The organism is Neorhizobium sp. SHOUNA12A, assembly GCF_023006505.1.
Classification (GTDB): Bacteria; Pseudomonadota; Alphaproteobacteria; order Rhizobiales; family Rhizobiaceae; genus Neorhizobium.
On record NZ_JALBGV010000007.1, the window covers coordinates 56,671 to 114,341 of the forward strand.

At 59.9% G+C, this 57,671-nt stretch carries 50 protein-coding genes (2 of these 50 only partly in view); 27 read left to right on the forward strand and 23 right to left on the reverse strand.

Features of this window, described 5'->3' with window-relative positions; genetic code table 11:
• Positions 1–1,020: the 3' portion of a mandelate racemase/muconate lactonizing enzyme family protein gene (locus MOV63_RS05420; RefSeq protein WP_247032251.1), read on the forward strand. It extends 342 nt beyond the left edge of the window; 1,020 of the gene's 1,362 nt are visible here — the last part of the coding sequence; its start codon lies off the left edge, out of view; its stop codon occupies positions 1,018–1,020.
• A gap of 17 nt (positions 1,021–1,037) precedes the next feature.
• Complete coding sequence (locus MOV63_RS05425) at positions 1,038–2,237, forward strand: mandelate racemase/muconate lactonizing enzyme family protein (protein WP_247032253.1); 1,200 nt, start codon at positions 1,038–1,040, stop codon at positions 2,235–2,237.
• Between the two features lie 113 nt (positions 2,238–2,350).
• Here MOV63_RS05425 and MOV63_RS05430 read toward each other — a convergent pair whose 3' ends face one another.
• Complete coding sequence (locus MOV63_RS05430; protein WP_247032255.1) at positions 2,351–3,343, reverse strand: LacI family DNA-binding transcriptional regulator; 993 nt, start codon at positions 3,341–3,343, stop codon at positions 2,351–2,353.
• 213 nt (positions 3,344–3,556) lie between these two features.
• Here MOV63_RS05430 and MOV63_RS05435 point away from each other — a divergent pair, with 213 nt between their 5' ends.
• The 14 genes from MOV63_RS05435 to MOV63_RS05500 all read left to right on the forward strand — a co-directional run bounded on the left by MOV63_RS05435 (position 3,557) and on the right by MOV63_RS05500 (position 19,362).
• Positions 3,557–4,504, forward strand: a complete 948-nt coding sequence (locus MOV63_RS05435) for a sugar ABC transporter substrate-binding protein (RefSeq protein ID WP_038544801.1) — start codon at positions 3,557–3,559, stop codon at positions 4,502–4,504.
• Positions 4,505–4,617: 113 nt separating this feature from the next.
• On the forward strand, positions 4,618–5,739 hold the full coding sequence (locus tag MOV63_RS05440; protein ID WP_247032262.1) for an ABC transporter permease: 1,122 nt from the start codon (positions 4,618–4,620) through the stop codon (positions 5,737–5,739).
• Between the two features lie 2 nt (positions 5,740–5,741).
• On the forward strand, positions 5,742–6,542 hold the full coding sequence (locus MOV63_RS05445; RefSeq protein ID WP_038544798.1) for an ATP-binding cassette domain-containing protein: 801 nt from the start codon (positions 5,742–5,744) through the stop codon (positions 6,540–6,542).
• 19 nt (positions 6,543–6,561) lie between these two features.
• A complete protein-coding gene (locus tag MOV63_RS05450; RefSeq protein ID WP_247032264.1) occupies positions 6,562–7,365 on the forward strand; it encodes a TIM barrel protein in 804 nt (267 codons plus the stop codon).
• A 62-nt stretch (positions 7,366–7,427) separates the two neighbouring features.
• Positions 7,428–8,426 carry an inositol 2-dehydrogenase gene (gene iolG / locus MOV63_RS05455; protein WP_247032266.1) on the forward strand — a complete coding sequence of 333 codons (999 nt, stop codon included), beginning with the start codon at positions 7,428–7,430 and terminating at the stop codon, positions 8,424–8,426.
• Between the two features lie 13 nt (positions 8,427–8,439).
• Complete coding sequence (locus MOV63_RS05460) at positions 8,440–9,558, forward strand: Gfo/Idh/MocA family protein (protein ID WP_247032268.1); 1,119 nt, start codon at positions 8,440–8,442, stop codon at positions 9,556–9,558.
• A 225-nt stretch (positions 9,559–9,783) separates the two neighbouring features.
• Positions 9,784–10,485, forward strand: a complete 702-nt coding sequence (locus MOV63_RS05465) for a GntR family transcriptional regulator (protein ID WP_247032270.1) — start codon at positions 9,784–9,786, stop codon at positions 10,483–10,485.
• Between the two features lie 303 nt (positions 10,486–10,788).
• Positions 10,789–11,646, forward strand: a complete 858-nt coding sequence (locus tag MOV63_RS05470) for a sulfurtransferase (RefSeq protein WP_247032272.1) — start codon at positions 10,789–10,791, stop codon at positions 11,644–11,646.
• Positions 11,647–11,896: 250 nt separating this feature from the next.
• The gene (locus tag MOV63_RS05475; protein WP_247032274.1) at positions 11,897–13,459 is read left to right on the forward strand and encodes an ABC transporter substrate-binding protein; all 1,563 of its coding nucleotides are present in this window, start codon (positions 11,897–11,899) and stop codon (positions 13,457–13,459) included.
• A 130-nt stretch (positions 13,460–13,589) separates the two neighbouring features.
• The gene (locus MOV63_RS05480) at positions 13,590–14,600 is read left to right on the forward strand and encodes an ABC transporter permease (RefSeq protein WP_247032276.1); all 1,011 of its coding nucleotides are present in this window, start codon (positions 13,590–13,592) and stop codon (positions 14,598–14,600) included.
• A 2-nt stretch (positions 14,601–14,602) separates the two neighbouring features.
• Positions 14,603–15,442, forward strand: coding sequence for an ABC transporter permease (locus MOV63_RS05485; RefSeq protein ID WP_247032445.1), 840 nt, complete (start codon positions 14,603–14,605; stop codon positions 15,440–15,442).
• Between the two features lie 8 nt (positions 15,443–15,450).
• The gene (locus MOV63_RS05490) at positions 15,451–16,836 is read left to right on the forward strand and encodes an ABC transporter substrate-binding protein (protein ID WP_247032278.1); all 1,386 of its coding nucleotides are present in this window, start codon (positions 15,451–15,453) and stop codon (positions 16,834–16,836) included.
• Between the two features lie 32 nt (positions 16,837–16,868).
• Entirely contained in the window at positions 16,869–17,249 is a 381-nt protein-coding gene (locus MOV63_RS05495) for a VOC family protein (RefSeq protein ID WP_247032280.1), read from the forward strand.
• 13 nt (positions 17,250–17,262) lie between these two features.
• Entirely contained in the window at positions 17,263–19,362 is a 2,100-nt protein-coding gene (locus MOV63_RS05500; RefSeq protein WP_247032289.1) for an SUMF1/EgtB/PvdO family nonheme iron enzyme, read from the forward strand.
• Positions 19,363–19,408: 46 nt separating this feature from the next.
• Here MOV63_RS05500 and MOV63_RS05505 read toward each other — a convergent pair whose 3' ends face one another.
• Genes MOV63_RS05505 through MOV63_RS05520 form a run of 4 tightly spaced genes read right to left on the reverse strand, consistent with a single transcriptional unit; the run spans position 19,409 to position 23,149 of the window.
• Positions 19,409–20,185 carry an ABC transporter permease gene (locus MOV63_RS05505; protein ID WP_247032291.1) on the reverse strand — a complete coding sequence of 259 codons (777 nt, stop codon included), beginning with the start codon at positions 20,183–20,185 and terminating at the stop codon, positions 19,409–19,411.
• Positions 20,169–20,999, reverse strand: a complete 831-nt coding sequence (locus MOV63_RS05510) for an ABC transporter ATP-binding protein (RefSeq protein WP_247032293.1) — start codon at positions 20,997–20,999, stop codon at positions 20,169–20,171. Before MOV63_RS05510 ends, MOV63_RS05505 begins: the two co-directional genes overlap by 17 nt.
• A 13-nt stretch (positions 21,000–21,012) precedes the next feature.
• On the reverse strand, positions 21,013–22,014 hold the full coding sequence (locus tag MOV63_RS05515; protein ID WP_247032297.1) for an ABC transporter substrate-binding protein: 1,002 nt from the start codon (positions 22,012–22,014) through the stop codon (positions 21,013–21,015).
• Positions 22,015–22,066: 52 nt separating this feature from the next.
• Positions 22,067–23,149, reverse strand: coding sequence for a 4-oxalomesaconate tautomerase (locus MOV63_RS05520; RefSeq protein WP_247032303.1), 1,083 nt, complete (start codon positions 23,147–23,149; stop codon positions 22,067–22,069).
• A 108-nt stretch (positions 23,150–23,257) separates the two neighbouring features.
• Here MOV63_RS05520 and MOV63_RS05525 point away from each other — a divergent pair, with 108 nt between their 5' ends.
• The 3 genes from MOV63_RS05525 to MOV63_RS05535 all read left to right on the forward strand — a co-directional run bounded on the left by MOV63_RS05525 (position 23,258) and on the right by MOV63_RS05535 (position 25,867).
• Positions 23,258–24,175 (forward strand): LysR family transcriptional regulator, encoded by a 918-nt coding sequence (locus tag MOV63_RS05525; RefSeq protein WP_247032305.1) that lies wholly within the window; start codon positions 23,258–23,260, stop codon positions 24,173–24,175.
• A gap of 130 nt (positions 24,176–24,305) precedes the next feature.
• A complete protein-coding gene (locus MOV63_RS05530) occupies positions 24,306–24,869 on the forward strand; it encodes an isochorismatase family protein (RefSeq protein WP_247032314.1) in 564 nt (187 codons plus the stop codon).
• Positions 24,866–25,867, forward strand: a complete 1,002-nt coding sequence (locus MOV63_RS05535; protein ID WP_247032316.1) for a GlxA family transcriptional regulator — start codon at positions 24,866–24,868, stop codon at positions 25,865–25,867. The genes MOV63_RS05530 and MOV63_RS05535 overlap by 4 nt, the downstream gene beginning before the upstream one ends.
• A gap of 57 nt (positions 25,868–25,924) precedes the next feature.
• Here the strand turns inward: MOV63_RS05535 and rfbA are convergent, their stop codons facing one another.
• The 4 genes from rfbA to rfbC are packed head-to-tail and all read right to left on the reverse strand — an operon-like array spanning position 25,925 to position 29,373.
• Complete coding sequence (gene rfbA / locus MOV63_RS05540) at positions 25,925–26,788, reverse strand: glucose-1-phosphate thymidylyltransferase RfbA (RefSeq protein ID WP_038544776.1); 864 nt, start codon at positions 26,786–26,788, stop codon at positions 25,925–25,927.
• Positions 26,785–27,729 (reverse strand): dTDP-4-dehydrorhamnose reductase, encoded by a 945-nt coding sequence (rfbD, locus tag MOV63_RS05545; protein ID WP_405029302.1) that lies wholly within the window; start codon positions 27,727–27,729, stop codon positions 26,785–26,787. The genes rfbA and rfbD overlap by 4 nt, the downstream gene beginning before the upstream one ends.
• Positions 27,729–28,790 carry a dTDP-glucose 4,6-dehydratase gene (rfbB, locus tag MOV63_RS05550; RefSeq protein ID WP_247032320.1) on the reverse strand — a complete coding sequence of 354 codons (1,062 nt, stop codon included), beginning with the start codon at positions 28,788–28,790 and terminating at the stop codon, positions 27,729–27,731. The genes rfbD and rfbB overlap by 1 nt, the downstream gene beginning before the upstream one ends.
• Before the next feature lie 10 nt (positions 28,791–28,800).
• Positions 28,801–29,373, reverse strand: coding sequence for a dTDP-4-dehydrorhamnose 3,5-epimerase (rfbC, locus tag MOV63_RS05555; protein ID WP_247032322.1), 573 nt, complete (start codon positions 29,371–29,373; stop codon positions 28,801–28,803).
• A 373-nt stretch (positions 29,374–29,746) separates the two neighbouring features.
• Between rfbC and MOV63_RS05560 the strand changes: the two genes are divergently transcribed.
• The gene (locus MOV63_RS05560) at positions 29,747–30,700 is read left to right on the forward strand and encodes a lysophospholipase (protein WP_247032324.1); all 954 of its coding nucleotides are present in this window, start codon (positions 29,747–29,749) and stop codon (positions 30,698–30,700) included.
• Positions 30,701–30,781: 81 nt separating this feature from the next.
• Here the strand turns inward: MOV63_RS05560 and MOV63_RS05565 are convergent, their stop codons facing one another.
• The 9 genes from MOV63_RS05565 to MOV63_RS05605 form a co-directional block, all read right to left on the reverse strand.
• Positions 30,782–32,101: a glycosyltransferase family 4 protein gene (locus tag MOV63_RS05565; RefSeq protein WP_038544767.1), complete on the reverse strand. Its 1,320-nt coding sequence runs from the start codon at positions 32,099–32,101 to the stop codon at positions 30,782–30,784.
• Complete coding sequence (locus MOV63_RS05570) at positions 32,098–34,374, reverse strand: hypothetical protein (RefSeq protein WP_247032326.1); 2,277 nt, start codon at positions 34,372–34,374, stop codon at positions 32,098–32,100. The genes MOV63_RS05565 and MOV63_RS05570 overlap by 4 nt, the downstream gene beginning before the upstream one ends.
• Before the next feature lie 17 nt (positions 34,375–34,391).
• Positions 34,392–35,123, reverse strand: a complete 732-nt coding sequence (locus tag MOV63_RS05575) for a hypothetical protein (protein ID WP_247032328.1) — start codon at positions 35,121–35,123, stop codon at positions 34,392–34,394.
• Positions 35,120–36,382: a glycosyltransferase family 4 protein gene (locus MOV63_RS05580; RefSeq protein WP_247032330.1), complete on the reverse strand. Its 1,263-nt coding sequence runs from the start codon at positions 36,380–36,382 to the stop codon at positions 35,120–35,122. The genes MOV63_RS05575 and MOV63_RS05580 overlap by 4 nt, the downstream gene beginning before the upstream one ends.
• Entirely contained in the window at positions 36,379–37,218 is an 840-nt protein-coding gene (locus MOV63_RS05585; protein ID WP_247032332.1) for a class I SAM-dependent methyltransferase, read from the reverse strand. The genes MOV63_RS05580 and MOV63_RS05585 overlap by 4 nt, the downstream gene beginning before the upstream one ends.
• Positions 37,215–39,473 carry a glycosyltransferase family 2 protein gene (locus MOV63_RS05590; RefSeq protein ID WP_247032334.1) on the reverse strand — a complete coding sequence of 753 codons (2,259 nt, stop codon included), beginning with the start codon at positions 39,471–39,473 and terminating at the stop codon, positions 37,215–37,217. The genes MOV63_RS05585 and MOV63_RS05590 overlap by 4 nt, the downstream gene beginning before the upstream one ends.
• Before the next feature lie 65 nt (positions 39,474–39,538).
• Positions 39,539–40,198, reverse strand: coding sequence for a calcium-binding protein (locus MOV63_RS05595; protein ID WP_038544758.1), 660 nt, complete (start codon positions 40,196–40,198; stop codon positions 39,539–39,541).
• A 271-nt stretch (positions 40,199–40,469) separates the two neighbouring features.
• Complete coding sequence (locus MOV63_RS05600) at positions 40,470–41,870, reverse strand: HlyD family type I secretion periplasmic adaptor subunit (RefSeq protein WP_247032336.1); 1,401 nt, start codon at positions 41,868–41,870, stop codon at positions 40,470–40,472.
• A gap of 17 nt (positions 41,871–41,887) precedes the next feature.
• Complete coding sequence (locus tag MOV63_RS05605) at positions 41,888–43,648, reverse strand: type I secretion system permease/ATPase (RefSeq protein ID WP_247032338.1); 1,761 nt, start codon at positions 43,646–43,648, stop codon at positions 41,888–41,890.
• Positions 43,649–43,904: 256 nt separating this feature from the next.
• Here MOV63_RS05605 and MOV63_RS05610 point away from each other — a divergent pair, with 256 nt between their 5' ends.
• From MOV63_RS05610 to MOV63_RS05640, 7 genes are all read left to right on the forward strand, one after another.
• Positions 43,905–44,417: a MarR family transcriptional regulator gene (locus MOV63_RS05610; protein ID WP_046600977.1), complete on the forward strand. Its 513-nt coding sequence runs from the start codon at positions 43,905–43,907 to the stop codon at positions 44,415–44,417.
• Positions 44,418–44,461: 44 nt separating this feature from the next.
• Positions 44,462–45,709, forward strand: a complete 1,248-nt coding sequence (locus MOV63_RS05615) for a glycosyltransferase family 4 protein (RefSeq protein ID WP_247032341.1) — start codon at positions 44,462–44,464, stop codon at positions 45,707–45,709.
• 181 nt (positions 45,710–45,890) lie between these two features.
• Positions 45,891–47,372, forward strand: coding sequence for a DUF6212 domain-containing protein (locus tag MOV63_RS05620; RefSeq protein ID WP_247032343.1), 1,482 nt, complete (start codon positions 45,891–45,893; stop codon positions 47,370–47,372).
• Positions 47,362–50,040: a glycosyltransferase gene (locus MOV63_RS05625; protein WP_247032345.1), complete on the forward strand. Its 2,679-nt coding sequence runs from the start codon at positions 47,362–47,364 to the stop codon at positions 50,038–50,040. The genes MOV63_RS05620 and MOV63_RS05625 overlap by 11 nt, the downstream gene beginning before the upstream one ends.
• Positions 50,041–50,079: 39 nt before the next feature.
• Positions 50,080–51,258, forward strand: a complete 1,179-nt coding sequence (locus MOV63_RS05630; RefSeq protein WP_038544745.1) for a polysaccharide pyruvyl transferase family protein — start codon at positions 50,080–50,082, stop codon at positions 51,256–51,258.
• Between the two features lie 54 nt (positions 51,259–51,312).
• The gene (locus MOV63_RS05635; RefSeq protein WP_247032347.1) at positions 51,313–52,485 is read left to right on the forward strand and encodes a polysaccharide pyruvyl transferase family protein; all 1,173 of its coding nucleotides are present in this window, start codon (positions 51,313–51,315) and stop codon (positions 52,483–52,485) included.
• A gap of 22 nt (positions 52,486–52,507) precedes the next feature.
• Positions 52,508–53,614, forward strand: coding sequence for a glycoside hydrolase (locus tag MOV63_RS05640; protein WP_247032349.1), 1,107 nt, complete (start codon positions 52,508–52,510; stop codon positions 53,612–53,614).
• Between the two features lie 61 nt (positions 53,615–53,675).
• Here MOV63_RS05640 and MOV63_RS05645 read toward each other — a convergent pair whose 3' ends face one another.
• From MOV63_RS05645 to MOV63_RS05665, 5 genes are all read right to left on the reverse strand, one after another.
• Complete coding sequence (locus MOV63_RS05645) at positions 53,676–54,377, reverse strand: GGDEF domain-containing protein (RefSeq protein ID WP_247032351.1); 702 nt, start codon at positions 54,375–54,377, stop codon at positions 53,676–53,678.
• 257 nt (positions 54,378–54,634) lie between these two features.
• On the reverse strand, positions 54,635–54,826 hold the full coding sequence (locus tag MOV63_RS05650; RefSeq protein WP_247032353.1) for a hypothetical protein: 192 nt from the start codon (positions 54,824–54,826) through the stop codon (positions 54,635–54,637).
• An 86-nt stretch (positions 54,827–54,912) separates the two neighbouring features.
• Entirely contained in the window at positions 54,913–55,464 is a 552-nt protein-coding gene (locus tag MOV63_RS05655) for an AraC family transcriptional regulator (RefSeq protein ID WP_247032355.1), read from the reverse strand.
• 406 nt (positions 55,465–55,870) lie between these two features.
• Positions 55,871–56,941, reverse strand: coding sequence for an LLM class flavin-dependent oxidoreductase (locus MOV63_RS05660; RefSeq protein WP_247032356.1), 1,071 nt, complete (start codon positions 56,939–56,941; stop codon positions 55,871–55,873).
• An 87-nt stretch (positions 56,942–57,028) separates the two neighbouring features.
• On the reverse strand, positions 57,029–57,671 hold the 3' portion of the coding sequence (locus tag MOV63_RS05665) for an SDR family NAD(P)-dependent oxidoreductase (RefSeq protein WP_247032358.1). 134 nt of this gene lie beyond the right edge of the window; the window shows 643 of its 777 coding nt (coding positions 135–777); its start codon lies off the right edge, out of view; it ends in the stop codon at positions 57,029–57,031.

The window sequence follows — 57,671 nt, forward strand, 5'->3', positions numbered from 1 at the left end:
GCCTATGGCGTCCCTGTCTACCAGATGCTCGGCGGTCGGTTTCGGGAGAAGGTGCGCGTCTATTGCGATACCGACGCGACCGTGCCGAGCGGTACCGAGACCGGTAAACGCCTCAAGCAGCGCATGGAGCTCGGATTCACCTTCCTCAAGATGGATTTGGGATTGATGCAGATCGCGGATGTGCCCGGTGCGGTCGTGTCTCCTGCCGGCTCACTTGAAGGGTACCGCCACCACCCCGACCGCGGTCCGCTAAAGACGATGGAGGAGCGGCGCCTCCGCAACGCTGTATACGATTTGCATAACGTCCCGCACCCGTTCACCGGCCTCCACTTTTCCGACAAGGGCCTCGACTTCCTTGAGCAATACATTGCCGAGGTTCGTGAGGTCATCGGCATGGATGTGCCGCTCGCGATCGACCATATCGGCCATATCTCCATGCAGAACGGCATTCGCCTTGCCAGGCGAATTGAAAAATACGTGCCGGCCTGGCTCGAGGATGTGATCCCATGGCAGTATACCGAGCAATATCGACAACTGCAGGACGCCACCACGGTGCCAATCTGCACCGGCGAGGACATATACCTCAAGGAAGGCTTCGAGCCTCTGCTTAACAGCGGCGGCGTCTCCGTTATCCACCCGGACCTGCTCACAAGTGGGGGTATCCTCGAGACCAAGAAGATCGGCGATATGGCGCAGGACCGGGGTGTCGCCATGGCCATCCACATGGCAGAAAGTCCAATCGCAGCAATGGCCGCTGCGCATGTCGCCACCGCGACCGAAAATTTCATGGCGCTCGAATACCATTCCGCCGATGTCGACTGGTGGGACGATATCGTCACCGGCCTTCCCAAACCGCTGGTGAAGGACGGCTTCATCACCGTTTCGGACAAGCCGGGCCTGGGGATTGACGACGTCGTCGACGAGGTGATCTCGCAGCATCTGCAGCCGGGTGTCACCGGCATCTGGCAGCCTACGGATCACTGGGACGATGAGTATTCCTGGGATCGCACCTGGAGCTGAGGCTAAAAGGAACGAAGATGAAGATCACCGATCTCCGCTGCGCCGTTATCGGCAGACATCCGATCGTCCGCATCGTTACGGACGCAGGCCTCTATGGCTTGGGTGAAGTCGAATTTACCAAGCCCTACCTCAAGCCCTGGGTGCTGCATTTCCGCGAGGCGCTGATCGGCGAGGACCCGACCGACGTCGAGAGAGTCATGCTGAAGATCCGTCAACGCGGCTCTTTCAAGCCGTACGGCGCGGCGGTGAGCGCTATCGAGCATGCGCTTTGGGATATTGCCGGCAAGGCCGCGGGCGTGCCCGTCTATAAACTGCTCGGCGGCAAGGTGCGGGACAAGGTGCGCGTCTACAATGGTTCGGTCCGCCGGACACGCACGGGCGACCGGCCGGAGGATTACGCCGCTGACGTCAAATGGATGATGGAGCAGCCGCAGAACTTCTTCATGGTCAAGCAAGGAATCTCGTTCCACTCCAACATGAAGGACACCGTCGAGGACTTCCACTACGGCGTGACGCAGAAGAAGGCTGGTTATCACGGTGCCATGGATCAGGGCGTGATCAGCGAGCGTGGTTTCAATCACATGCTCGACTGCGTGATCGCGATGAAGGAAGTGCTGGGCGACAAGGTCAGCCTGGCGCTCGACTGCGGCCCGGGCTGGATGCTGCCCGATGCGATCAAGTTCGCTCGCGCGGTCGAGAAGTACAATTTGATGTGGCTCGAGGACATGCTGACCGGCGACTACGTGCCGTGGGTCAATCCGCAGGCCTATCGGGAGCTGACAACCTCAACCTCGACGCCTATTCACACTGGGGAACAGATCTACCTGCGGCACAATTTCAAGGAACTGATCGAGACGCAGGCGGTGCGCGTCATCGGCCCCGATCCAGCCGATATTGGCGGCATTGCCGAGCTCAAATGGGTCGCCGAGCACGCCTACATGCACTCGATCCTAATGGCACCGCACGGCACCGCCAACGGCCTGCTGGGGCTTGGCGCGTTGATCAATGTCTGCGCCACGTTGCCGGCAAATTACGTCGCGTTCGAATATCCGACCGCCTCCGACCCCTGGTGGGAGGACCTGGTAATCGGCTTGCCGCCGCAGATCGTCAAGGACAGCATGGTGGACCTACTGGAAGCGCCGGGTCTGGGCCTCGATATCGACCCTGAAGGGGCCAGGAAATATCTCAGGGAAGAGGATGCGGGCTTTTTCGACTGAGCCTCGCTCCACTTGCCGGCATGGCACAGACCGTCGGTGAACTGACCGACCAGGGATCGCCGGCGTTCGAGGCTGCCATTCCGATCCTGTCGCGGGGTCGCATTTGTCGAATGCTAAGCAGTTGATCTTGAGATAAGTTTCCCCCTGAAGGCTTTGTTTTCTCGTGGCTCCCTTCCGAGTATCATAGACAGGATTGCCGTTACCATTTCGATAGCGGGCTGCTCGTATGTCGTCAGGTCATAGGCAGGGGAGGCAGCGAGGGGAGTATTGTCGAAACCGGCAATCGCAATATCATCCGGAATACGGAGTTTTAGGGTACTGCGGACGTAATCGATCGCGCCGAAGGCCAGAGCATCGTTTTCACACATGAGAAGATCCGGCCATTGCTCGCGTGGGGTCTCCTGAAACAAGATCCTTGCGGCCTCAAATCCGTGTCCTGAACTGTAGGATGCTGCCGAAACACCAAGCACAGACTTAGCGCCATGGGCTTCCCAGAAAGCGTTGAACGCGCGGCGTCGGCCCAACGCGGTGGAAAGGGTTTTGGCGCCGGACAGAAAAGCGGGACGTCGATATCCTTTAGAATAAAAATACTCGCATAGTTCTCGCATCGCCAGCGGCGTATCGCATGTGATCGCGGGGACATTCGGTATCTGGCTATCGCGGGCCAAAACGTAAAGCGGGGCCCCGCCCTGTATCCGATCGTCCTCCAGCATCTCCGGTCGGAACGCCGTGCCGAACAAGATGATGGCATCGACTTGACGCTGGCCGGCATCCAACAGCGCCTGCACGTGGTCGAAATGTTCATTGATGTTGATAAGGACCGTCAACAAGCCTTCTGACTGAAGTTGCCAAGTCAAAATCTCGAGAACTGGCAGTTTGTGTGGGTTCTTGAAATCATCGACCAGGATCGCGACCTGGTGTGTCAGGTTGGTCGCCAAGCTGCGTGCCAGCAAGTTCGGCCGGTAGTTCAGGCTCTCCGCGGCCTCCAGAACCCTCAATCGACTTTTTTCGGCGATCGAAGCCCCCGGCGTAAACGCGCGAATGACGGTCCACTTCGAGACACCTGCAGATCGCGCCACATCTTCCGCTGTAACTCGCTTCGCCATACTGACCTCACCTGACCTACCGCGTGGAATGGATATTCCGTTGTGCCGAAAATTGGAATTATTGAGTTGACATATTGAAGCCAACTGATATGAATTTTACGGTTGCTACCGGTAGCAAAATCTATTGCGGCCTAGCAATGGAAACGGCGGGGGGAGGTCCACGTCGGATAGAGGAGCGACGCAGGCTTAGCCGCGTCAATGGGAGGAAAGAGCATGAAATCGCTTATCAAGAAACTCGCGCTCGGCGTTTCGATCGTTGCAGCCGTTGCGGGTGCTGACAGTCTCGCATACGCAAAAGATATCAAGATCATCGCCGTCACGCATGGCCAAGCAAACGATCCCTTTTGGTCGGTGGTCAAGAATGGCGTGACAGCCGGCGCCAAGGATGCCGGCGTTCAGGTCGATTATCGCGCGCCTGAGACATTCGACATGGTGGCTATGAGCCAGCTGATCGACGCTGCGGTGAACCAGAAGCCGGACGGGCTGATCGTGTCGATCCCGGATGCTTCGGCTCTCGGACGCTCGATCGAGAAGGCGGTGGCTTCCGGTATTCCGGTGATTTCCATTAACTCCGGGTCCGATGTTTCCAAGAAACTCGGTGCTTTGCTGCATGTCGGTCAAGACGAGTACGGCGCAGGTAAGGCTGCCGGTGAAAAGCTGAAACAGATGGGTGGCAAGACCGGCATCTGCGTCAACCAGGAGGTCGGTAACGTCTCGCTCGACCTGCGTTGCAAGGGCTTCTCGGATGGCTTCGGCGGTACTGTTACCGTGTTGCCGGTGTCCAATGATCCGGCCGAAGTTCGCGCCAAGGTCAAAGCGTCACTGAGCGCCAACAATGCTATCGATACCATCATGGCTCTCGGTGCAAGCACCGCCGGCGAACCTTCGCTCGCAGCCGTCAAGGACGCTGGCAAGACCGGCAAGGTCAATGTGGCGACCTTCGATCTTTCGGCCAATTTCCTGAAAGCGGTTGCCGCCGGCGAAGCTGCCTTCGCGATCGACCAGCAACAGTTCCTGCAGGGCTATTTGTCGACCGTCTTCCTGGCCAATAACGCGAAATATGGCCTCATCCCCGGCGGCAACGTTCCATCGGGTCCGAATCTGATCACCAAGGATAAGGCGGCTCAGGTCGTCGAACTGTCGGCGAAGGGCATCCGCTGATCCACCCTCTGTCGCGTTAGCACGTGTCGGCCGCTCCTTCAGCAGGAGGGGCTGCCGACTAACCCTACGCGTTGTCTGCATGGCTGTGGCGCGCGACGCCCACGGGAGGAACCATGACTGAAATTAGCAAAATTCCAGCCGCATCGATTAAATCTGACGAGCGCCTCAAGAAGGTCAGCGTCCTGACAAGCCTGATGCGGCGCCCCGAACTTGGCGCAGTCGCGGGCCTCGTCATGGTGGTGATCTTTTTCTTCTTTACCGCCGATACCTCGATGTTCTCGTTGTCGGGAATGATGACCATCCTGGCGCCGGCATCACAGCTGGGGATTCTTGCGATTGCGGCGTCAATGTTGATGATCGGCGGAGAGTTCGATCTTTCCATCGGCTCGATGGTGGCCTTCGCCGGCCTGATTTTCGGTGGTCTGTTGGTCAATTTTGGCCAGCCACTTTGGATCGCGATCCTATTTACCTTGCTCTTCGCAGCTCTGCTGGGCGCCGTGAACGGTCAGATCGTCATCCGCACCCGGCTTCCCTCCTTCATTGTCACGCTGGCTTTCCTGTTCATCCTGCGCGGACTGACACTCGTCGGCCTCAAATGGGCGACCGGCGGATCTACACAGCTTCGCGGTATCAGCGAAGCTGTTGGAGATACCTCCATTGCCGGCCTGTTTTCAGGCCTCGCCTTCCAGGGTTTCTTTGCCTGGCTTGCCGAAAACAACCTGATCGAGAAATTCGACAATGGCATGCCGAAGGTCGCGGGCGTGCCTGTCTCCGTGGTCTGGTTCGTCGGTCTTGCCGGCGTTGCGACGTGGGTCCTGCTGCGTACCCGGGTCGGAAACTGGATCTTTGCCGTCGGAGGTGATGCCAATGCCGCTCGAAACTCCGGTGTACCCGTCGATCACGTCAAGACCGGGCTTTTTGCCTTGACCGCATGCGCGGCTGCTCTCGTCGCCATCATCACGGTGCTGGATGCCGGATCGACGGACGCACGACGCGGTTTCCAGAAGGAGTTCGAAGCCATCATCGCAGCCGTCATCGGAGGAAGCCTTCTGACAGGCGGTTACGGCTCGGCCATAGGCGCCTTTTTCGGAGCAATCATCTTCGGCCTCGTCTCCATCGGCCTCACCTATACGAAGTTCGACTCCGACTGGTTTCAGGTCTTTCTCGGCACCATGCTGCTGCTTGCCGTCCTCTTCAACAACTTCATTCGCCGCAAAGTTACAGGGGAGCGCTGAGCATGGCCGACATCCAATCCAATTCACCGGCCCCGATCATCGAAGCCAGGGACATCGTCAAGCACTATGGCTCCGTCATTGCGCTCTCCGGGATCTCGATGAAGGTGCTGGAAGGTGAAGTTCTCTGCCTGCTCGGAGACAATGGCGCCGGCAAGTCGACGCTGATCAAGACGCTGTCCGGCGTGGTTAAGCCTTCCGGTGGCGAGCTGCTCGTCGATGGAAAGCCTGTCACGTTCTCCAGCCCGCGTGATGCGCTCGATGCCGGCATCGCCACCGTCTACCAGGATCTGGCCATGATTCCGCTCATGTCCGTAACGCGCAACTTCTTCATGGGGCGCGAGCCACGCAAGGGTATCCCGCCCTTCCGCTACATCGACTTCAAACATTGCGATGCCGTGACGCGGGAGGAGATGCACAAGATCGGGATCGATGTTCGGGATCCGAACCAGGCGGTCGGAACCCTATCCGGCGGCGAACGGCAATGCGTGGCGATCGCGCGTGCGGTCTATTTCGGGGCGAAGGTTCTCATCCTCGACGAGCCGACATCTGCGCTGGGCGTGGCACAGACGTCTATGGTTCTCAAATACATCAACCATGTGCAGCAGAAGGGCCTTGGGGTCATCTTCATCACGCACAATGTGCGCCACGCTTTCGCGGTCGGCAACCGCTTCACCATCCTCAATCGCGGCAAGACGCTGGGCACCTATGCCAAGAGCGAGATTTCCATCGATGAGCTTCAAAACATGATGGCCGGCGGCAAAGAATTGCAGGCGCTCTCCAACGAGCTCGGCGGCACCATCTAATTCACGAAACGGGATTGTAATGATGACAGAAGAGCATGCACATCCGGGGCCCTTCACGCTGGCTGTCTGTGCAGAAATGGTTTTCCGCTCTTTGCCGTTCACGGAGCGGCTGAAGCGGATCACCGAGCTTGGCTTCGTCGCCGAGATCTGGGACTGGACCAAGCATGATATTCCTGCTCTTGCCCGGTCCGGCGCGACGTTCTCGTCGATGACGGGGTACATCACCGGCACGCTCGCGGACGATGAGGGCGCCGATGAACTCATCAGGACGGCGCGTCTGTCTACCACCGTTGCCAAGGAACTCGGTTGCCCCCGGCTCAACTTGCACGGGACGGGTCTCGACGGGCAGGGGCTGCCGGTGCTCAAGTCGGAGGGCGTCACTGGCGCGATGTGGCTGAAGGCACGCGACACCCTCAATCGCATCGCGGATCTCGGTGAGGAAGAAGGCGTGACGTTCGTTCTTGAGAACCTCAACGAAGCGGTCGATCACCCGAAAACGCCTTTCGCCAAGGCCGCCGACACGATCGCCCTGGTCTCTGCGATCAATCGTCCGTCGCTGAAGCTCAATCTCGATCTTTACCACGCCCAGATCGGCGAAGGGAATCTCATCGAGCTCTGCCGTCGGGCGCTGCCATTCATCGGCGAAATCCAGGTGGCGGATGTGCCCGGCCGCATGGAGCCCGGCACCGGAGAGATCAATTTCCCGGCCATCGCCCGCGCGCTGAACGCCATGGGCTACACCGGCGTCATCGGGCTTGAGGCCTGGCCGGCCGAGGACGACGAGCTGGCGCTGAGCCGCTTCCGCCAAGCCTTTACCCTTTAACACTCTCCTCGTTGCGCGGCCGTTTGTCAGTCCCGTGCGATCACATGTCAGAAGGAACGAAAATGCTCAAAGTTGGTCTTCTCGGCGCGGGGCGGATTGGAAACGTCCACGCCAAAGCGATCACGTCCAATCCCGGAAGTGCGCTGGTCGCGGTTTCGGATGTCAACACGGACGCCGCCACAAAGCTCGCGTCCCAGTATGGAGCCGAGGCTGCTTCCAGCCTCGACATCATCAACGATCCCGCCATCGACGCTGTGCTTATCGCCACATCGACGGACACCCATTCGGACTTGATAGAGGCGGCGACGAAGGCCGGCAAGGCGGTGCTGTGCGAGAAGCCCGTCGATCTCAGCCTCGAACGGGCCCGCGCCTGCCAGATCGCGGCGGCTGCCACGGGCAGACCGGTCATGATCGGTTTCAACCGCCGCTTCGATCCGAACTTTGCGGCGCTCAAGGCTGCCGCGGACCGGGGCGACATCGGCAAAACGGAATTGCTGTCGATTACCTCCTTCGATCCGGCACCGCCTCCGGTGTCCTACATCAAGGTTTCCGGCGGCCTGTTCCGGGATATGATGATCCACGACTTCGACATGGCCTGCTGGATCTTCGGCGGAGCGCCCGAGACGGTGACGGCCATCGGAAGCTCGATCGTCGATCCCGAGATCGGTGCGGCGGGCGATGTCGATACCGCCGCCGTCACGCTCAAGTTCGCCGATGGCCGCATCGCCGTCATCAAGAACAGCCGTCGCGCGGTCTACGGATACGATCAACGCATAGAGCTGCTGGGCTCCGACGGGCTGCTGTCCGCCGGAAACATCCTGGAGAACACCATCACCAAGTCCACCCGGGACGGAGTGACGGGCGCCAAGCCGGAGTTCTTCTTCCTCGAGCGCTATATGCGCGCCTATTCCATTGAGTGGAATGCGTTTGTCGATGCCATCACGTCCGGATCGGCACTGCCAGTTTCGCTGGATGACGGCGTCAATGCGCTTGCATTGGCGGAAGCGGCGACACGGTCACTCGCGTCGGGGCAATCCGTCAGCCTCGCCGAAATACTCTAGGCGAGGATTTATTGTGAAAACACTTGGCATTGGACTGATTGGCACGGGGTATATGGGGAAGTGCCATGCATTGGCATGGAACTCGGTCGCGGCCACTTTCGGCACGGTCATCCGACCGCGCCTCGTTCATCTCGGCGAGGTCAATGAGACCCTTGCGAAACAGCGCGCAACCGAATTCGGTTTTGAGAAATCCTCGGGTGACTGGCGTGCCGCGATCGATGATCCCGACGTTCAGATCGTTTCAATCACCTCGCCGAACCAATTCCACAAAGATATGGTGACTGCGGCGCTCGATGCGGGAAAGCATGTCTGGTGCGAAAAGCCCATGTCCACTGGTCTGCAAGACGCCGAGGCCATGCTGATGGCGGCAGAGCGCACCGATCGTCTTTGCGTTCTTGGTTACAACTACATTCAGAGCCCCGCATTCAGGCAGATCGAAACGCTGGTGAAGAATGGGCGGATCGGGCGTGTCACCAATATCCGCCTGGAGATGGACGAGGACTTCATGGCGGCGCCGGACATGCTGCATTCGCTCAAGCATCGGGCCGAGTCCGGCCATGGAGCACTCGACGATTTTGCCGTGCACCCCTTGTCTCTGTTGCAGCGCCTGTGCGGTCTTCCCGTGGAGGTCATGGCCGATGCGGCGCGTCCCTACGAGACGCTGAAGGATGCTCATGGTGTTGATAAAAAGGTGGAGACTTTTGATATCGCCTCCGCGCTGATGCGTTTTCGGGACGGGCTAACCGGAACGTTGATCGTCAATCGGTCTGCCTGGGGGCGCAAGGGACGGATCGCACTTCAGATTCTCGGAACAGAGGGGTCCATCCTTTTCGATCAGGAGCGGGCCAACGAATTCCAACTGTACCAACGCTCGGACGAGGCAGAAATACAGGGTTTCCGGACCGTCCTGATCGCGCCCATCCACACACCGTACAATCACTTCGTACCCGCACCCGGCCACGGCCTTGGTTTTAACGAACTCAAGGTTATCGAGGCCTACGAGATCCTGAACGCGCTGAGTGGCAAACCCGCGAGGCTCGTGGATTTCTCGGACGGCATCCAGATCGAGCGAGTGGTCCACGCCATGGCCCAATCACATGCCAGCGGCAAGTGGACCAGTACACTCGGCTAATGCATGTCGCCCGAAAGCGTGCAGCGATTTCGGCGCCAGAGGGGCGTGTTGCGCAAAATAGATATGCCACGTAGTATACTACTGGCGTGGCGTGTATCGAAACATGCTGGTCGGGATTGGCGCAATCGAATTCCATGTTAGAAATCATCGCCCGTCTTTTCGGCACTGGAGACAAATCCATGGCCAGGCAGAGGCGTTGGGGCCCGCGGGGGTATGGAGAGAGATGTGAACAGGACTGGCAGGTCGGCGGTTTCATCTGAAAAGCGTGGGAAATCGCTGACGGAGCAGGCCTATGCGATATTGCGTGAGCGCGTAATAACGGGTGTACTTCCGCCTGGTGTGGACGTTTCCGAGCCGGAACTGGCCGATCAACTGCAGATGAGCAAGACGCCGGTGCGGGAAGCGCTCGCGCGGCTTTGCGTCGAAGGGTTGATGGAGGCTTTTCCCCGTCGCGGCTATCGGGTTACTCCGGTGACGCTGAAGGATATGGACGACCTTTTTGCCGTTCGGGGCGTTCTCGAAGGGACCGCGGCGGCTCTGGCCGCGCAAAGCCTGACCGAAGACGAACTCGATGCGCTCGATCGGTTGGCGGATGCCAGTTACATCGTCGGTGAAGATGTCAGCACCAAAACGTTCGTGACGTCCAACGAGACCTTCCATTCCGCGATTGCGCAGGGGTCGCGCAATCCGCGCCTGCATTCGCTGGTGATGAGTCACCTGGAGGAATGCGCCCGGCTTTTCTATATGGGAACACGAATCCGCGACATTAATCCGGAGACGATTAACGACCACCATCGTATCGTGGCGGTTCTCAGGCAGCGTGACGGCGAGAAGGCCCGGCTTGCGATGATCGAGCACAACGAGAATACCCGCAAGGGGCTGTTTGCGGCGATGGTCGCCAATCCGCAGCCAGGCATCTCGCTTTAACGGGCTGTTTTTGGCGTTTGAGATGTCAGTTCTGCTTCACGACTGCGGGCTGCTGAAGATCTGCACGCGCGAGCCTACCTCGACGATCTCTCCCAGATACACGACCGCCACGCGATGGCTGGCACGTTCCACTACGGCCATATCTGCCAAGTGACCCAACTCCCCGGGGCTTCGTGGAGTAGAAGCGAGCGGCTCCGAGCATATCGGCGCTGTAAGATATTACGTAAGATATTTCATCTTGCCAAGGAGGTTCGAATGAAGGAGGATAATTTCAAGGAGTGACCATTTCCGGGAGATGGTGTCATGGCCGATGACATTCGCAAATCAGTTCTTCTTACGCCGCTCGACCTGAATGGGTTGCGCAAATCCGGCGCGGATGTGACAGTTCTGGCAGTCCATTCGATCAACCCTTATACCGGCCAACCGTCCTTCAAGGGACAGCGGATCGAAGGCGCGGTCGATACGGAAGCCTATTCCGATTTTCAATCGCCACCCTCCGCGGAGGGTGGGCAGCGCCCGCTTCCCGAGATCGATATCCTGCAGGAAAAGGCGCGCCGATGGGGGCTGCGGCCGGAAAGCACGATCGTCATCTATGACGGGGACCGCAGCATGACGGCTGCCCGCGCCTGGTGGGTGCTGAAATGGGCGGGCCTGCCGGATGTCCGCGTATTAGACGGTGGGTTTCCGGCCTGGGTATCGGCCGGGCTTCCGACGACGGACGCCGTTACCGCTGTCCAGCCAAGCACGATTGTATTGTCGCCGGGGCACATGCCTGAGTTTGACGCCAGCGATGCTCTTCGCTTCGGGAAAGAGGGAATCCTTCTCGATGCGCGCATTCGGCCTAATTACATCGGTGGTCCCGTTGCTGAGGGTCAGCCTGCGCGGGGCCATATTCCGCATGCGATCAGCGCGCCTGCCCCAGATAACGTTACCGACTACGGCAACTTCGCCGACAGCGCTACGCTGAGGGAGATGTATCGCGCTCTCGGCGTCGACGGCTTTTGCGACGTCGGCGTCTATTGCGGTGCCGGCATGTCGGCCGCACACACCGTGCTTGCGCTTGCCGCCATCGGATTACCGGCGGCAATGTATCCCGGATCGTGGTCCGCATGGGTTTCAGATACGACGCGTCCCGTGATTACGGGTGCCGATCCTTTCTGATGAAGGATGCTCAAACGGCGAGCGTTTTTGGCGTGAAATTCTCCTATTGTGGCCGGTTGTAGAGAGGGGACCGCTCATTCAGCACAAAAAATATGCGCAGATATTCTTTGTCTAAAGCAGCGCCACTTCGACTTTACAGGCTTAAATTGGATTGATATATCTCGTAGTATATCAGTTGGGCGTAGGTGCTGATTGATGCGATATACGGGAACGGGTTCCAAAGAGCCCATGGCCAGAGAAGGGTCGTAGCATGAATATCTGGAAGGGTTTTGCGGCAGCGGTGGTCGCCGTGCCGCTGATATCGGCAGGCACATACGCGCAGGCTCAAGATCGGTCGAAGACGCTTGTTGTTGCGGTTCCTTCCGATCCGGTCGGCCTTGAGCCCGGCGGCAACAAGGCGGAGCCTGTCGGCAGCGAAATCATCCTCAACGTCTTCGACACGCTGGTCGCCTGGACGTCGCCGGAATTCAAGCAGCTCGAAGGACGTCTGGCGACGAACTGGACCATTTCCGCCGACGGCAAGGAATTTACCTTCAAGTTGCGGGATGGTGTCAAGTTCCAGGACGGCACACCTTTCGATGCGGCGGCGGTGAAGTTTTCGCTGGAGCGCACCAAGGCTACCAATTCCTACGTCAAGGCGACGTTCGACCTGATCAGGGATATCGCCGTCGTATCCCCGGCTGAGGTGAAGATCACGCTTTCCGCCGCTTACCCGGCCTTCCTGTCCATTCTCGCGCAGCCGCAATCGGCCATCGTCAGCCCCGCGGCCGTGCAGAAATTCGGCGACAAGTTCGCCGCCAATCCGGTCGGTACCGGTCCGTTCGTCTTCAAAGGGGCGCAGGCCGATACGAATGTCGTTCTGGAAGCCAATCCGGGCTATTTCCGTGGTGCCCCAAAACTTTCGAAGATCATCTACCGCGTCATTCCGGACGCCTCCACCCGCCGTCTGGAGCTTGAGAGCGGCGGTGTCGATATCGTCCAGCAGCAGGGTCAGCTGTCTGCAATCGCCGCCGAGGACATCGAGGCGCTGAAGAAGAACAAGGATATCAAGATCCTCGAGACGTCGAGCCAGATCATTCGTCAGCTCGAATTCAACAACAACAAAAAGGACGGCCCGTTCGCCAACGTCAAGGTACGCCAGGCGATTACGCATGCGATCGACTACGACGGCCTGCTGAACGGCGTTTTCGGCGGCACGGCCGAACGCGTCTATGGTCCGCTGACCACCAATAGCTGGGCCTTTAACCCCAAGATGAAGGAACTGGCTCCGAAATACGATCCGGCGCTCGCTAAGAAGCTGCTGGCGGAGGCCAAGGTCGATCCGTCGAGCCTTGATTTGAAGCTCTACAGCTTCCAGGGGCCGCTCTGGGGTGCCGTTGCCACCTTCGTGCAGGCGAACCTAGCCGATATCGGCATTAACGCCACAATCCAGCAGACCGAGTTCCCGGCGCTGCGGGCGCTGCAGACTTCCGGCCAGTTCGACGTTGCGCTCGACGGACGCCAGCCGTGGTACAACGACCCGGACGCCCACATCACCATCGGTTACCTCTCGCCGCTCGCCAACACGGCCATGACCTTCCGCATGCCGGAGGATAAGGTGCTCGACGATCTTATCCTGAAGGCTCAGCAGACCTCCGACCTGGAAGCCCGCAAGCAGCTTTACTTCCAGGTGCAGGAAGAGATCGCCAAGAAGGTTCCGGGCGCCTATCTGTTCAGCCCCAAGCTGATCGTTTTCGAGCGAGCCAACGTCGAGGGCCTTGTGGTCAATAGCGCGCCGCCGCTTAACGAATATTGGTCCGTCTCCAAGAAGTGATAGTCTTCTCCCAAGACTAAGGCGGGCAGTCTTCGGACTGCCCGTCTCCTTGCTTTCCTTGTTCTGGCACGACGGGAAGCGTCTATCCGCCCGACCCGGTGCGGGCGGCTTTGCAAATGAGTTGGAGAGCATGGCGAGTTTCATCATACGCCGCCTGATCGCGCTGATACCCGTCATGTGCATCGTGCTGGTGATTGTCTTTTCACTGGTCCGGTTGATACCCGGCGATCCGGCCGTGACGCTGCTCGGTCCGGGTGCGACGAAGGAGCAGATCGACGCGCTGCGTGCCCAACTCGATCTCGATCAGCCTGTGGTCCTGCAATTTGCCAACTACGTATTTGGTCTGTTGAAGGGTGATCTCGGTTTCTCCCTGAAGTCAGGCCTACCCGTGACAGGCGAAATCCTGACGCGCCTGCCGGCGACGATCGAGCTTTCGGTTCTGGCCGTCATCGTCGCCATCATCCTTGGCATCCCGATCGGGGTGCTGTCGGCCGTCCGGCCCAACTCCATCTTCGACCACGTTACCCGGGTCGTCTCGCTGGTCGGGGTGTCGATGCCTGCCTTCCTGCTGGCGCTTATCCTGCAGCTGATCTTTGCGACCTATCTCGGCTGGCTGCCGGTATCGGGACGGATGAGTTCTTTTTTGACGGTAGAAACCGTGACCGGTTTTGCCGTTCTCGACGGCATCATTACCGGTAATTTCGCGGCGGCATGGAGTGCGGTCCAACATCTCATTCTGCCGACTGCGGTGCTCGCCTCGTTTCTCGCCGCCACGCTCGGCCGCTTCGTGCGCAATACCATGCTCGACGTGATGGGTGAGGACTTCATCCGCACCGCCAGGGCGAAGGGGTTGCGGCGTTCGAATGTCGTGCTGAACCACGGCCTGCGCAATTCACTGCTGCCGGCGATCACAGTCATTGGCCTGAAATTTGCGGAAATGCTCGGCGGTGCGATCCTGACGGAGACGATCTTCGCCTGGCCCGGCATCGGCCGCTACATGTTCGAAGCGATCAAGAACCGTGACTATCCGGTCATTCAGGGCACGACGCTGGTCTTCGCCCTGATGTTCGTCCTCACATCGATCATCGTGGACCTGCTCTATGGAGTCCTCGATCCGCGCATTCGCCGGAAGATGGGGTGATCATGCTTGAACTGCTGATCTTCTTGCGACGCAATAAGCTGGCGGTGGTCGGCCTCGTCATCTTAGTCGCCCTCGTAGGCCTGATCACCATCGGTCCACTGGTCTCGCCCTATACGCCGACCAAGCTCGATATCCTCCACAAGCTGGACGCGCCGACACTTGCTCACTGGCTTGGTACCGACGCCTTCGGCCGCGATGTAATGACCCGCATCATGTATGGTGGCCGAGCGACGCTGGCCATCGGCGTCGGCGTGGTCGCCATCGCCTTCGTGATCGGCGTTTTCTTCGGGATGCTGGCAGGCTTCGTGGGAGGTTGGCCCGACAGCATCATCATGCGTATCGTCGACGCCATTCTGGCCTTCCCGGCGCTGGTCCTGGCGATTGCGCTTGCTGCGGCTTTCGGACCGAGCCTCCAGAATGCCATGCTTGCTGTTGCCATCACGCTGGCGCCTCAGTTCGCGCGGGTCGCGCGCAGCCAGGCGCTGAGCATTTCCGTCAAACCCTATGTGGAGGCCGCAGTTTCACTTGGTCTGCCGACCCATCGAATCCTGCTGCGCTACATCTTCGTCAACGGGCTAGGGCCTTTGCTGGTGCAATCGACGCTGGCGCTCGGCAGTGCCATCCTGCAAACCGCCAGCCTCGGCTTTCTGGGTCTCGGTGCCCAGCCTCCGCTGGCCGAATGGGGTGCTGACGTTTCCGCCAACCTGCAATTTGTCCGCAGCGCCGCTTGGGTGGCGCTCGCTCCCGGCATGGCGATCCTGTTGGCCGTTCTGTCGTTCAACCTGATCGGCGATAGCCTGGCGGATTGGTTCAATCCGCGTCGCCGCAACGAACTCGATTGAGGTTGCCCGTGAGCACGCTTACCATCAGTCTGGAAAAAGTGGATTTCCTGCCGCCGACGCGGGTCACCGACGATACCAGCGTGCTGACGCTGAAGAACCTCGTTTTCGAACCGCTGCTGAAATGGGACGACGGTTTCGTGCGGCCGGCGCTGTTCGACCGCTGGACCCACTCGGCTGACGGCCGCGAATGGCGTTTCCATATCCGCGAAGGCGCGATCTTCCATGACGGCAAGCCCTGCGTGGCGGAAGACATCATCGGCTTCCTCGATGGCATCCTGGAAGCCGTCGATACGTTCGGCATGAAATGGTCCTATGCGCGCTACCTCAAGGATGCGCGCATCACGGCGGAAGGCCCGGATGTCGTACGTGTCGAAAATCCCGATCCTATCGCCGATATCCTCGACATCTTTTCCGAATTCTACATCTGCCGTTTCGATGCCGACGGTCGGCCTATCCTCGGTACGGGGCGTTATCGGGTGGTGGAATTCGAACAGTCGAAGCGCGTCATGCTGGAGCGGGTGAACGGCGAAGCTGGACCGCAGCGCATCGTGGCGCTGGCGGAAAAACATGCGGAAGCGCGTTATGCTCAGCTCAGGGACGGCAGCATCGATGCAGCACTCAATCTGGAACGGGTGGAAGGCCGCCTCGTGTTCGACACTGCCTTTGACTGGGGCAGGGCGATCAATACGCTGTCGGTCATGTATTATCTGAATTGCAGCCAGGGCGTCTTCCGCTCGGCTCAAGCGCGACTTGCTGTCAACCATGCAGTGAATACCGCAGCGATTACCAAAGAGATTTTCCACGGTCTTGCCGTGCCGTCCTCGACCATCGTCAGCCCTTTCCATCTCGGTGCCGGCAAGGCGAACCTCTCTCCCATCGGCCATGACCCGGAAAAGGCGAAACGGCTGCTCGACGGCGTCGATGCGGGCGGACCGATCCGGCTGCGCACGCCGACCTTCATGCCCGAACGCTCGCCGGAAGTGAGCCGCTTCGTGGCGGCTTCACTGGAGGCGGTGGGGCTCGAGGTCAAGGTCGAGACGGAGCTCGACCGGCCGGAATATGCGCGCCAGATCGGCCGCAAGGAAATGGGCGACATGGCGATCTTCGATTCCTCGCCGCACAGCACCTACCGTATCCTGAACGACAAGATTTCAGCCAAGACCAGAGCCGTGTGGTGGCAGGGTTACGACGACTCGGAGACCGAGGCGCTGATCGCAGCGGCCAACCACGCAGTCGATGACGCCGACCGGGAACTGGCCTATGCGCGCTGCCTGACCAGGCTTCATCAGAACCCGCCCTGGCTTTATCTCGTTCATCCCATCGATGTCTTTGCGGCGCGTAAAGGCATCGGCGGACTATCGATCGATCATAAGGGCACGCTCAACATTCGCTGAGCCCCAACATTCGCCGATCCAAGGATAAGACGATGGAAAAAGACTATTCGATCACCTTCTTCTACTACGAAGACATCCACGCCGTCGCTTCCTTCTACGAGAAGGTGCTCGGCTTCGAACTGGTGCTGGACCAGGGCCTGGCGCGCATCTATCGCATCGCCGGCAAGTGCTATTTCGGCATTGTCGACGGCAACCGCGGCCACCTGAAATATCAGGAAAAGAGCGCGGTCCTGCTGACCATCGTCGCGCAGGATGTCGAAGGCTGGCACAAGCGCATGAAGGAAGCCGGGGTGAAAGGCTTGTCTGAGATGCTGCGCGGCACCTATTGCGAACACTTCTTCTTCGAGGACCCGGCCGGCTACGCAATCGAAATCCAGCGTTTCCATAACCCGGATGTCGCAAAACTGTTCTGATGGGGGCCGATCAATGACCGTACCGACCGTGATGCGTGATGCACTGTTCTCGAAGGCTCGCGAATTCGGACAGGCACCGTTGCTGCCGCTGCCGGATGGTTCTGTGGCCGATCTGCAGACCGGCTATATCCCGCTGCTCGTCAATTTCAGCTTCGAGGACAAGGCCGCCAAAGGCCTGCGCAAGCTGAAGGAGCAGGCGGAGCCGGAGCCGGTCGTTTATTTTTCGGCATTGGAAATGGCCCGCGACCATCCCGCGCTGCTGCTGGCGGGCGAAACGGGCAGCGGCAAGACGAGCTTCGCGCGCCATCTCGCCTTCCGGCTCGCGGGCGAGGGGCCTGTGGCGGCACCTCTGTCGCGTAACGATCTCGGTGCCGTGCATGATGAAAGCTGGGGGCTGGAAGACGTCCTGCCGCTTTATGTGTCGGTGACAGCCGGCAAAACGTTCACGGAATTGATGGAAGCGGCGTTGCCGGAGAACGAGGCCCTCCTGTCTGCCGAGGCATGGGCGAATTCGGATGCGACCTTGCTGGTTATGCTCGATGGTATCGACGCCGCGGGTGCCGACGGCCTTGCACTTCTGAGCGAAGCTCTGCTCTTTCAGGCGCTCCATCCACGCATTCGCCTGCTGGCACTCGGCGAGATTTCCGTCGTCAAGGGGTGGGCGCTTCCATCGGGCTTCGTGCGTTATGACCTCCTGCCGCTGCTGAAGGTCCAGCGCCGTGATGCAGCCAGGCTCGCCGGGCTTGATCTCGATGCGACAGGCATAGCGCTGGGAGATGCCGCGGCCAATCCGGCTCAGTTCGCCATGGCGATCAATGGCGAGAATGCCGGCGAGACTGCCGAAGCGATTACTGATGATTGGCTTATAAAAGTATGCGGCGATGTCGGGACGGCGGCGTTCCTCTCCGGGCTGGCGTTCGACGCGCTGACCGGGAAGCTCGATGATCCCACGGTTCTGCCGGTCACGCGTGTGCGCCAGCTGCTTGCTGCACGCCATCTCGCCTCGCGCTCTGCAGAAGAAGCCGTCCAGCCTTTCCGTCAACGCCCCGATCTCTGGACGCCGGTGCTCAGGAGTCTTGCTCTGCGACTATCCGGCTCGGAAAAGGCAAGCGCATTGATCGAAGCTCTCATCGAGGGTAACGGCGATGAGGTACGGCGCGGTGCGCTCCTTGCGGCCGATCTGCTGACGGAACCTGGCTCGCTGCGGGATCTCGTCGCAAATCACCTTCTGGCAATTGTCCGGGATGGCGCATTGTCCCCGCCGGAGCGCGAAAAGGCGGGCCGCAAACTGTCGGTCTGGGGTGATCCGCGCGATCTCGATGCGCTGGCGGATGTGCCGGGCGGTACCTTCACCTTCGGTTCCAACACTCATCCCAATTCTGCGCCGCCGCATCAGGTGTCTGTCGATGCTTTCCGTATAGGTCTCTATCCTGTGACGAACGGTGCCTATGGCGCTTTCGTCGAGGAAACCGGACGGTTGTGGCGCAGCCCGGACGGCTTTGCCGCGGATCGCCGCAATGCGCCGGCCGCTGACCTGACGTGGCGGGATGCGCGAGCCTATTGCGACTGGCTGACGGCGCGCTGGCGTGCCGGAGGCCGGATCGGGGCAGACGAGACCGTTCGTCTGCCGACGGAACCGGAATGGGAGCGCGCTGCGCGGGGCGATCAGCCGGATGTGGGCGACGAAATCATCGTTTATCCCTGGGGCAATACATGGGTCGACGATGCCGCAAATTCCGAGGAAGCGGGTTTCAACAATACCTGCACGGTCGGCCTCTTTCCCAAGGGGCGTTCCCCCTACGGGTGCTACGACATGGCCGGTCAGGTCTGGGAATGGGGCACAACGCTCTGGGGTGAGGATATGGGGACGCCGAGTTTCAAATATCCTTATGCGGACGATGGTCGCGAGGCGACGGACGCCGCACCGTCCGTCCGCAGAGTGTTGCGCGGCGGCTGTTTCTCCAGCGGCAAGCTAAAGGCCTGCTGTACCTATCGCGGTAGCCTTGAGCCCGACGGTTTCTGGCGCGGGAACGGTTTCCGGATCGTCGTTGCCAAGGTGACGCGTCATGATGCAACGGTCGATCCTGGCTTTTCCGAACCCCTCTTGGGGTAGCAGTTGCGTATTGGAGATAGGCCGGCATGAGCCGGCCTCCAATGCATCATGCCGGCCGCTCTTCCGCCGCGTTTGGCCGCCATTTGATGAGCTTGCTCTCGATCACGTCGAGGATCCTGTCGATGATCAGGACGAAGATCGCCAGGATGATGATGCCGGCGAACACGCCGACAGCGTCGAAGTTGCCTTCCGCCTGGGCAATGAGGTAGCCAAGTCCTGCGGATGCGCCAAGATACTCCCCGATGATCGCACCGACGACTGCAAAGCCCACCGATGTGCGCAGCGACGATAGGATCCAGCTGGCAGCTGCAGGGAAGTAGACATGGCGCAGGAGATCCGAGCGTTTGGCACCCAGGATTTTCGCATTGGCAAGAACGACAGGATTGACTTCACGTACGCCCTGCATCGCATTGAAGAAGGTGATGAAGAAGACCAGTGTGACGGCGAGTGCCACCTTGGACCAGAGACCAAGGCCCAGCCAGAGAACAAAGATCGGTGCGAGAACGACGCGGGGAATGGCGTTCAGACCCTTGATGAACGGATCGAGAATCCGGGCGGTGCTACGGCTGAGACCGAGCCAGACGCCGGCGGCGACACCGAGACCCGTGCCGATGATGTAGCCGAGCACCGTTTCCGTCAGCGTAATGGAAACGTGCTTGTAGAAACCCGGATTGATAACCCAGCCGATGATCTGGTTGAAGATATCAAGGGGCGCCGGGAAAAAGAAGACGTCGATGACACCGAAGGTGACGCCAAGCTGCCAGCCGCCAAGAATAAAGACCAGCAGACACAGCTGGATGATGCGTTCAGTCACGACGTTCATAGCTTTTCTCCACTTCGCCGCGCAAACTTGCCCAGATGTTGCGGTACAGATCCATAAAGCGCGGATCGAGTTTGATTTCCGCGACGTCGCGGGGGCGCTCGAGTTCCACCGGAAAACTCTCGATGACCCGTGAACGGGGACCGGCCGCGAGAATCGCAACCCGATCGCCAAGGGCGATAGCTTCCTCGAGGTCATGCGTGATCATCACCACGGCCCTTCGTTCCTCTTGCCACAGGCGTAGCAGTTCGTTTTGCATGAGGTGCCGCGTGTGAATATCCAGGGCCGAAAAAGGCTCGTCCATCAGGATGACCTTTGGGCCGGCAATCAGGGCCTGCGCCATCTGAACGCGTTTGCGCTGGCCACCGGACAGTTGATGGGGATAGCGATCCTCAAAGCCTTTGAGTCCGACTTTCGCAAGCCAGTTCATTGAACGCTCACGCCGCTCCGGGCGTGATACACCCTTGAAGAGCAGTCCCAGCTCGACATTCTCGATCGATGTCTTCCAGGGCAGCAGTGCGTCCTGCTGGAAGAGGTATCCGATGTCGTTCTGGACGCCCTTAACGGCAGTGCCGTCAATGGTCACCGTGCCGCTGGCGGGTTTTAAAAGACCGGCAATGGCGTTCAGAACGGTACTTTTGCCACAGCCTGTTGGGCCGACAATGGCGAGAAACTCGCCATCGGCAACAGTCAGGTTTACGTCCTGCACGGCGACATAGGAGCCGAATGACATCGTTACGGCGTCAATCGCTACCATTCGATGTTTAGTTTGCTCGCCTATCGGGACGGACATGGGTTTTACGACAGCCAATGCCATGGCCTCCTCCAGGTTAGTTGATGTTCTTGTCCTTGACCTTATCCACGAAAGCGTTCGTGTAGGTTTTGGAAAGCTCGATGGTTGCGGCTGCAACTTTTTCGTTGAAGCTCTTCAGGACGGCGAGCGGTGTCTGCGTGTCGATCTCGCTGAACTTGCCATCGGTCGAGAAGATCGGCTTGGCTTTTTCGACCGCCTTCACGTAGGTTTCCCTGTCGCCGGAGATGAATTCCTTCGGCAGTTTTTCGACGATCTCTTCGGCGCTGTGGTTCTTCATCCACTCCAGTGCCTTGACGGTCGCGTTCGTGACCTTCTGGATGGTTTCAGGATTTGCGTCGATATAGGACTGCGTCGCGTAAAGAACCGAGGTCGGGTAAATTCCACCATAGATCTCTTTGGAACCCTCGTCGCTTCGGGCGTCGATCAGGATCTTGCCGACCCCCTTGGCTTCGATGAAGGTTGCGGCGGGGTCGTAGTTGACCAGAAGGTCGACCTTGCCCTGTTCAAGCGCCGCAACGGCGGCGGAGCCCGAGCCGACGCCGATCAGCGATACGTCGTCGGCCGTCAGGTTGTGACGCTGCAGATAATACCGCACGAAAAAGTCCGATGAAGAGCCTGGTGCCGTGATGCCGATTTTCGCGCCCTTGATCGTCTCAGGCTTGGTCGGATCGAATTTGGCATTCTTGCCGCCGGCAAGCACCAGACCGGAATTGCGGGCGAGTTGCACGAAACCGACGACGGCTTTGTTCTGCGACTGCATCTGGATTGTGTGGTCGTAAAAGCCAACCGCGATATCGGTCGAGCCGGCAACGAGCGCCTGGAGCGTCTTCGAGCCTCCGGACGCAAAATTCTCGACGGTTACTTCCAGACCCTCTTTTTCGTAAAGACCAAGGCCGGCGGCCACCGGAAAAGGCAGGTTATTGAGATTATAGGATCCGACGCTGATACGGACTGGCTCGGCAAGAGCCGAGCCGGCAAAAGCAACGGTCGCTGCGAGTGCGAAAATGAGTTTACGCATGATGTTCCTCCACTAATGGGTCATGTGGCACCCTCCCGGTAGCCACTTCAAGTTACGCCGCGCGAACGATCGTGCCGAGCGGTTTTGCAAAGACCTGGCCCTCAAAGAGCCGCCGGGCCGTTCTCAATATTCCCGCAACGGTCTTGCCGTCGCGGCTGTCTAGTTTCACGTCCAGACGACCGCTTGGATGTTCCAGAATAAGGATAATTGGCGGCGTTTGCTTGCCAATGAGTGCCGAGGCAATGGTGCCGTCGCTGATACAGGCGGTTGCGATACCCACGGCGCCAGTTGTGGCGAGCGACGGGTGGCACTGATGTGGCATGAAGTAACGGACGTTGAGGTGTCCGCCATGTCTTGGTCTGGAAATCAAAACCGGCTTTGGCGTCACCTGGTTGCTGACATCCCCCATTCCCATGAGCCGGCCGGCTTCCAGCCGCAGACGCTCAAGCAGCTGCGTTAGCGCAGTGTTTCCATCAAGTTCTTCCGCTGTTTCGTAACCACTGATCCCACATGCTTCGGCAGCGACGAGCATCATCGGCATTGCACAGTCGATGCAGGTGACCTCGATGCCGTCGATCGTGTCGTACGGATTGCCGGTGGGAAACAGCTTGCCGGTGCGAGCGCCGGCGGCGTCCATGAAAGTCAAGGCGATCGGTGCTGCCAATCCGGGGACGCCGTCAATCGCAGCATCACCAAGATAAGCGACCTGACCATCCGGCGTCGGAACTTCGGCCTCTATCAGCTTGCCGGTGTTGACGTTATGAATTTTGACACGGGTCATCGGGCCGGTCGATTTCACCAGGCCAGCCTCAATAGCAAACGGTCCAACAGCCGCCAGCATGTTTCCGCAATTCGGCGAAGTATCAACCAACTGCTGATCGACACGGACCTGGGCAAAAAGATAGTCGACATCCGCACCGGTAACACTGGAGGCCCCGACAATCGCGACCTTACTTGTCACGGGGTTGCCGCCGCCAATTCCGTCGATCTGGAGCGGGTGCCCAGAGCCCATGATGGACAAAAGTATCGCATCCCGCTCTACCGTATTCGAAGGAAGATCCGACGACAGAAAGAAAGGCCCTTTGGAAGTTCCCCCGCGCATTAGCACGCACGGTATCGGGATCAGATCGTTCATTTATCACTTTCCTACCAATGTGATTTTCGTATCAATCGGTTTCGTTGTTGCATTTAGTGGGAAAGCAATTAATTTGTGAAATGCGAATATTGGATGGATCGATGCGCCATGAGCATTAATTGCGAGATTCTCGATTTACGAGCCTTCCTGGCAGTTGTCGAACTGGGGAACTTCCACCGGTCGGCCGAAGTGCTCAATCTGTCACAGCCGGCTCTCAGCCGAAGAATCCAAAAGCTGGAACTTACCATCGGAGCGCCGCTGCTTGAGCGAACCACACGGCACGTGTCCACAACCGCTTTGGGAGCTGAGCTCATCCCCTTGGTAAGGCGCATGCTGGAAGAATTCGACACCTCACTTTTTGCGGTTCGCGATGCCGGATCCCAGCAACGCGGCCTCGTCACGATCGCCTGCCTGCCGACAGCGGCATTTTATTTTCTGCCCAAGGTCATCAAGCAATTCAGCGTTGAGTATCCCCATATCAGGTTTCGGATTCTTGATTTGCCGGCGACCGATGGGCTGCAGGCCGTGGCGCGAGGGGAGGTGGAATTCGGCATCAACATCATGGGATTATCCGATCCGGACCTCATGTTTGAGCGGCTTATTGAGGATCCGTTCGTTCTTGCTGCACGAAATGATCACCAGCTGGCGTTGAAGAGCGAATTGGAATGGGGAGATCTGACGCCCTACCAGCTTATCACCGTGCACAGGTCCAGCGGCAACCGAACTCTGCTCGATGCCGCACTTGCCAAATCGAATCTGAAACTCCGATGGTCCTACGAGGTGACCCATCTTTCGACGTCGCTGGGGCTTGTCGAAGCCGGGTTGGGCATCTCCGTTCTGCCCAAGCTCGCGACGCCCCAGGAGGAGCACCCGTTCCTGATCACCAGACCTATCCGAAATCCCGAAATATCTAGGACTATCGGGATTGTTCGCCGTCGTGGAGGCACCCTCTCTCCGGCGGCCGAGCGGTTTAGGACGATGTTAATTGGAACCTGGGCCGAGGGTGCACCGAGTGGAAACCCATAGTCGCCGGAGAAAGCTTACAGGCCAAACAACGCGTTGGCGTGATATGTCCGCTATCTGTCCACAACGGACATTATCATTTATGAATGAGGCGCTAGAACTATCTTCATACTCATCATTGGAGATAACAAAAATGTCCGCCAGCACCGCACTTCTTGTCATCGACGCTCAGGAATCCTTCCGTCATCGCCCCTACTTCCGTGAGGAGGGCGTCGCGCTTTATGTCGAACGCCAACAGGCCCTGATCGATGGTGCAAAAGCGTCCGGCTTTCCCGTCATCCAGATTTTTCACGTCGACGATTCCGGAGCATTTTCCGAAGCCTCCGGCCTCGTTCGCCCGTTTGCGCCGCTCCGCATCGACGCGGATGTTGTCTTCCGCAAGCGCCGGCATAGCGCGCTTGTCGGCAGCGGACTTGATGTCTGGCTCACGGGGCATGGCATCCGTAGCCTCATTGTTTCCGGTATCCGCACCGAGCAATGCTGCGAAACCACGACCCGGCATGCTTCCGATCTCGGCTATGCGGTCGACTATGTCGGCGAGGCGACGCTAACCTTTCCGATGACGGATGTTACGGGCCGCGAATGGAGCGCCGCGGAAATCCGTGCCCGCACCGAATTGGTGCTGGCCGATCGCTTCGCCCGGATTGCGACCGTCGAGGAGGCGCTGGCTCAAGCTCCGAAGCGCGCCGCCGCATGACAGAAGAAGAGCGGCGGCGGATCGTCCCTGTCTATGTGGTTGTGCCGCCGCGCACTCTGTTGCTGGACATCGCCGGACCAATGGAGGTGTTGCGAAGAGCCAACCTGGAGCAGGCAGCGGTTCGATTCTCCATCACCTATATCGGACCGTGCGCCGACATTCTCAGTTCGACCGGACTCGGCCTGACCGGAATCAATCCTTTGCCTGCGGATCTTCCAGATGGAACTCTCGTCGTCGTGTCGGGCGCGGTTGACGAGCCGCTGGGTGCGATCATTGACACAAGAAACACTGATGCCCCGCTGGAAACCGAAATCGTCGAATGGTTGAGGCGAACCGTACGGCCTGGCATTCGTCTCGCAACGATCTGCTCCGGTGCGCTGCTTGCCGCGCGCGCCGGTTTGCTAGAAGGCCATGAATGCACCACGCATTATAGCCTGCTCGCCGACCTGACCCGTTTTGCGCCAACGGCGCGTGTCCGGGAGAACCGGCTTTATGTTGAAGACGGAGAGAGATTGACCAGCGCAGGTGTCACAGCGGGCATCGACCTGATGCTGGCCGTTATTGCGCGCGACGTAAGTCATGCGACAGCATTGGCCGTTGCCCGCAACCTCGTCATCTATCTGCGCCGGGCAGGCGCCGATCCGCAACTCTCGCCTTGGCTCGAAGGGCGCAATCATATTCATCCTGCCATTCATCGCGCCCAGGATGCGGTCGGTTCGGACCCGTCGCGCGACTGGTCGTTGGAAACGCTGGCGCAGGTCGCAGCGACCAGCCCCCGGAACCTGTCGAGGCTTTTCAACGAGCATGCCGGCATGAGCGTGATCGACTATGTCAACCGTATGCGCATAGCCCTCGCCAGGGAGCTTGTTGTCGGCTCAAGGCTGGATATGGAAAGCGTTGCTGAACGGGCCGGATTTTCATCGGCAAGGCAATTTCGGCGGGCCTGGCGCAGGCTGCATGATGCCTCGCCTGCGCGTGTGCGAGTCGGCAAGGTCTGACTGCATCCCGCGTGTGATCTCGATGCATCCGGTAAATTGGTATTACGAATACCAAACTTACCTACAAAGCGTTTGTAGATATCTGCCATATTCGCTTTTGCCCAGCTTCTTGCCAACGGCTTCCAGCTGGTTGTCATCTATAAAGCCCCTGCGCCAGGCGACCTCTTCAGGGCTGTTGATCTTGATGCCCTGCCGCTTCTGCAGAGTGCCGACAAAGTTGCCTGCTTCCAACAAACTCTCGGGCGTCCCGGTATCGAGCCAAGCAAAACCGCGGCCCATTTGTTCGACGTTCAACTTGCCACGTTCGAGATAGACCCGGTTGACATCGGTGATCTCCAGTTCACCCCGCAGCGACGGCTTGAGGTTTGCGGCAATGTCGACCACGTCCTTGTCGTAAAAATAGAGCCCGGTCACCGCCCAGTTGGATTTCGGTACCGTCGGCTTTTCGACGATCGAGATCGCTTTCATTGCCTTGTCGAACTCCACGACGCCATAACGTTCCGGATCGTGGACATGATAGGCGAACACCGTCGCACCATCGTTGCGCGCCGCCGCACTTTCAAAAAGCTCGGTGATGCCATGGCCGTAGAAAATGTTGTCACCGAGGATGAGGCAGGACTGATCCGATCCGACAAAATCGGCACCGATGATATAAGCTTGAGCAAGACCTGCAGGCGAAGGCTGTTCTGCATAGGAGAGCGAGATTCCCCAAGCCGAACCGTCACCTAACAGGTTGCGAAAATCGGGCAGATCATGCGGTGTGGATATGATGAGGATGTCGCGTATTCCGGCCAGCATCAACGTTGAGAGCGGATAATAGATCATCGGCTTGTCGTAGACGGGCATCAGCTGTTTCGACGTGACAAGCGTCATCGGATGCAGACGCGTCCCGTTGCCGCCAGCCAGAATGATACCCTTCATCGACAACTCTCCTCGGATGCCTTTTCCATGCCGGCCTGTTTTTCCGGCGCATCGCAGGCCAAGAGCCTTTGCAATGTAGTCGCAGTCGCGATTTTCCAGTTGGGCAGACGGACACCGTGAACCCTTTCGAGTTTGCTGCAATCCAGCCTCGAATTGTTTGGCCTGCGAGCCGGTGTCGGATATTGCGCAGTCGGGATCGGATGGACGATCGCTGACGGGCCACCCATCTCGACAGATATGCGGAAGATCTCGGACGCAAAGTCTGCCCAGCTGGCCTCACCGCTTCCCGCCATGTGGAATATACCGCGCAGGCGCTGGTCCCGTGACGACAGCAAATTGTCGGCAACCGCTAAGATGGCATCGGCGATATCGAGTGCAGATGTTGGATTGCCGTATTGATCGGCGACGACATCGAGTTCGTCGCGACTTCCAGCAAGCTGCAACATTGTGCGCAAAAAGTTCCTGTTAAAGGGGCTGTAGACCCACGCTGTCCTGAGGATGACGTAATCTGCTCCCGACGCGACCAGACGACGTTCGCCCTCAAGCTTCGATTGACCATAAACATTGAGGGGCGCGACGGGGTCACTCTCATGATAAGGCGAAGTCTTGCTGCCGTCGAAGACATAGTCCGTCGACAAGTGAATAATCGGCACGTTGAGCTTGGTCGCGACGCGACCGATCTCATCTATGGCTGCACTATTGACGAGAAAAGCTTTGGCGGCGTCGCTTTCCGCTTGGTCGACGGCAGTATAGGCGGCTGCGGAGATAATCAGTTCAGGTCTCGCGTCCACAAGAGCTTTTTCGATCGTTCCGATATCGGCAAGGTCGAGATTGGGTCTTGCGAGCGGAATAATCTCTATCTCGCCGTGGCGCTCGGCTCGCTCGATCAGAGACTGCGCGACCTGCCCGAAACGCCCGGTGACCACATACCTCCGTGCCATCATTTGCCTCCGGATCCGTTAAGGAGGCCGAGCCGGCCACCGCCGTATCCCTGACGAAGCGGCGCCCACCACCATTCGTTTTCCAGGTACCACTTGACCGTCTTTTCGATCCCGGTATCGAAGTTTTCTTCTGCCTTCCAACCCAATTCCGCCTCGAGTTTCGTGGCGTCGATCGCGTAACGTGCGTCATGCCCGGGCCGGTCCCTGACATATGTGATCAGTCGCTCGTGTGGGGCTTTCTGCGGCCGGAGGATATCCATGATCGAGCAGATGCGCTTGACCACCTCTATGTTGCTCCGCTCATTGCGGCCGCCGATATTGTATGTTTCGCCAATCCTGCCGCGTTCGGCGATGAGGTCCAGCGCCCTTGCGTGGTCCTCGACAAATAGCCAGTCGCGGATATTGGCGCCGTTGCCGTAAACTGGCAGCGATTTGCTCTCTAGAGCATTCAGCACAATCAGCGGGATCAGTTTTTCAGGGAAGTGATAAGGGCCGTAATTGTTCGAGCAGTTGGAGACAATAACCGGCATGCCATAGGTGCGGCCCCGCGCTTTGGCCAGGTGATCAGAGGCTGCTTTGGACGCTGAATAGGGAGAAGAGGGATCGTAGGGGGTTTCTTCGGTGAACAATCCGTCTTCGCCGAGAGAGCCATAAACCTCGTCGGTTGAGACGTGGAGAAAGCGAAAGTCTGTTTTCGCTTTGCCGAAGAGATCCTGCCAGTAGTGCCGGGCTGCCTCCAGCAAGGTAAATGAGCCGACGACGTTGGTTTCGACGAAGTCGCGGGCGCCAGTTATAGAGCGGTCCACATGGCTCTCTGCCGCCAGATGCATGACTCGGTCGGGTTTGAAACTGTCGAACGCCTCCTGCATCGCCGCTCGATTGCAAATGTCTGCCTGAAGGAAACGATGCCGCGGATTGTTCTCGACGGTGGCGAGCGACGCCACGTTGCCGGCATAAGTCAGCTTGTCGACGGTCAAGACGTCGTAGTTTCTGACGAGAACCAGATGACGCACGACAGCCGATCCGATGAACCCGGCTCCGCCGGTAACAAGGACGCGCATTGTATGTCCCCTAGCTGCCATCAGCTATTGTGAATGACGTCGTCTCAAGCTCCGCGAGACGCGGTTGCATCCGATCTCTCTGCGAAAGCACGGCGCCTTCGGTTGTCACCGGCCACCTGATGTTGAGCTCGGGATCGTTCCACAATATTCCACGGTCATGGTCGCGGCTGTAGTAGTCCGTTACCTTGTAGGAGATGATGCTGTTGGGCTGGAGAGTGCAGAACCCATGTGCAAACCCGGCGGGAATCCAGACCTGGCAACCGTTCTCGGCGGTCAGTTCCGCTTGGACATATTGCCCAAAAGTTGGTGAGCCTTTCCGGATATCGACTGCGATGTCGAGGATGGATCCGGCGATGCAACGGACCAGCTTTCCTTGAGCGCGAGGTTCAATCTGAAAGTGCAGTCCTCTCACCGTTCCAGCTTCTACCGAAAGCGACTGGTTATCCTGGACGAAATTGAAGGCACCGATGTTTTGACCAAAGACGTCAGACCGAAAAGTCTCTGAAAAGTATCCGCGATGGTCCCCATTTTTTTGGGGCGTCACCAGCACGACGTCGGGGATTTTCGTTCGTTCAAATTGCATGTCTTCCTCGCACTCAGACCGCCAGGTCATCTCAACTACGTGATGGACACATCCAGCCGCGTTCACTGGATCATTCGTGACATCTCCAAAGGGCTTTTTCGTTTTGTGCCGTTGCAACGAAGCCGGTCTCGTTGTCTCCAGGGTAACGAATGCAGGCGAGAACATCTTGTGCGAGCGTTGGGGCGTGATTTGGTTTCTCCAAGCCCCGATAAACCCTATAGCCAGAAATATGGAGATCAATGAATATATATTCCAGTCATTCGTGTAAATCTGTTATTGATGTTAAACAACATTTTGCGCATGATTGCGTATGGAGCAATTATAGTTCAAAACTTGAATTACTTTTATTGCAAAACCGCTTAATGGTGGCCGTATGATCATATTTTCAGATGAAAATTTGGAGGTGATACATCATTCCGGGTCGTCTCCATATCTTCTCGTCACATTTAACGAAATGGAGATGAGGGCGAACGGCAGTCGTTTCTGGGGGCAGCGATTGTGTGAGAAGGCCGGCATTTCGGCGCTCGGCTTCATCAGCAGGCGACCGAACTGGTTTCCAGCGGCGAGCGTCGTCAAGGCCGTCGAGGCGGCCGCGCCTATCCTTCATGCGACATCGGAGCGAATCCTCTACGGGCATTCGCAGGGCGGCTATGCGGCATTGCGCTATCGGAGGCGCTTCAACGCCACAGTGGCTGTCGCCTTTTGCCCGCAAGTCTCGATCGATCCGAAAGCCGTTCCTTTCGACGGTAGGTTTACGCGCCATTTCTCGCCCGATCTCCACGCCAATATGGGGATCGCGCCTGATCACGCGGCCGGCCGGGCCTATCTGTTCTTCGATCCGTTTCACACCGTCGATCACCAGCACGCGGTTCGGATCACGGCGCTACAGGAGAGGACCCAACTGGTGCCGGTCCATATGACCGGCCATGGCACCGTTCGCGCCTTTACCGGGACGGCGCGCGCGCTCTCGGTGATCGAGGCCTGCCGCGGAGACGATCTGCCGGGTCTGCGCGGTCTCGCCCGTGCAGCGCGCGTGACCGCGCCAATGCGGCCCTATCAGATCGCCATGACGGCGATTGCTCGGCATCGGGCCTGGGCCGACCGGTTTCACGCGCGCTTCGGCCCAAATTTCTCTCCTGTCGAGCAGGCAAACTTCCTCTACCACCGGGCCAATCGCCATATTCGCGACGGTGAGCTTGTGACGGCGCGGGCCATGCTTGCGGACGCCATGGCGTATCAGCCGGACAATCTCGGCTTCGGCCGTCGGCTGGAGGAACTGGACGGCCGTATCGCCCGGCTCAGAGCGGCCGGTGCCTTGCATTCGTGATCCCAATGTTGCCGGGCCCGCCCGACAAGGCGACCTTCCTGAAGAAGGACGGTCCTCTTGGCGTTTATCGAGGCGAGCGTCTTAAAGCGCGGGCGACAGAAGCTTGGGGCTCTCGGCGATCGCGGCATCGAGTTTCCGCCGCAGCAATGTGCGATAGAGCTTGACGTGTTCCCGCGCGCAGGCGGCGCGGTCGGCGGGTTGGCGCATGGAAACGCGCAGCCGCTCCCAGATTTTGCCATCGCCCAGCACCTCGACGATGCGATCCGCGAGATCCTGGCTGCTGCCGGCGCGAAAGTGCAGGCCATCCTTTCCGTCACGCACCTTTTCGGCCATTCCGCCGATATCGGAGCAGATCATCGGCCTGCGGTGGAGCAGAGCTTCCTGGATGACAACGGGCGAGTTTTCCCACCAGACGGACGGCAGAACCACCCAGTCGACGGAACGCATGAGACGTGGCACGTCCGCGTTCTGGTAGGCGCCGTAGAAGCGAACGCGGTTGCCGGCGTCGGCGATGAGCTTCTTGATCCGTTCCTGGAATTCGACCGGCTGTCGCTCAAGATTGCCGCCGAAGATCATCAGGCAGGAGTCTTCGCCCCATATCTCCTTCGGGATACGCGAGACGGCGTCGATCAGGATATCGGCGCCCTTGAATGGAGTCATTTGTCCGAAATAGGCAAAGCGATTGCGGCGCGGCTTGAGACCTTGAACCTCGCGCGCGGGCGCTGCTGTTTCCATGGCGATGCCGTTTTCGATCACGCTGATCTTGTCTCTTTCGATGCCCCATGCGGCGTAGCGATCCGCCAGGAACCGGCTGGGGGAGATGAAAGCGTCGGCAAGGTCGAGCATGCCGCGGGCGAACAGTTCGCGCTTCAGGAAACGCGAGACGGGGATCTCGGGAAAGCAGCCGTGGCAGGCGACGGGGGATGCGGTTTCGCAGAGCTGGCCGGAAGGCCGTTTCACCATTTGCCCGTGATTGTGGCAGATCGACAGATATTCATGGAACGTGACGATGATGGCGGCGTGCGGAAACGCTTCTCGCAAAGCATAGAGTGCTTCGAGGCCGATACCGAGAACATGATGGAAATGGATGACATGGGGCCTCAGATCGCGCGCAAAACGCAAAAGGTCCTGGCTGATCGCCCGGGTATCGCCGTTCGACAGGAAGAAGTGGTCGTAATCGTCCGTGTGGAACAGCAATTCGTCCTCGACGAGGCGCAGGCTCATCAGCGCGGATGCGGCGTGCCGCGGCACCGGGTGACCGATCCGAGCGAGATAAACCGATTCCACGTTCGGCAATGCTTTCAGGCCGAGATGCAGGTTGTGGGACGCGATTTCCGCCCCGCCGAGCGAGACCGACGGATGTGCATGCGAGACGACAAGGACGCGAAGCTGCTCGTTCATGCGGGCCTCTTTTCCAGGTGCTTTTCAACGGTGAGGATAGGCAGCCATTGGCTCTTGAAGATCTTCCGGTCAATCTCTTCCACCAAGGCCGCCATCGCAGGACTATCGCCGGCGCGGGCGTCGTCGCAGCCCCACATCTGCACGGACGGCAGCAAATAGGAGTCGAATCCGGACCGGCTGAGGCGGAGGCCTAGATCCACACCCTTTTCCTGCGCACCGAGATAGCCACCGCAGAAGCTGCCCGCGCCCGAGAGAGCGTCGCGGGGCATGATGCAGCATTCGAGCGAGGCCGCTGCGATGTGGGTCACGTTCATGTCGGTAACCGCTTTGAGCGGATATCCGGCGTAGCGGCCCACGACCGGCTGGTCGTCATTGCCGTCGTCGATCCAACTTCCCGCCCAGCGAACAGAATGGTCTTCGTAAGCCAGGACGGGCGAGATGATGCTTCCTTTCATCGTGGAAGCAGCAGCGACGAGCTTGCCATACCAGCCTCTCCCGTGCGGGATCAGTGAGGCGGAGAGCGACACGACCGTTTCACAGGAAAGCGCCTGCGTGCCCGCTTCCAGCATGTCGTAGACGTCGCCCGTTCCCTTCGTCGATACCAACCTGACCGAAAGGCGATAGAAACGCGCGAGTTCCTTGAGGCGGGCGGCCTGCCTGCGAAACCGCTCGGCAGGCATGGCAATCACGATTGGCGCGCCCCGGGTTTCCGGATCGAGTGCGAGCAGGGCAAGCAGCGGGGAGATGTCCTCCTCGCTCTCGCCTACGCCGATGATGATCGGCAGACCGTTTTCCTCATCGAAGAATCCAGCGTCGATGATCGTTTCGATGGCCGGCGCTGATCTTCCTGATGATCGTGTCAGGAACGGAACAACGTGTGTATCGACGATCGCCGGCAGCGCGCTGTTGACGGGATCGATCGAGCCGATCTGGCGCAATGCCGCCGAACGTGCCGAAAGGCGCGTCGGTTTGACCGGCAGAAACGCGCGGCGCGAATCCTGCAGCGTCAGTTCAAAATAAAGGGACGCGCCTGGATCTTCGCCCGATAACTGGGCGTGGGCAACGAAGCCGTGGGCGCGCTGATCTCCCCGCAGACCCGGCACAAGGTGCGTCTGGTCGTTGAAACTGTCCGTGACATCGGGGCGATCGAAGCGCGTCCAGTGTTCGTCGAGGCGGATTGCCGCATTGCGTCGGCGCAGCTTAACTGTCGCGACGTGGCCATCGGGGTCATACAGCCAGCCGGAGATGAGGAGATTTCCCGCATCGGCCTCGAATATGCTGTCTATCCCCATCCGGACGGGATAGGGCAGGCCGGAGACGGTTTCCTTGCCCTCGAAACTGTTGGCGGCGGCCCGCAGGGACAGGAGCACGTCGGGCGTGCCGTGGGTGCGCATCAGGACCGACCGGATATGTTCGGGGGTTTCCTGCGGATCGGCGATGCGCTTTCGAGGGTGGACCGCAACATGCCTCCAACCGGCGCGCCCTCGAAAGATCAGACCTTCAATGTCGGTAGCGCGGGCAGCCTCGTCCGTCTCGAGAAGGCCGACAAAACCAGCGGCGCCATCGGGAGCGTCGGGACGTGTAAACGTGGCAATACCGCATTCCGCGACCACCGGCGTTGCCCTTCCGATCAGGGACATCCGGCAAGGCCCCGGTGCCATGCCGCGGCTCCAGCCCTGCAGGAATGTCACGCCATCATGGCTCTCGCCGATCACTTCGACGAAGCCATCAGTGGCGTGGGTCGCCTGTAAAAGCGTGGTTATGGTGAGAAGCCTGCGGCGGCTGAGATTGCCGGTCATCAGAGCGTCTACGAGCCGGTTTATGACGGCGGCCGACTGAGATCCGGCGGACTCGAGCATGAGCGCGGCCGCTTCCTCCGTTGAGGCAAGACGGGGCGCAAAGATGTAGGGCGTGCCCGTCTCCTTCTCCGTCTCTCCGAAGCGTATCGTGGTCATGGCAAGGTCCGTGTCCCCTGCCGGAAGGAGCGCCGCAAAGCCGTGCTTGGCCCGCGGTGAGGATGCGGTCAGTCGCCATTCCGAGACAAATGCATTTCGCGTATCGGCCTGATTTTCGCCGACGCCAACCGTCACGTCGCCGGCCGGGACTTGGCCGAGGCCTATAATGAGCAGGGTTGCCTCGTCGACGTGGCAGCCGATAACCCTTCCGGAGCGCATCGCCCTGCTCGCCCCCTGCTTGGCGGGCGTTGGTTTGGTGACCAGGGGGCCGGTGACCGGAGGGTTGGTAACCGTGGGGGATTGTTCCGTAACCAGCATGCCTTGCGCTCCCTCGGTCAGATCCTGAAAATCAGCGCAAGGCCGGCGCCCGCGGCAAATCCGACGAGAACGAACAGCAGCAACAGCATGGGTTTGAATTCGGCGTTCGCCCGTTTCTTCAATGCATTCAGGTTCTTCTCCATCCCAGCCACGACCCCGTCCAGCCGCATCAGGTGGACATCGAGGTCATTCAGCCGTTGGCTGACCTCCACCTTGAGGTTTTCGACGGCGTTGCCGATTTCGGTCAGGTCGGTGGTTTCGGTCTTGTCCGCATCGATTTCCGGTGCGCGCTGCAGGGAGCGCTGCGAGACCTGCAACTGCCGCTGCGACGCCATCAGCACATCAAGCTTGTCGAGCACTTTTGCCAGCGGCGCGGCGATCAGGGCTTCGGCTGCCTGTTCGTTCGGCTGCGGAACGCGAAGCGCCTGTTCGGAACCGCTTCCATTGCGCGCCATGACGACGATATCGCTGGCCCGCGAATGGAGGGGATCGGGCAGCGCGATTTCGAATGCGTGCTTGCCGTCGCCGATCCCGTTGCGTCGCAGGTCTGGACGGTTGCGATCGGCAACAGTCTCTGCGATCACCTTGCCATCGAGTAAGACACGGATGGTCAGACGCTGGTCCGGCGCCATCGGGTCGAATGCCCAGCCGAAGATCGTACCCATGTCGACGGCGTCCACGCGGCCGTTCATCGGCTTGACGTTGTCCTGTTCGGATGCGGCATCCGGTCGTTCGGCGGGACTGGTCATGCGCTCTCCAATGCCTGAACCTGTGCCGTCTCCATCCACTTGAGATAGCGGCGGGCAGTCGTGTCGATGTCGTCGGGCTTGCGGGCGTTTTGCGCAAACAGGTGCAGCAGTTTCGGGTCTTCCAGGATGTCACGCATCGCCGCGGCGAGCGCACGGGCATCATTGGGTGGGACGGTCAGGCCGTTGACGCCATGCTCGACCATTTCAGCCATTCCGCCGATATTGCTGGCGATGACCGGACGGCCTTGCGCCTGGGCTTCCTGAATGACCAACGGTGCGTTCTCCCACCAGACGGACGGAACGATGGTGCAATCGACCGCAGCCACCAGATCGCCGATATCTTCGCGTCGATAGGGCCCTCGGGCCTGCACGGATCCTGATGTTTCGGCAAAGCGCCGATTGATTTCCTCGACGAACGTCTCGCTCTGGAAAGGCGCGCCGCCATGGACGCGAAGTTCGAAATCCATGCCGTCGGCCAGAAGCTGACGCGCCGCCTCGAGCAATACGGTCACCCCTTTCCAGGGGTTGAGATTGCCGAAATATCCGAAGACCGGCTTCCCGCCCTGGAGCAGATCTCTCCGTGCGCCGGCTTTGCGGGCGGGGATGCCATTGGGAATGACGCTGATCTTATCTTCGTCGAGTCCCCACTGCACGAAGCGATCCCGCAAAAAGGCGCTTGGCGAGACGAAGTGGTCGACCGTGCTCAACAGGGCCTTCAGGTGGCGTTCGCGCAAGGCAAAGCGATCGAGCGGAATATCCTTGAAGCAGGCATGGCAGCGGTCCGGGCTGGACTGATGACAAAGCTCCTTGCTGCCAGTGCGCACCATCAGGCCGTCATGGTGGCAGATGGGGTAGTAGTCATGGAGTGTCATGACGATCTGGCAGTCGGGCAGGGTGCGGCGGACGATGTGGGGGAACTCGGCGCCAAGCAGCAGCATGTGGTGGAGATGGACCACATCCGGCCGGAAATCGCGCAGCAGATCCGCTATGTCAGGCACGACACCGTAGAGGTCGATCTGGCTCATGAAGAAGCGGTCGAAATGTCCGGACCACAACAGGATTTCGTCTCCTGCTGAGCCGATGCTCTGGAAGCTCGTGCCAGGTCTTGCTTCGCGATGAATGTGGTTCGTGGCACCGAGAAACAGAGCTTCGTGACCCTCGCGCTGATAGGCGCGAAACAGGTCGTGAGCGAATATCTCGGTTCCGCCCGGGTGGAGGGACGGATGGTTGTGGGCAGCGACCAGAATGCGCTTGCTCATCGGCCATTTCCCCGGCGCTTCGCCACAATGAAATCCTGATGGTGAGCCGCTTTGGTGCCGCGCCAATGGCCAAGCGATTTCAAGGCGACGGAGAGGCCGGCCCGTTCGAGCGCCTTGTCCAGAAAGCCGTCTTCGAAGCCGACCGCCGCAAGCGGCGCCTGGTTGGGTACGAACCAGCACGGGCTTTCGCCATAGCGGCGGAACGCAAGGCGCGGATCGCGCCGCCCGTGCTCGTTTGCCGCCGCGATCCGGTCGACCACGAAGGCTGTCATGAACAATCGGCCGCCGACTGACAGGACCCTGCGAACCTCAGCGAGGTAAACGAGGACTTCCGCAGGGGGCAGGTGAGTGACCACCGACGTCATGATGACGAAGTCGAAATGTTGATCCGGAAAGGGTAGTCTCAGGGCCCTGCCGCTGACCTTGCCGTTCGGATTGTAGAGTTCGTGCGCGATATCCAGTCGCTGGAAGGCGAAATTGGAGTAGGCGGGCGTGATCGTCCGCTGGCACCAGTCGATGCCGCCCTCGACCGGATCGATGCCGTCGTAGCGGCTTGTCTGCGGATCGAGATACTGGGTAAGCGGCACAGCCATCCGGCCGATACCGCAGCCGATGTCGAGCACGCGGGCCTCTTCGCGCAGGCCGCCGATACGGATGAAGTGCCCGAGAAATTCCGCGCCTATCGCACGAAAATCACCGTCGCCCACGAAGACGTTGGTGGGTTCCGGCTGCGGCAGAAAACGGTTGCCCCGAACGGCTTCAAGCAGCCAGCGAACACGGTCCTCGTCGACCAGCCGAGCCGGCTTGGGAGGGCGCACGAGTGCTATCTGTGTCACGCTGCGTTCCTTTCCCGGTCTCTCCCATTCGTGGCGGCGGGGTGATCTTGATCTCTGCCGAATGGGTTGGCCATCAGGTCGGTGATGTCGTCTTCCCAGCGTTGCGTGTGCAGCCACGAATTGTATTGGCTAGCAACGCCGCGCATATAGTCCTCGCTGCGGCGGATCGATCGGCGCTCGAAATGATACAGGCAGGCGGCTGGCTCATAGGCGATCTGGAGCCCGAGACGGCGGATCTTGAGGCAGAGGTCACTGTCCTCGTAGTCGCCGATCACGTAGTCCTCGGTGAAGCCGCCGACACGCTCGTAGGTGGCCCTGCGGGTCACGAGGCAGGCGCCGGTGACGCCGGGAACCTCGCGGGCTTGTTGGGCGGGAGCATAGTCGCCGGGCATGCCCTTGTTGAAATGGTGGTTCAACCAGATCCCGCGCTGGTCGCGGCCAAAATACAGGCCGGCATGCTGCAGCGATCCGTCTTCGAAGAGCAGTTTGGGGCCGATGGCGCCCAGCCTGCTGTTTTCCAGCAGCGGCCGCGACAGCACCTGAAGCCAACCAGGTCCCTTTGGCACGACATCCGAATTGAGCATGACCAGAATGGCGCCGCGGGCAAAACGTGCGCCGGCATTGCAGGCCCGTGCGTAGCCGCTGTTGCGGTTCATGACGACCAGCTTCATCGGCAGTCCGTGCAGGAGGTGCAGGCCGCCCAGCATGTGCTCCGTCTCATCCTGGATTTCCGGTGAATCGAGGACGAAGATGATCTCGGCATTGGCGACGAGCCACGGATCGGTGGCCATTCCCGACAGTTGGAAGCGCAGGAAATCGAGGACCTTGTAGAGGGGTATGACAATCGAAACGAGGGGTGTGGTTTCGGACAGGCTGTAGTCCTTGGTGGTGTCGACCTCTATGGTCTTGCCCAATCGCCGTTCTATGTCCTGCAGGGCGGGCGCGAGGATCGTGCGGAAGGCACTGTCGACCGCATGCTGCGGCGGCACGGCACGCAGGACGTGGTTTCGTTGTGTTGCGGGCTCGAAAGGCTGCGGCTTCGGTATCAGCGGCCTGACCGCTCCCGAAGCAAGGCGCAACTGAAATCGCGGCTGCAGGAGCGGGCCGGTGGATTCCGGCAGCGGGATCCAGGCAACGAAGCCGGTCACATCGGTCTTGCTCTTCTCGTCCTTGCCTTCCGCCCATGCCGGGAATTTGTAGCTGTTTGCGTCAAGCGGTACGGCCGTGCCGTCCTCCCTCACGTAGTCGATGCCGGCGAAGGCGGATGACGGCGCATGGAACCAGCCGCCTGCCAGAAGGCCGTCGTCGAGCGCCAGGGCGAGATCGACCTCCCCGGACGGGTGCATCGACGACTTGGCAACCCGGGTTGCAGGCAGCGGGGCGTTGACCTGAAGGTCGATCGCCGTCGCGGCGCTGCCTTCCGGCAAGGCGGCGAGGCAACGGACGATCATTTCGCGCAGCTCCACCGCCTCACGGTTTTTGCTCCACCAGCTCTGAAGGCTGGGATGGCGAGGCTTGTCGTCAGCAAGCTGGCGGATTGCGGCACCATTCTTGCTCAGGAGGACGATAAGAAACGGAGGAGAGGGAAAAGGCGCCTCCGCGATGAAATGGCACGGTTGAAGACCGCTTTTCATTTTGCGTCCGAGGACAAGCCTTGCGGCCATGCGTGCGATCGAAGTCGCGCCGATCGCATAGATCGCTATAATGTCGCCGAGGTCCGGATTGATCGCCGTCTCGATCAGATGGCGTCCCTGAGCAACCTGGCAGACGATGCTGGCGGTCTGCGGTTCGGGCACGAGCGCATGAAGGGCGTCTTCGACGATCATATGGAAAAGATGGTCGCCGGCGATGCGGAAGGCGCTTCGCCAGACGGTCAGCAGGTTGTTGACGAACTTGATGCGGGAACCCGGCGCAAGATCCGCAAACAGCGCTTCCACGTCGAGGGGCGTGAGCATGTGTGCCGGCTGCATCATGACGGTTTCGACGATGCCGCCGTGTTCCGTGCAGATGTCCGCGTTTACCGGCTGTTGTTCCGGTCGCATCGCCCAGAACATACGTTGTCTTCCGTGGCCGAGTGGAAGCATCATGCTGACCAGCGGTACCGGTGACCGATCCATCGACAACAAGCACTTGGTGGTTGCGGGAAGGGGCGAGGGGAGATCCCAGACAAGGATTGCCAGATCCGCGCCGAGCCGAAAGATTTTTGCGTTTCTAAAAACGCCCGTGGCGTCGTCTATCGCTTCGTCGAACGTCACACGCGGCCCCTCTGAATCGGAGTTGCGCGCCCCGCGGGAGGAGGCAGGGCGCGCAGAAATCATGCTCAGTGAACGGTGAAGTAGTTCTCGGGATTGGCATGAATGTCGTCAGCGTCGACATTGACCAATGTCAGCGTATCGCCATGGCCGAGATCGACGACGACATTGCCGCCGACCTGGGTGACGCGCGAGGCCAGATCGTCCGGCGAGGTCACGTCGAGGCCATTGATGCCCTTCGAGATCTGCAGGATATCCTCGCCAGCGGTGAAGTCGAGAATGACGTCATTGCCGCCGCCGCCGCCGAAGACGAAGACGTCATGGCCAGCACCGCCGACCAGGATATCGTTGCCAGCGCCGCCATCGATGATGTCGTTGCCGTCGCCGCCGTAGAGGATGTCAGCACCCTTGCCGCCGGACAGAAGATCATTGCCATGTCCGCCGAGCAGGGTGTCATTGCCCTTGTCGCCGTAAAGAAGATCATCACCCCAGCCGCCGACAAGATTGTCGTTGCCATCTCCACCGTTCAGCAAGTCGTCGCCCTCGTCGCCGAACAGGGTGTCATGTCCCTTTCCGCCGAACAGGATGTCGTCACCTTCACCGCCGAACACGATGTCGTGCCCGTTACCGCCGTTTACGAAATCATCGCCCCCATGGGCGCGGATGAAGTCGTTGAAGCGGGAACCGAACAGGGCATCGTCGTATGCTCCGCCTTCCAATGTGGCCATCTGCCTCTCCTCTTCAGGTTTGTACGAGTGCGTTGTCGGCGCGGGTGCGACGATTTCGCGCTTGAAATGTGCACTGCAAAAAACCGGAGCGCAAGCATGTCTTGAGACAAAAATGCCATATGTTGGGAAATATATTTCCTGAATTGAATATTACTGGCACATTACCCCGATAATCTCCAGTTATATAAATTAAAATTTCCGTATTTTACTTTGAAACAAATTCAATATTTGAAACAATTTCTGCTTTGCAGCATTTCTTTCCATTCAGATACTAATCTTCCCTGAAAGCGCGATTGAAACTTTCGAGGACGGGGGAGGTGATGTAGTCGATCGCGCGGCGTGGCTGGTGGATGATCAGCACTTCTGCCGGCATGCCGGGATAGAGGCGCACATCAGGGTTTGCCTTGAGCGATGCCGGGTCGAGTTTGGCGCGCGCGACGAAAAACGCACTGTTTGATTTCTCGTCGACCGACTGGTCCGCGGCGACATAAATGACCGTACCTTCCATCGGCAGGCGGGACCGTTGATTATAGGCCGTCAGCCGGACCTGGGTATGCGAGCCGACGGCGATGCTGTCGATGTCGCGAGGATTGACGCGCATCTCGACCAGCAGCGGCTCATTCTCCGGAACGATCTCAAGCAACGGTTGGCCGGGCGTGACCGCGCTGCCGGGGGTGCGCACCAAGATGTTGCTGATGATGCCATCCTGCGGAGAGCGGATCTCGAGGCGCCGCAGCACGTCCTTCGAAGCGGTGATCTGTTGTTCGACGTCGGCGAGATCGACCCGTGCGGTGGCGATTTCGCCGGCAATCGTCGACTGAAAGTCGCTTTCGATCCCAGTCAGCGCAAGCTGCGCGCCGGCTGCGGCCTTTTCGGACTGGGCCTTGTTGCCGACGAGTTCGCCCCGTTGCCTCGCAAGCTCACTGAGCCGGGAGTCGATCTCGATAATCTGGGTACGCGGTGCGGCGCCTATCTTCACCAATGAGTCCATCGCCGCGCGGTGCTCCTTGATGAAGCCGATTTGCCGGTCGGTCGCCTCGATCTGGATGTCGTATGACGCTGCCAGTTCGAGGTGTTCCTCGATCGTCTTTCTCTGGACCTCGACGCGTCCGAGCTTGGTCTCGCGCCGCTTTTCAAAAAATATCGTCTCCGCCCTGACGGAGTCGTCGATCGTAACACCCCAGGGGTCGCCGAAATCGCTTGGAAAACTGATTTGCGGCGCGTCATTCTGTTCAGCTTTCAGTCGAGCCAGTTTGGCGATCAGGCCAATGCGCCGGGCCTGAAGCGACCGGAGGCTGGAACGGGCGCGCGTATCCTCCAGTTCGATCAGGGGCTGACCGGCGGTAACCTTGTCGCCCTCCTGGACCAGCAGGCGGTTCATCACGCCGCCTTCGAAATGGCTGATGGTTTTTCGTTTCGAATCGACGATGACCGTGCCGTTGGCGACCGTCGCGCTGCTGAGCTCGACCGAAAACCCCCAGGCAAAAAATCCGCCGAAGGACACGAGGATCGTGGCGAGCCCCGCAATGACGAGACCGCGCAGCGGTGAACGGCTGTCAAACTGGTCGAACTCCAGGTTCGATGGGCCGGCATCCGGCAAGGCCGGTTGATATCGCTGGATTTGGCGCTCGGAGAGATCGGCGCGGATCGCGAGCGGCTTTTTCTCAATCATGAGGGGTTTGTGCCCGGTCATATTGCGGCTGCCTCCCGGGCTGTTTCGCCCGGCATCGTGGCCGGAACCACGGATGTACGCGGTCCGAACTGGGTGATGCGGCCGTTTTCAAGCACGAGCAGCTTGTCGGCGACCTGCATGATGGCCGGCCGGTGAGCAATAATGATGACGATGGCGCCACTTTCGCGGGCGCGCTGGATCGCCCGGATAAGGGCCCGTTCGCCGATCGCATCCAGATTTGCGTTCGGTTCGTCGAGCACGATGAGGCGAGGTTGGTTGTAGAGGCAGCGCGCCAACGCGATACGCTGCCGCTGCCCTCCGGAAAGGGTCAGATGTCCGTCGCCGACAGGCGTGTCGTAGCCGAGCGGCAGGCGCCCGACCATTTCGTGAATGTCGGCCAGCCGCGCCGCCTCCAATACCTTGTATGGATCGCTGTCCGCCATTCGCCCGATGTTTTCCCGAATAGTGCCTTCCAGAAGCGAGACGGATTGCGGCAGGTATCCGACTATCTGGCCGAACGAGCTGCGCTCCCAGAGATAGGTATTGTTGCCGTCGAGGAAGACGCCGCCGGATGTGGGGCGCAGAACGCCGACCAGCAGGCGCGCAAGTGTCGATTTGCCCGCGGCGGAAGGGCCAATCACGCCCAGAACCTCGCCCGGAGAGAGGGAGAAAGAAATGCCCTTGATGATCGGCACATCCAGGCCGGGGGCTGCGTAAATGAGCTTGTCGGCCACGATGTCGCCCGACGAATGCGGCGTCGGCATCGTCTGGCGGATCGCAACGTCCGCCGTGAGGATGGCCTCCAGACGATGCCAGGCCCCGGCCGCCAGCACCCACTGCCGCCAATTGTCGATGAGCGAATCGAAGGGAATCAGGAGGCGCCCAACCAGGATGCTCGATGCCATCATCGCGCCGGGCGTGATTTCCTGCTGCAGCACCAGAAATGCACCGGCCGATAGGGTAATGATCTGGATGGAATAGCGCAGGCTGCGGGTAATGGACGACATCGCCTTGCTCCAGCGCCCGCTCGTTTCAAAGGCGTTGAGGGCCTCCAGTTGCAGGGCGCGCCAACGGGCCGCCAGGGCCGGCAGCATGCCCATTGCCTCGATTGCCTCGGCATGTCGCAGCGAAGCACCGATCTTGGACACCGCCTCGATATTCGTTTGATTCGCCTCCTTGGTGAGTTGGCGGGTCAAAATGTCCGTAATCAGCCCGCCGCAGAGGAGCAGAGCGGCGGAAACGGCTCCGATAAGACCAAAAAGCGGATGCAAAAGGAAAAGGGCGCCAAGGAAAATCGGCGACCACGCCGCATCGAGGGGCGCAGTGACTGCTGACGAGGTCAGGAAACTTCGCAATTCCGAGATGTCCCGAAGCGACTGGGTGGCGCGCGACAGGCCCTGGTCGACCGAGGCCTGAACGGCGGCGGCCAGGACGGGCATGTTCAGCCGGCGCACAAGCGCACCTCCCATGGCCTGGAACGAGAGGGCGCGGATGAATTCCAGAACACCGAGCACGACAAGGGCGCCGACGGCCAGAATGATGAGCATTCCAAGCGTGTCCATGCTCTGGCTGTTGAGCACCCGGTCATGGACCTGCAGCATGAACAGAGGCATCGTCAGTTGTAATAAATTCAGGCACACACTGAGTGCCGCGGCATAAAACAATCCTGACAGAAATACACGTTTTGCTTGCGATACCAGCAACCCTGGGCTGCTTTGTTTTCGACCTCCCCGGATTTGCCCCTTGATTGTTGTCCCATTTTGAACAGTATCGCGCATGGCAATTTGCCTCAAGTTAACGTTAGATCAATCAGTCGGAGGACGTATTTCGTTATAGCTAAACCGAAGGATAGTATTGCTTCCTCCAATCTGGCACATAACGGAGGGCTTATGCAAGCTCATGGCAATTGGGGGGAATGGGCGTAGTTGAATATTACTTCAATTTTTGAAGTATTTTCCTGAAATGGAGAGTGGGATGAAAGAAGAAGTTGTGCTTAATTTGCCTGTTGATCTGAACGGCGAACTGACAGTTCAAATGGGCCAGACGGCACAGACAGACCCCAAGCATCCTCAGGATGCAGAGTTGGGGGACCTCCAACAGGTTACATATTTCGAGCTCGCTCGCCTCATGGAGCGGGCAAGCCGGCGGTTCTCGGGCCTGATCCGTGCGGAGCTGACCAAGCTTCGGGTCGACGATATCGGACCGGCACAGGCGATGATTCTGCTGGCAATCGGCGATTCGGAACTCTCGGTCGCCGAGCTCCTGGATCGGGGGCATTATGTCGGCTCCAACGTTTCCTATTATCTGAAACAGCTTGGCGATGGTGACTACATCGATCGGGTTGCCTCCCAGCGCGACAAGCGGTCCGCACGCATCAAGCTGACTGAGAAGGGGCGGCAGCTCAGGGCAAATCTCCGTGACGCGGCGATGGCTTATGAGCGCGCGGTGAATCGTGGCGACCAGGAGCAACGGATGCTTGAAACGGCATTCCAGACTTTGCATCAGCTCGAGCTGGCTTGGGGCAGCACCCCACGGTACGGCGTTTGAATGGTGGGTGAGGGCGTGCCCCTGGCCGTGGGGGAATAGACGCGATGCACGTGGCGTTTGTTCATCGACGGGGTTTCGGTCAGTTCGCTGCCCTGGCCGCTCAACTCGCACAGGCGGGCAACGAGGTCAGCCTCATCACCGAGACCATAGATCAGAAGATCCCTTCCGTTCGAGTCGTTCGACATCGAGCGGAAGCGGGGCCGCGTGCAGATCCCCATATGGCCCGACATATGGGGACTCCCGATCACCATGCGCGAATCGGTCATCGCGTCGCCGAGACGCTCGATGCCATGGTGCGGCAGGGGATGGTTCCCGATGTCGTCGTTGGCCATATCGGCTGGGGAAGCATGATGTTCCTGAAGGATGTGCTCCCGCAGGTGCCCGCATTGGGGTATTGCGAGTTCTTCTACCGGTCGGAAGGGGCAGATATCGGGTTCTCCCCCGACGATCGGCCCGATCTGGAGACGCGCAAGAGACTGCGGCTGCGCAATGTCGCGCAACTCCTGTCCCTCGAGGCCATCGAGGCCGGCATCAGCCCCACCCATTGGCAGAGAAGTCTCTATCCCGCCGACGCCCGGGGGCGCATTTCAGTGTGTCACGAGGGGATCGATACGGCGCGGTTTCGACCCGACCCGACAGCTTCGGCCACGCTTCCGGATGGACGCGTGCTGGGTGCCGATGGTCGTCCAATCGTCACTTTTGTCGCGCGCGATCTCGAACCGTATCGCGGATTCCCGCAGGCTCTCGAGGCGGCCGCCAAGGTCGTGCGCCAACGGGCCGATGCTCTGTTCGTGTTCGTCGGAGGAGACGGTGTCAGCTATGGCGTGCCGCCGCCGGGTGGCGGGGCGTGGAAGGATCACCTCCTCAAATCGCTGGACATACCGCAGGAGAATATCGTCTTTCCCGGCCCGGTGCCGCATTCGGTCTTACGGCAGATCTACCAGATCTCGTCCGCGCATCTGTACCTGACCTATCCCTTCGTTCTGTCCTGGTCGGTGCTGGAGGCTATGGCGTGTGGCGCGTTGGTCATCGGATCGGATACCGCGCCCGTTCAGGAGGTCATACGGTCCGGCAAAAATGGCCTTCTGGTGCCGTTCTTCGATACGGATGCACTCGCCGAGGCCATTCTCGGCGCCCTGGCGAATCCGGAACGTCATTTCGCGATGCGCGTTGCAGCGCGCCGGACAGTCGAGAGGCGTTTCCGGCTGGCGGAATGCCTTAATCGTCAACAGAATATTATTGAAAAGCTGACCGGAAAACCGTTTCGAGGCATTCAAGGAGCGGCTGCATGATTATTACTTCAATTTTTAAAGTATATTTTGAATTCATTTCTTTATATCGGTTGAATTTTGTTATTGTGCGCTGCAATGTTAGTTGTTAGGCTTCTCATCAAAGGCGCCGGATGACTTTGATAAAGTTTGGTTATCCGGGATATTTGTTCTTTGTTGCAGGGTAATTCTTCAGGGGCGGTGCGTGCTAAATTTGACGTCTTCCGGCATTGGGAAACAACTGGTGACGAGAAAGCTGATCGCGGCATCTGCCCGGGATCGGTCCTGCTTCGAAGGAAGCGATATCGAGCATCAGGTCGTTTTCCTCGATGCCGATGGCCTTCCTCCGGTGACATTGCAGAATGCTTTTCCATTGGTCGCCGTCGCCTATTCGGACGAGGGAGAGGCGGATCTGCAGGCGGGTCTGGCGCTGCTTGGACCGTTGGGGACGGTCCCCGCCGTTCCCATCCGCCGGCTTGATCCCGCAAACAGGCCGGAAAGCCTCCCGCTTCTGCAGGCTCTGACCGAAGGCAGCGTCGGCCGGCTTGCGCGGTACAGCGCCTCGATCACTTCGGAGCTTGCGATCCTGCGAAGGGAACGAGAAACACTGCTGGAAAACTACCGGGCGCTCGAAGATGCGTTCCAGGCGCGAAACTGGGAGCCGGTTTCGGAGATTTTCTCCCACGATCCGTATGCTGATCCGAAGGACGAGGGCATCGGGCCGCTGCTTGCCGCAGCCTTTATCGAGCAACTTCTGCCGGTATCCAGCCTTGGCGTGGCGGGGTTTGCCCTTCACCTTCACTCGGTGCCCAGGGTCAGCGGAGAGCTTGTCGTCGCGTTGAGCTATCTCGAGAGTGGCGAAGGGGTTGCCGAGTGGACTGTCCCCTATGCGCAGCTCGTGTCGAACTGGAATTTCTTCTCGCTGCCCCGCGCCTGTGGGGGAGCTGCGCGCACGTTGCGGCTGCGGATTTCTGCGACCGGGCCGGAGACTATCGGCCTTTCGCTCGGCTATCCGATCGCCGGCGAGCGTTATTCGGCGCGCTCGGAACTTCCGCATCCGGATCTCGACCTGCGCCCGCTGGCGTTCAAGGTGTTCACGGGGTTGCCCGGGGTCAAGCCCACCAGAACCCCCAACATGATCGCGCCGAGCAACCTGCTTGAAGGCCAGTACACTGTCGACTATCGCTTGGCTGTCGCTACGTTGAGTCAGATCGCCGACGTTTCGGTCACGCCCATCGTCCCGGAATTCCAGACGGTGCGCTTCCTCGAGCATGAGCATGCCATCGTCTGTCATCCATTGCCGAGCGGCATATCGGCCGGCGCGGTCAGCCGCGCCGTCGAGCCCGGAACGATATCCTTTTCGGTGACGGCCTTTATCGATCATCCGGAAGGCAAGCCCGCGGCGGTCAGCTTCCTGCTTGCGCCGGCAAATTCGAATGCGCGTTCCGAAGTGGCCGAGATCGCGCGAAAGGGCACGGCCAGACCATCGGCATTCTTCAGCGGATGGCGCGAAGTCACTTCCAGCGAGGTCGTCAACATCAACATTCAGCTAGACGAGCCGGTACGCGGCCCGATGGATCTGATGATCCTCAGCCGCGCAGTGACGGATTCCGTCGACTTCTCCTGGCTTAAAGTGTCCGGCTTCAGGATGGTCAAGCAATTTACGGAGGCCACCGATGTCCGGTAACAGGGAGCCAGCGGACCTGATCGCCGTGGCCATGCCTCTCTACGGTCACGCGGCACTTGCTCTTGAGGCGATCGAGTCGGTGCTTGCCTCGAAACCCGGCAACTGCCGGATCGTCATCGTCGTCTCCGTCGACGGCGATCCGCGGCATGAGACGTTCGATCAGCTGCTGCTCTACGCAGCGGCCCATCCTTGCATCCATGTCATATTCGGCCGTAACGCCGGCCCGGGCGGCGCACGCAATCGCGCCATCGATTTTGTCATCGAGCACTTTCCCGAGGCGAAGGCCGTCTATTTCCTCGATGCCGACAACCGCATCCTCCCAGGCACGATCGAGACGCTTTACCGGCAGCTCGTCTCCAGCGGCTGCGGGTGGGTTTACACGAATATCGACACATTTTCGGTCAGCTGGCGCGCCCATTACGGCAATCGCTATTCGCGGCTGGTGCACTGCATCACCGACAATATCTGCGATACGGGATCGATGATCTCGATCGAGGTTTTTAAGGACGGCGTCCGCTTCAATGACGACCGGCAGAACGGTTTCGAGGATTGGGAATTCTGGCTGTCGTGCATCGAGCACGGTTTCGTCGGCATCCCCTGCCACGACACCGTCTTCGAATACAGGCTGAGGGCGGAAAGCCGCTTCAAGGAGGCGAACCGCGACCGCGCCACGTCGGTCAGTTTCCTGCGCAAGCGCCACATGCCGTTGTTCCAGCGTCCGATGCTGGTGGATTTCGAGCACGACGATTGCCCGCGTTACCTGTTTGCGCGGACGGAAGATACAGCGATCTCCTTCTTCACCGATCCCACCAAGCCACCGACCATGCTTCGCCTCGACGACATCATTCCGGCCTTCTGGGGCAATATCGGCGAACCGGACAATGAACATTTTCCGCCATTCCTGGTCGCCGGAAGCGGCGCGGCGCTCGACCTGCTACGGCGATCGCGCATGCTGCCGAACGTGCTTGCTCATCTCGAGCGCCTGAGCGAGGTGAGCAACGTCGTCTTCGTCCAGCTCGCCAACGATGCCTCCCAGCGCAAGATCGAGCCGGTCATTCATGGGCCGGGCGCGCAAAAAATCGGCCCCGCCGATCTCGTTTTCCTGTCGACCCGGATCGTCCAGGACGTGGTCCAGAACAACGCCGTCGACTGGTTCGCCTCGATCGCAAGCCAGCAGGTATGGCCGACATCGGCCGTTCTGAAAGTGCGCTTCCCTTTTCCAAGAAGCCTCCCGCGCCGCTCTCTCATCACGCCTCAGCAGGTGATGATCAATTGCCTCAATGCAATCGCCTCGAGCCCCCTCCGCGAGACGGCGGGCAGGCGGTGGACCTGGCGTCCGGCGCGGCTCGTGCCCTATACCGATCTCCACAAAGCGTTGCGCAAGGAGATCGGAGGATCGCCGATCCTGCCGCTCGGACACAACGAGGGCAAACGCACCGTGGCGCTGCTCGTGCCGAACGCCTCGTTCGGCGGGGCTGAAAAGGTCGTCTATGCCGCGGCCCGGGAGTTGAAGGCGGCCGGTTACGAGACCCACCTCTTCGTGCTCGGCACGTCCCGGATGGACGTGATCGACGAATTCGATGCCAGCTTCGACTACATCCATTTCTGGGAGGCAGGAATTCCGGCCTGGGGAGGTTCGGGTTCTTTCCTCGGACAGGATTTCATCGCCGAGGAGCATTCTGTCGACTGGCAGGCGCTCAAAGGGCAGCTTTCCGGTTTCGACCTGGTGATCAACAACCACGTGATGGCCGTCCATCCCCTCATCGCGCGACTGCGCTCCGAAGGCACGCGCACCGCCTGCTATCTGCACGTCGTGGACAACACGGGTTTCAAGAGGCCCGCCGGTCAGCCCTTCGCAGCGATTGCCCACGAGCATTGCTATGATGCCTTCCTGACCTGCTCCGAACAGCTCAAGATCTATCTGCACAGCTACGGTGTCCCGCACGAGAAGGTCTTCGCCGTTGCGAACGGCGCGAGCTTTTCGGTGCCGCCCAAAGCCTTGGCGGAGGTTCTGGCCGTCAGGCGGATCGAGCGCAAGGACGACCGCTTGCGGATTCTCTACATGGGCCGGTTTGACCAGCAGAAGGGCATCGACAGGCTGGCGGCGGTGCTTGCGGAATTGCGGGCCTCCAACGTCGCCTTCGACGCCCGGGCTATCGGGGGAGAAATTCTTGCCGATTCCAGGGTCTCCTGGAGTGAACGGCTGAAGGACCTCGGCGTGGACGTGCGCCCGCCGGTCTTTGCGAGCAAGGATCTCATCAAGGCGCTCGGCTGGGCCGATGTTCTCCTCATGCCGTCACGGTGGGAGGGCGCGCCGTTGATGATCGCCGAGGCACAGCAACTCGGCTGCGTGCCCATCGCGACCGCGGTCGGCGCGGTGGACGAGCTCATTTGCGACGGCGAGGACGGCATACTCATCAACGCGGCTTCCGATCCTCAGATGGTGAGGGAGATGGCACGCATCATTGAAGAGGTTGCGCGCAATCGCGGAAAACTTGCGCCGCTCATGGAGGGCTGCATCAGAACCGCCGCACACCGGTCATGGACTTCCTCCTTCTCGGAGTTCATCGCGTGGAGCGATCGGTCCGTGAAAAATTCGTCACTGTCCCGCGCCGCGGTCTTTCGCGAGCAGGCGGCGGCAAATCCCGTGGTCGCGGCAGCTGGCTGATTGCCGGGCCGCTCCTTTGAAACAGAAAGGTCTTGTCGAATGCGCCCGCGAATTCTCGTGACGGGTATTCCCGGTCACTACACGCGCCTTGCCAATGGCGCCCATGGTTCGTCCGTCTCCTATTCGGAGCGGCAGAAGCAGCCGGAAACGAAAGAGGAGTTCCTGCAGGAGCTGCGCAACATCAGCAATACCGGGAACTACCTGATCGGCGAAGGCGCCCTGCGGGCGCTCGCGCCGCATGCGAAACAGGTTCCCTTCTGGCATCTCTACAATCTGAGCAAGAGCGGCAGCGGATTCGATGAGTTCAACGCCAATTTCGATATCTGCGTCTTCACCTGCGCCAACCTGTTGCGCAAGGGGCTTTCCGCGGATGCCGAGGCGGATGTGCTGAGCCGGCTCAACATGCCGATCGTCATGCTGGGCATCGGGTTGCAGAACCGCAAGGACCTGGAAAACAATCTTCCAGAAGGAACGAAGCGGCTTCTGGCCGTCCTGAAGGAACGAGAGCACTATTTCCTGACACGCGGCTACGAGTCCGCCGGCTTCCTGAAGGACCAGGGCTTCTCCTTCGTGCGCCCGACCGGCTGCCCTTCCGTCTATTTCATGCCGGACAACATGCGCCGGTCGATGAAGAAGCTGCCGAGCGTCAAGATCGGCAAGGCGAAGACCATTTTTTCGGGCTATCTCGGCGGCAATCAGGATGCGATCCTGGATGCGAACGCGCTCGCTCCTGAGGATACTGTACCGCCATACGTCGTGCAGGACGAGTTCCTTCACTTCGATATGAAGGTGGAGCCCAATGACGAGGGACGTGTCTATGATTCCGCGTCGGGCCGGATGATCGGCGATCTGACTTATCCCGGCACGGAACGGGAGAAGCAGCGGTTCGAGGTTCGCACCTTCTTCGACAACAACCAGTGGCGCGGCTGGGCCTCCTCGATGGATTTCAATTTCGGCCGGCGTTTTCACGGTTCGATCATCGCCATGCAGGCGGCCGTGCCCAGTCTGATGGTGGCGGTGGATGACCGCATGCGCGAGATGCTGGGCTTCACCGGCCTGCCGGCTGTCGATATCACGGAGGTCGACAAGGCGGAGAATCGCGCCGAGTTCGTGGCCGACCATCTGACGCAGCTCAACACCAGCGAACTCGTCGACCGGTATTCCGACCGCGAGAGCGCCTTCCGCACCACCCTTCGCGAAATCGGCATCGGTCTTTAGCGAGGCCCTATCCCGGGGCCCGCGGGCCATCACCCTTCGGTTCAGAGGACAGTCATGCGTATCTTGCTTACGGGCATTCCATCCTATCTGCAGCGGACGATTGCGGACGTCTCCGGCACGACCGTTATCCATCGGCCCTATTTCGACGAGACGAGGACAAAAAAGGATCTGATCGCGCAGGTCAGGAAGATCGCCAATACCGGCAACTACCTGATCGGCGAGGGAGCGGCCGAGAGCCTGCGCGGCCATAACGTCACCTATCTGCCGTTCTGGCATCTGGCCAACAATCGGGAGTCGAACGAGATTTTCGAGCAGGTGAACCGCGAGTTTGATCTCTGCGTCTTCGCCTCCGCCAATCTGCTGCGCCCCGGCTATTCCGCCGATCTCGAGGCGGAAATCTTTGCGAAGCTGACGATGCCGATCGTCGTGATGGGCATCGGCATCCAGCGCAAGGAGGGCCTCAAGGATCAATTGCCGGCCGGTACGCTCAAGTTCCTGGACGTGTTGCGGAACAAGGAGAGTTTCTTCCTCACACGCGGTTACTTCACCGCCGAATTCCTGCGGGAGCAGGGGATGAAGTTCGTCAAGCCGACGGGGTGCCCGTCACTCTATTTCTCGCCGAACGATATGAAACGTTCGCTGACCGCGCTCGCCAACCCGGCGCTGGCGGAAGCCCAGAAGATCGCCTTCGGCGGCTATCTCGGCAGCGTCGCCGACACCATCGTTGACGCCCACGCACTGCTCAAGCCCGACAGTGTCGCAAGCTATGTCGTGCAGGACGAACTTGTTGCCTACAACCTTTCGCTGACCGGCAGCGACACCGACATCGCCTATGACCGGTCGAGTGCGCGCATCACCGGGGGCACGGAATACAAGCATTCGGAGAAATGGCAGCGGAAATACGAGTTGCTGGTCTATTTCGATACGACCCAGTGGCGCGGGGCGATGTCGGAGCGAGATCTCTGCTTCGGCCGCCGCTTCCATGGCTGCATCATCGGCATGCAGGCCGGCACGCCCGCCCTGATGATCGCCGTCGACGACCGGATGCGGGAGATGCTGGAATTCATCGGCTTCCCTTATATCGAGGCCTCCACCTGGAACAGGGAGACGGACAAGCGCGCCTATCTCGCCAACTTCCTCGGCAAGATCGACACGCAGGCCGTGATCGACCGTTATTCCGCGTGCGAGGCGAATTTCCGCAGCGCTCTGGGGCAGATCGGACTTTGAGCGGATGAAGGCGGCGGTGCAGATGCGCGCGATCCTTGCCTTTGCGCTGGCGGTGCTCTGGGCGTTTGCCCCGGTGCCGCCGGCGGGCGCGCGCGATGTGCTTGCCGATCGAATCGGCGTCAACCGGGTCAACCTCGCCTGGCTTTCTGGTGCCGATCAGGAGCGCATCCTGAAGGAAATCGCGGCGAGCGGCATCACCCATGTCCGGCTTTCGCTGTCGATGCCGGTGGACAAGAGCATCGATGCGCTCGAAATCGCGGACCGGCTCGGGCTGAAAATCCTTCTCGAGATCCAGTTCGGCAACAAGGATTACTATCCCCCGGGGGTGCGTCCCCGCACCGGTTTCGGCCGTATCTGGGATGTTCAGCGGCTTTCGGATCTCGACCTTGATCTTTACCGGTCGCAATTGCGCTCGGCCCTTCGCCGCATCGACGGCATGGGCATCCGCATCGACGCCGTTGAACCCGGAAACGAGATAAACTACAGCGCCTACAACGGCGACCTCGTCGTCTACGAGAAGCCCGGGCGACGGACGCCGCGCAACGTTTCGGAAGTCGCAGACCGCACGGCGTTCGGGCGCGGGCTCGACGCTTATGTCGGGGCCGTTCGTATCACGCGGGAAGAATTGCGGGCGACGGTCCATAGCCGCGAGGCGTTTTTGATTTCGGCTGGGCTTTCCGATGTCGGCACAAGCGAGGCCGACCGCCGTGGCATGGAACGGCTCGACCCCGGCGAATTCATTTCACTCCTGCAGGCCCGAGGGATCGATGCGCTGGTCGATGGCTATGGAATTCATCTCTATCCGGGGCGCAAGGACGATGCGGCGCTGACACGCTATGTCAGAAAGCTTCTCAACTTCTGCCGGCCTGAAGGTCAAGGCAAGCCGTGCTGGGTAACCGAATGGGGCATTGCCAACACCGCACTTTCCTGCCCGGTCGACGATCGCCAACGGGAAGTGGCGGTTCGTGCGGTGCGCCGCAGCTTTGAAGAGCTGATGGACGAAGGAAGGCTGAGAGCGGCCTTCTATTATGACTGGGACACCCAACCGGTCTATAGCGTCTGGCGCTGCGGCGCCTTAAGCCCGGCCGGCGTCGCGGCCACGAAAACGGGTAACGGCGACGCGAGGTAGGAAAATCCACGACCTCGAGATCTAAGGCCGAATATGAGGGGCAGACGCTAGGGTTTCCCGCTCAAGAAAACCGCTCCCGGAACAGGGGCGAGCCGGCTTCCTCCTCCGCGATGGCGGCTCGGTTGGCAGCCTCGCGCAGCGCCTGAAAGTCGGTTTGGTGCTCGACCCTGGTGCCGCCAAGCCGCACCGTCACCGATATCTGCCGCTCCTGTCCGGCTGTGAACGTGGTTTCCCTTATCTGCATGCGGATACGCTCGCAGATCTTGCCGGCATTTTCCGTTGACGTGCCGGGCAGATAGATGCCGAGTTCGTCCGAGGCAAGGCGGGCGACGAGATCACCAAAACGCACGGAGGAATATACGATCCGGACCATCGATTGAAGCAGTGTATCAGCCCATTGTGGACCGTAACGGCGATCGATCGCATCGAAATCATCAATCCTGAGAACGAGCAAGACACCATCGGAGCTTTCCGTGCTGCTTATGCGTCTGCGTTCTATCGCATGCTCGACCGAATTCGCAAATTCGCCGGCGCGCATCGTGCCTGTGACGGGGGCACGACCGAGCGCCTGCCGAAGCTCTTCTTGGGTATCACGAAGCGCTTCGTTACGCCGATAAAGCGCCAATTGAAGCGGAAATGTAACAGCGGCCGATATCAACGCCACGGCTGTCAGTTCCACCCAGAACGGACGTTGGGGAACAAGCAGGCTCAATACCCAAACAATCGCGATCGCTCCAATCGCAGCCGCGAGGGTGCGGAGCATTGCCGTCTTGATATGCGGTATGATTAAAGCTTGGCGAAAACGGGAATACAGGGTCATCGGTTGGCGGAGCTTTTGTGGTGGTCTCTATCTTTGAGATATTCCGTGAAATACCGGGTGAATAAATCCTATGGTATTTTAACAGGGTACGAAGAATTTGATCGCCACGATCAACCGGATCGCTGGCCTGGGAGGCCTATCGCCGATGCCGTTGGCGCAGAGCCGGCATTGGTTCAAATTTCCTTGATGCCGCCAGTTTCCTAGATGGATGGCATCCGCTGATGTTCGTCAGCCTTTGCGTGATAGAGCGCTTCCAAGGCGCTTTGCGCCCTCAGAAGCTCGTCAGTATGGGTCTGCGTGATGCTCGATACAAGGGCTGCGACGAGCTCGCGCCTGCGCTTCACGAGGTTTTCGATTGCCGCTTCTACCGCATCCAGGTGCTCCTGGGCCATGATATTCTCCTGTGATGGAATGCCGTCAGCCAGGGGCACCTTTGATCGGCTTGGCAGCCGCGCCGCCGCAAATTCGGACGATTTGGTCAGTTCAGCGCGACAGTGACCGGCTCATGGCCGCTCTGTCCAGACCTTTCGCGCAGCATCTGTTTTCGCCATGCATTAGGAGCAATTCCGTACAGGCGGCGGAAACTGTGGGTGAGGTGCGCCTGGTCGGTCATGCCGCATTCCAGGGCGATCTGGCAGAGCGGCTCGTTGGTGTCGGTCATCATCCGGCAGGCCGTTTCCATGCGCATGCGGGTGACGTATTTGTGCGGTGTCTCGCCAAGGCTTGCCTTGAAGGCGCGCTGGAAGTGGCCGCTGCTGAGGTTGCAGAGAGTTGCCAGGGCCTCGATGCGGATTGTCGAGCGGAGATACATGTCGACATAGGTCTGCACGTTGCGCATCTGCCAGGGAGTGAGGCCGCCGGCGGCGATCTGGCGGAGCGCCGGATCGGATCCGGAGTGATCCGGATCGCCCATGGGCGGCCTGGTGACAAGTCCTTCAAGGTCGATCTCGGACGCCCAAAACCTTGAAACGTCGTCGCGCCTTGTCGAGGGGGTGGCGGACTGGGCCTTCGCGGGCTGTGGGGAGTGCATCCTTAAGTCTCCTTCACTCTCAGTGTGCTTGATCTCGGGTCGGCGCGACGTCGAAGGGAGGCAAATGGGGGGATGCCCCTCGGCTCGTATCGATGATCGGAATTTTAACGCCGAGGCAGGCGGTGAGACTATTGAACAAGGGGACTGTTCCCCCTATCCAAAGGTATGACCGGGACGCACGGAAATTGTCTTGCCACCTTCGGAAGCCTGCGTGTCTGCCCCGCACCACATCAAAAAAGCTCCGGGTCGATGGTTCCGGAGCTGTTGCTTTCTTTGTCAGTCGGTGAAGTGCCGGCGGCGCCGCTTCAGTCGAAGAATGCCCGTCGTCTTCGATGAGATAACGCTGGTCTGGAGGCCTGACGGCGGAGGAGAGACCGACTGGTTCCGCAATAACCGGCGTTTCGCGTCAGCGGCGCAAAAGCGGGAGCAACTGGTCGCCCTGCCGCTTGATCTCCTGGAGATAAGGCGTGTCGGAGAGCACGAAATGGGTGATGCCGAGATCCTCGTATCTGCGCAGCGAACGGGCGACGTCTTGCGCTGAACCAACGAGCCAGGTGGTGCCGGCGCCACCGCCGCCGAATTTCCCGGGTGCGGTGTAAAGGTTGTCGTCGAGGACATCGCCGCGCTCGTGCAGTTCGAGCAGCCGGCGCTGGCCGACGGCGACCGGCTTTCCGTGGTCGTTCCAGTTGCCGGCCTTGCCCTTGGCCATCTCGGCGACCTTCGCCTCGGCATCGGCCCAGGCCTGTTCGGTCGTGTCGCGGACGAGGGTGGTGATCCGCAATCCGAATTGAAGCGGAGGAAGGTCGCGGTCGAGTTGCCTGCTCAGTGCCTTCAGCCGTTCGATCCTCTCCCGCACGCCGTCGAGCGGTTCACCCCAGAAAAGCTGGATATCGGCTTCGGTTGCGGCCACCCGTTCGGCGGCGTCGGAAGCGCCGCCGAAATAGAGTTTCGGGTGCTTGCGGTCGCCGCGGGGCTGAAGGCGAGGCTCGATCGTGGAACCGGTGACCTGGAAATGCTCGCCCCTGAACGTAACGTTTTCTTCGGTCCACAGCCGGCGGACCAGCCGCATGAATTCCTTGGTACGGGCATAACGATGCGCCTGATCGCCCTCGCTGTCGCCATAGGCGGCGAGGTTATCCTGGCCCGAGACGATGTTGACCCGCACCCGGCCGCCGCTCAGGTGGTCGAGCGTGGCCGCCGCCGAGGCGAAGTTTGCCGGCCGCCAATAACCCGGACGGATGGCGATCAGCGGCTCGAAGGTGGTGGTACGGGCGGCAAGAGCGGTTGCGATGGTGAACGTATCCGGCCGGCCCCAGCCGGTGCCGACGAGCGCGCCTTTCCAGCCATGCTCCTCCAGCGCCTTGGCGTGGTTGGTCAGCGTCTCCAGGCTGTTGTGGTTCTCGGCGGAGGAATCGCCGCGATGGCCGGCTTTGACATCGTTCGGGATATACCAAAGGAACTCGGAATTGCTGCTCATGTTATCGACCTGCATCTCTAATGACTGAAATAGGGAAATGAGTGGAAGGCAGCGTGGCGCACGCCGGCCGGGGTCCGAGAGGTTCCGTCAGACGACGATCGGGTTGAGGGCGCCGTCCATGCCGATCACGACGCCGGTGACGTAGCTTGCCTTCGACGAACTCAGGAAGGTGACGACGTTGGCGATCTCGTCAGGCGTCGCCATGCGGCCGAGAGGGATGCGCTGGACCATCTTTTCGAGCGCCGCCTGTTCGCTGATGCCGTGGAGTGCCGCCTCTGCCCGAAGGCCCTCGGTTACTCGTTCCGTTTCGGTATTGCCGGGATTGATGCCGATGATCCGCAATCCGCTGGCGGCATAGGCGTTCGCAAGGCCGACGGTCGCCAGCATCAGCGCCGCATTGGCGGCCCCGCCCGGAAGGTGGATCGGCGATGCGACCTTGCCGCCGCCGCCGATGACATTGACGATCACGCCCGTCTGCCGGGCCGCCATCCGTTTGACCACCGGATCGATGACGTTGATGTAGGAGAAATATTTGGCGTCCATCGCGGCACGCCAGTGGGCCGGGCTGAGGTCCTGGGGCGGCGTGCGGTGCGCGGCGCCGGCGCAGTTGACGAGAATATCCAGCGCTCCCACGTCGGCTTCGATCTTGTCGACGAGCGACAGCGCCTCGTTTTCCGATATCAGATCGGCCGCAAAGCCGATCGCGCCGGGCAGTTTTGCCAGAGCCGCA

Excerpts from the sequence above, each read along its gene's own strand:
- MOV63_RS05445 (WP_038544798.1), top strand. The coding sequence starts at position 5,742 with ATGGCCGACATCCAATCCAATTCACCGGCCCCGATCATCGAAGCCAGG.
- MOV63_RS05640 (WP_247032349.1), top strand. The coding sequence starts at position 52,508 with ATGCGCGCGATCCTTGCCTTTGCGCTGGCGGTGCTCTGGGCGTTTGCC.
- MOV63_RS05650 (WP_247032353.1), bottom strand. The coding sequence starts at position 54,826 with ATGGCCCAGGAGCACCTGGATGCGGTAGAAGCGGCAATCGAAAACCTC.
- MOV63_RS05565 (WP_038544767.1), bottom strand. The coding sequence starts at position 32,101 with ATGAACGAGCAGCTTCGCGTCCTTGTCGTCTCGCATGCACATCCGTCG.
- MOV63_RS05645 (WP_247032351.1), bottom strand. The coding sequence starts at position 54,377 with ATGCTCCGCACCCTCGCGGCTGCGATTGGAGCGATCGCGATTGTTTGG.
- MOV63_RS05625 (WP_247032345.1), top strand. The coding sequence starts at position 47,362 with ATGTCCGGTAACAGGGAGCCAGCGGACCTGATCGCCGTGGCCATGCCT.
- MOV63_RS05495 (WP_247032280.1), top strand. The coding sequence starts at position 16,869 with ATGGAAAAAGACTATTCGATCACCTTCTTCTACTACGAAGACATCCAC.
- MOV63_RS05485 (WP_247032445.1), top strand. The coding sequence starts at position 14,603 with ATGCTTGAACTGCTGATCTTCTTGCGACGCAATAAGCTGGCGGTGGTC.
- iolG (WP_247032266.1), top strand. The coding sequence starts at position 7,428 with ATGCTCAAAGTTGGTCTTCTCGGCGCGGGGCGGATTGGAAACGTCCAC.
- MOV63_RS05525 (WP_247032305.1), top strand. The coding sequence starts at position 23,258 with ATGAGCATTAATTGCGAGATTCTCGATTTACGAGCCTTCCTGGCAGTT.
- rfbB (WP_247032320.1), bottom strand. The coding sequence starts at position 28,790 with ATGCGCGTCCTTGTTACCGGCGGAGCCGGGTTCATCGGATCGGCTGTC.
- MOV63_RS05610 (WP_046600977.1), top strand. The coding sequence starts at position 43,905 with ATGGGCCAGACGGCACAGACAGACCCCAAGCATCCTCAGGATGCAGAG.
- rfbC (WP_247032322.1), bottom strand. The coding sequence starts at position 29,373 with ATGCAATTTGAACGAACGAAAATCCCCGACGTCGTGCTGGTGACGCCC.
- MOV63_RS05655 (WP_247032355.1), bottom strand. The coding sequence starts at position 55,464 with ATGCACTCCCCACAGCCCGCGAAGGCCCAGTCCGCCACCCCCTCGACA.
- MOV63_RS05530 (WP_247032314.1), top strand. The coding sequence starts at position 24,306 with ATGTCCGCCAGCACCGCACTTCTTGTCATCGACGCTCAGGAATCCTTC.
- MOV63_RS05470 (WP_247032272.1), top strand. The coding sequence starts at position 10,789 with ATGGCCGATGACATTCGCAAATCAGTTCTTCTTACGCCGCTCGACCTG.
- MOV63_RS05535 (WP_247032316.1), top strand. The coding sequence starts at position 24,866 with ATGACAGAAGAAGAGCGGCGGCGGATCGTCCCTGTCTATGTGGTTGTG.
- MOV63_RS05440 (WP_247032262.1), top strand. The coding sequence starts at position 4,618 with ATGACTGAAATTAGCAAAATTCCAGCCGCATCGATTAAATCTGACGAG.
- MOV63_RS05570 (WP_247032326.1), bottom strand. The coding sequence starts at position 34,374 with ATGCTGGTTACGGAACAATCCCCCACGGTTACCAACCCTCCGGTCACC.
- MOV63_RS05600 (WP_247032336.1), bottom strand. The coding sequence starts at position 41,870 with ATGATTGAGAAAAAGCCGCTCGCGATCCGCGCCGATCTCTCCGAGCGC.
- MOV63_RS05575 (WP_247032328.1), bottom strand. The coding sequence starts at position 35,123 with ATGACCAGTCCCGCCGAACGACCGGATGCCGCATCCGAACAGGACAAC.
- MOV63_RS05580 (WP_247032330.1), bottom strand. The coding sequence starts at position 36,382 with ATGAGCAAGCGCATTCTGGTCGCTGCCCACAACCATCCGTCCCTCCAC.
- MOV63_RS05435 (WP_038544801.1), top strand. The coding sequence starts at position 3,557 with ATGAAATCGCTTATCAAGAAACTCGCGCTCGGCGTTTCGATCGTTGCA.
- MOV63_RS05505 (WP_247032291.1), bottom strand. The coding sequence starts at position 20,185 with ATGAACGTCGTGACTGAACGCATCATCCAGCTGTGTCTGCTGGTCTTT.
- MOV63_RS05560 (WP_247032324.1), top strand. The coding sequence starts at position 29,747 with ATGATCATATTTTCAGATGAAAATTTGGAGGTGATACATCATTCCGGG.
- MOV63_RS05515 (WP_247032297.1), bottom strand. The coding sequence starts at position 22,014 with ATGCGTAAACTCATTTTCGCACTCGCAGCGACCGTTGCTTTTGCCGGC.
- MOV63_RS05660 (WP_247032356.1), bottom strand. The coding sequence starts at position 56,941 with ATGAGCAGCAATTCCGAGTTCCTTTGGTATATCCCGAACGATGTCAAA.
- MOV63_RS05615 (WP_247032341.1), top strand. The coding sequence starts at position 44,462 with ATGCACGTGGCGTTTGTTCATCGACGGGGTTTCGGTCAGTTCGCTGCC.
- MOV63_RS05630 (WP_038544745.1), top strand. The coding sequence starts at position 50,080 with ATGCGCCCGCGAATTCTCGTGACGGGTATTCCCGGTCACTACACGCGC.
- MOV63_RS05635 (WP_247032347.1), top strand. The coding sequence starts at position 51,313 with ATGCGTATCTTGCTTACGGGCATTCCATCCTATCTGCAGCGGACGATT.
- MOV63_RS05520 (WP_247032303.1), bottom strand. The coding sequence starts at position 23,149 with ATGAACGATCTGATCCCGATACCGTGCGTGCTAATGCGCGGGGGAACT.
- MOV63_RS05595 (WP_038544758.1), bottom strand. The coding sequence starts at position 40,198 with ATGGCCACATTGGAAGGCGGAGCATACGACGATGCCCTGTTCGGTTCC.
- MOV63_RS05430 (WP_247032255.1), bottom strand. The coding sequence starts at position 3,343 with ATGGCGAAGCGAGTTACAGCGGAAGATGTGGCGCGATCTGCAGGTGTC.
- MOV63_RS05480 (WP_247032276.1), top strand. The coding sequence starts at position 13,590 with ATGGCGAGTTTCATCATACGCCGCCTGATCGCGCTGATACCCGTCATG.
- MOV63_RS05475 (WP_247032274.1), top strand. The coding sequence starts at position 11,897 with ATGAATATCTGGAAGGGTTTTGCGGCAGCGGTGGTCGCCGTGCCGCTG.
- MOV63_RS05500 (WP_247032289.1), top strand. The coding sequence starts at position 17,263 with ATGACCGTACCGACCGTGATGCGTGATGCACTGTTCTCGAAGGCTCGC.
- MOV63_RS05510 (WP_247032293.1), bottom strand. The coding sequence starts at position 20,999 with ATGGCATTGGCTGTCGTAAAACCCATGTCCGTCCCGATAGGCGAGCAA.
- MOV63_RS05605 (WP_247032338.1), bottom strand. The coding sequence starts at position 43,648 with ATGCGCGATACTGTTCAAAATGGGACAACAATCAAGGGGCAAATCCGG.
- MOV63_RS05450 (WP_247032264.1), top strand. The coding sequence starts at position 6,562 with ATGATGACAGAAGAGCATGCACATCCGGGGCCCTTCACGCTGGCTGTC.
- MOV63_RS05425 (WP_247032253.1), top strand. The coding sequence starts at position 1,038 with ATGAAGATCACCGATCTCCGCTGCGCCGTTATCGGCAGACATCCGATC.
- rfbA (WP_038544776.1), bottom strand. The coding sequence starts at position 26,788 with ATGAAGGGTATCATTCTGGCTGGCGGCAACGGGACGCGTCTGCATCCG.
- rfbD (WP_405029302.1), bottom strand. The coding sequence starts at position 27,729 with ATGGCACGGAGGTATGTGGTCACCGGGCGTTTCGGGCAGGTCGCGCAG.